Annotated in this window: 53 protein-coding genes and 1 pseudogene (1 of these 54 cut by a window edge); 20 read left to right on the top strand and 34 right to left on the bottom strand. The window is 63.2% G+C overall.

Annotation, left to right across the window (positions count from 1 at the left end; translation table 11 throughout):
• Positions 1-248 precede the first annotated feature (248 nt).
• Positions 249-1139 carry a LysR family transcriptional regulator gene (locus BLS13_RS17830; protein ID WP_093454154.1) on the bottom strand — a complete coding sequence of 297 codons (891 nt, stop codon included), beginning with the start codon at positions 1137-1139 and terminating at the stop codon, positions 249-251.
• A 127-nt stretch (positions 1140-1266) separates the two neighbouring features.
• On the opposite strand from BLS13_RS17830, the gene BLS13_RS17835 reads away from it, so the two are divergent.
• Both BLS13_RS17835 and BLS13_RS17840 read left to right on the top strand, forming a co-directional pair.
• On the top strand, positions 1267-1800 hold the full coding sequence (locus BLS13_RS17835; protein WP_093454155.1) for a cupin domain-containing protein: 534 nt from the start codon (positions 1267-1269) through the stop codon (positions 1798-1800).
• Positions 1801-1829: 29 nt separating this feature from the next.
• Positions 1830-3152, top strand: a complete 1323-nt coding sequence (locus BLS13_RS17840) for an MFS transporter (RefSeq protein WP_176943664.1) — start codon at positions 1830-1832, stop codon at positions 3150-3152.
• Between the two features lie 372 nt (positions 3153-3524).
• On the opposite strand, the gene BLS13_RS17845 is transcribed toward BLS13_RS17840, so the two are convergent.
• From BLS13_RS17845 to BLS13_RS17865, 5 genes are all read right to left on the bottom strand, one after another.
• Positions 3525-4463, bottom strand: a complete 939-nt coding sequence (locus tag BLS13_RS17845; protein ID WP_176943670.1) for a DUF2493 domain-containing protein — start codon at positions 4461-4463, stop codon at positions 3525-3527.
• Between the two features lie 332 nt (positions 4464-4795).
• Positions 4796-5833 carry a DUF7146 domain-containing protein gene (locus BLS13_RS17850; RefSeq protein WP_093454159.1) on the bottom strand — a complete coding sequence of 346 codons (1038 nt, stop codon included), beginning with the start codon at positions 5831-5833 and terminating at the stop codon, positions 4796-4798.
• A 71-nt stretch (positions 5834-5904) separates the two neighbouring features.
• Entirely contained in the window at positions 5905-8028 is a 2124-nt protein-coding gene (locus BLS13_RS17855) for a ParB/RepB/Spo0J family partition protein (RefSeq protein WP_093454161.1), read from the bottom strand.
• A 146-nt stretch (positions 8029-8174) separates the two neighbouring features.
• Entirely contained in the window at positions 8175-9371 is a 1197-nt protein-coding gene (locus tag BLS13_RS17860) for a DUF932 domain-containing protein (protein ID WP_093454162.1), read from the bottom strand.
• Positions 9372-9413: 42 nt separating this feature from the next.
• Positions 9414-10802, bottom strand: a complete 1389-nt coding sequence (locus BLS13_RS17865) for a tyrosine-type recombinase/integrase (RefSeq protein WP_093454164.1) — start codon at positions 10800-10802, stop codon at positions 9414-9416.
• A gap of 372 nt (positions 10803-11174) precedes the next feature.
• On the opposite strand from BLS13_RS17865, the gene BLS13_RS17870 reads away from it, so the two are divergent.
• The 4 genes from BLS13_RS17870 to arsH are packed head-to-tail and all read left to right on the top strand — an operon-like array spanning position 11175 to position 13752.
• Positions 11175-11507: an ArsR/SmtB family transcription factor gene (locus BLS13_RS17870; RefSeq protein ID WP_093454165.1), complete on the top strand. Its 333-nt coding sequence runs from the start codon at positions 11175-11177 to the stop codon at positions 11505-11507.
• A gap of 12 nt (positions 11508-11519) precedes the next feature.
• Positions 11520-11951, top strand: a complete 432-nt coding sequence (gene arsC, locus BLS13_RS17875) for an arsenate reductase (glutaredoxin) (protein WP_093454167.1) — start codon at positions 11520-11522, stop codon at positions 11949-11951.
• Positions 11948-13012, top strand: coding sequence for an ACR3 family arsenite efflux transporter (gene arsB / locus BLS13_RS17880; RefSeq protein ID WP_093454168.1), 1065 nt, complete (start codon positions 11948-11950; stop codon positions 13010-13012). The genes arsC and arsB overlap by 4 nt, the downstream gene beginning before the upstream one ends.
• Positions 13012-13752, top strand: coding sequence for an arsenical resistance protein ArsH (gene arsH, locus BLS13_RS17885; RefSeq protein WP_093454170.1), 741 nt, complete (start codon positions 13012-13014; stop codon positions 13750-13752). Before arsB ends, arsH begins: the two co-directional genes overlap by 1 nt.
• A gap of 79 nt (positions 13753-13831) precedes the next feature.
• Here arsH and BLS13_RS17890 read toward each other — a convergent pair.
• Positions 13832-14032: pseudogene (locus tag BLS13_RS17890) on the bottom strand (dodecin); the annotation flags it as partial.
• 19 nt (positions 14033-14051) lie between these two features.
• A complete protein-coding gene (gene arsA, locus BLS13_RS17895) occupies positions 14052-15887 on the bottom strand; it encodes an arsenical pump-driving ATPase (protein ID WP_093454241.1) in 1836 nt (611 codons plus the stop codon).
• Positions 15888-16188: 301 nt separating this feature from the next.
• On the opposite strand from arsA, the gene BLS13_RS17900 reads away from it, so the two are divergent.
• Both BLS13_RS17900 and BLS13_RS17905 read left to right on the top strand, forming a co-directional pair.
• Positions 16189-16782 (top strand): SOUL family heme-binding protein, encoded by a 594-nt coding sequence (locus BLS13_RS17900; protein ID WP_093454173.1) that lies wholly within the window; start codon positions 16189-16191, stop codon positions 16780-16782.
• 522 nt (positions 16783-17304) lie between these two features.
• A complete protein-coding gene (locus BLS13_RS17905) occupies positions 17305-18420 on the top strand; it encodes an OmpA family protein (protein WP_093454174.1) in 1116 nt (371 codons plus the stop codon).
• 120 nt (positions 18421-18540) lie between these two features.
• On the opposite strand, the gene BLS13_RS17910 is transcribed toward BLS13_RS17905, so the two are convergent.
• Complete coding sequence (locus tag BLS13_RS17910) at positions 18541-19020, bottom strand: glutathione peroxidase (protein WP_093454176.1); 480 nt, start codon at positions 19018-19020, stop codon at positions 18541-18543.
• A gap of 16 nt (positions 19021-19036) precedes the next feature.
• On the bottom strand, positions 19037-19546 hold the full coding sequence (locus BLS13_RS17915) for a MarR family winged helix-turn-helix transcriptional regulator (protein WP_037522909.1): 510 nt from the start codon (positions 19544-19546) through the stop codon (positions 19037-19039).
• A 62-nt stretch (positions 19547-19608) separates the two neighbouring features.
• Here BLS13_RS17915 and BLS13_RS17920 point away from each other — a divergent pair, with 62 nt between their 5' ends.
• Positions 19609-20490, top strand: coding sequence for a branched-chain amino acid aminotransferase (locus BLS13_RS17920; protein WP_093454177.1), 882 nt, complete (start codon positions 19609-19611; stop codon positions 20488-20490).
• A 48-nt stretch (positions 20491-20538) separates the two neighbouring features.
• Here BLS13_RS17920 and BLS13_RS17925 read toward each other — a convergent pair whose 3' ends face one another.
• From BLS13_RS17925 to BLS13_RS17965, 9 genes are all read right to left on the bottom strand, one after another.
• Positions 20539-21300, bottom strand: a complete 762-nt coding sequence (locus BLS13_RS17925; RefSeq protein WP_093454179.1) for a sulfate/molybdate ABC transporter ATP-binding protein — start codon at positions 21298-21300, stop codon at positions 20539-20541.
• 4 nt (positions 21301-21304) lie between these two features.
• The gene (gene cysW, locus BLS13_RS17930) at positions 21305-22144 is read right to left on the bottom strand and encodes a sulfate ABC transporter permease subunit CysW (protein ID WP_093454180.1); all 840 of its coding nucleotides are present in this window, start codon (positions 22142-22144) and stop codon (positions 21305-21307) included.
• Positions 22141-22995, bottom strand: a complete 855-nt coding sequence (gene cysT / locus BLS13_RS17935) for a sulfate ABC transporter permease subunit CysT (protein ID WP_093454182.1) — start codon at positions 22993-22995, stop codon at positions 22141-22143. Before cysT ends, cysW begins: the two co-directional genes overlap by 4 nt.
• Positions 22996-22999: 4 nt before the next feature.
• On the bottom strand, positions 23000-24499 hold the full coding sequence (locus BLS13_RS17940) for an OprO/OprP family phosphate-selective porin (RefSeq protein WP_093454183.1): 1500 nt from the start codon (positions 24497-24499) through the stop codon (positions 23000-23002).
• A gap of 108 nt (positions 24500-24607) precedes the next feature.
• Complete coding sequence (locus BLS13_RS17945) at positions 24608-25624, bottom strand: sulfate ABC transporter substrate-binding protein (RefSeq protein WP_093454185.1); 1017 nt, start codon at positions 25622-25624, stop codon at positions 24608-24610.
• 122 nt (positions 25625-25746) lie between these two features.
• A complete protein-coding gene (locus tag BLS13_RS21125) occupies positions 25747-25956 on the bottom strand; it encodes a DUF5818 domain-containing protein (RefSeq protein ID WP_093454186.1) in 210 nt (69 codons plus the stop codon).
• Between the two features lies 1 nt (position 25957).
• On the bottom strand, positions 25958-26632 hold the full coding sequence (pyrF, locus tag BLS13_RS17955; RefSeq protein ID WP_093454188.1) for an orotidine-5'-phosphate decarboxylase: 675 nt from the start codon (positions 26630-26632) through the stop codon (positions 25958-25960).
• Positions 26632-26934 carry a LapA family protein gene (locus tag BLS13_RS17960; RefSeq protein ID WP_093454189.1) on the bottom strand — a complete coding sequence of 101 codons (303 nt, stop codon included), beginning with the start codon at positions 26932-26934 and terminating at the stop codon, positions 26632-26634. The genes pyrF and BLS13_RS17960 overlap by 1 nt, the downstream gene beginning before the upstream one ends.
• 93 nt (positions 26935-27027) lie before the next feature.
• The gene (locus tag BLS13_RS17965) at positions 27028-29358 is read right to left on the bottom strand and encodes a patatin-like protein (RefSeq protein WP_093454242.1); all 2331 of its coding nucleotides are present in this window, start codon (positions 29356-29358) and stop codon (positions 27028-27030) included.
• Positions 29359-29503: 145 nt separating this feature from the next.
• Between BLS13_RS17965 and BLS13_RS17970 the strand changes: the two genes are divergently transcribed.
• The 5 genes from BLS13_RS17970 to BLS13_RS17985 all read left to right on the top strand — a co-directional run bounded on the left by BLS13_RS17970 (position 29504) and on the right by BLS13_RS17985 (position 33817).
• On the top strand, positions 29504-30145 hold the full coding sequence (locus tag BLS13_RS17970) for a cation efflux transmembrane domain-containing protein (protein WP_093454244.1): 642 nt from the start codon (positions 29504-29506) through the stop codon (positions 30143-30145).
• Positions 30146-30330: 185 nt separating this feature from the next.
• Positions 30331-30471 (top strand): hypothetical protein, encoded by a 141-nt coding sequence (locus BLS13_RS20790; RefSeq protein ID WP_176943665.1) that lies wholly within the window; start codon positions 30331-30333, stop codon positions 30469-30471.
• Positions 30472-30744: 273 nt separating this feature from the next.
• Positions 30745-32112, top strand: coding sequence for a DNA repair protein RadA (gene radA, locus BLS13_RS17975; protein WP_093454191.1), 1368 nt, complete (start codon positions 30745-30747; stop codon positions 32110-32112).
• Positions 32113-32121: 9 nt separating this feature from the next.
• Positions 32122-32691, top strand: a complete 570-nt coding sequence (locus BLS13_RS17980; protein WP_093454192.1) for a CvpA family protein — start codon at positions 32122-32124, stop codon at positions 32689-32691.
• 61 nt (positions 32692-32752) lie between these two features.
• Entirely contained in the window at positions 32753-33817 is a 1065-nt protein-coding gene (locus BLS13_RS17985; protein ID WP_093454194.1) for a PA0069 family radical SAM protein, read from the top strand.
• On the opposite strand, the gene BLS13_RS17990 is transcribed toward BLS13_RS17985, so the two are convergent.
• From BLS13_RS17990 to BLS13_RS18030, 9 genes are all read right to left on the bottom strand, one after another.
• A complete protein-coding gene (locus tag BLS13_RS17990) occupies positions 33804-35081 on the bottom strand; it encodes a spinster family MFS transporter (RefSeq protein WP_256325958.1) in 1278 nt (425 codons plus the stop codon). The two genes, BLS13_RS17985 and BLS13_RS17990, sit on opposite strands and share 14 nt — an antisense overlap.
• Before the next feature lie 147 nt (positions 35082-35228).
• The gene (locus BLS13_RS17995; protein ID WP_093454196.1) at positions 35229-37475 is read right to left on the bottom strand and encodes a TonB-dependent receptor; all 2247 of its coding nucleotides are present in this window, start codon (positions 37473-37475) and stop codon (positions 35229-35231) included.
• Positions 37476-37486: 11 nt separating this feature from the next.
• Positions 37487-38398 carry an alpha/beta fold hydrolase gene (locus BLS13_RS18000; RefSeq protein ID WP_093454197.1) on the bottom strand — a complete coding sequence of 304 codons (912 nt, stop codon included), beginning with the start codon at positions 38396-38398 and terminating at the stop codon, positions 37487-37489.
• A gap of 121 nt (positions 38399-38519) precedes the next feature.
• Positions 38520-39587 carry a helix-turn-helix transcriptional regulator gene (locus BLS13_RS18005; protein WP_093454199.1) on the bottom strand — a complete coding sequence of 356 codons (1068 nt, stop codon included), beginning with the start codon at positions 39585-39587 and terminating at the stop codon, positions 38520-38522.
• Positions 39588-39672: 85 nt separating this feature from the next.
• Complete coding sequence (locus tag BLS13_RS18010; protein ID WP_093454200.1) at positions 39673-40122, bottom strand: hypothetical protein; 450 nt, start codon at positions 40120-40122, stop codon at positions 39673-39675.
• Positions 40119-40646, bottom strand: coding sequence for a molybdenum cofactor biosynthesis protein B (gene moaB, locus BLS13_RS18015; RefSeq protein ID WP_093454247.1), 528 nt, complete (start codon positions 40644-40646; stop codon positions 40119-40121). The genes BLS13_RS18010 and moaB overlap by 4 nt, the downstream gene beginning before the upstream one ends.
• 245 nt (positions 40647-40891) lie before the next feature.
• Positions 40892-41332: a hypothetical protein gene (locus tag BLS13_RS18020; protein WP_093454203.1), complete on the bottom strand. Its 441-nt coding sequence runs from the start codon at positions 41330-41332 to the stop codon at positions 40892-40894.
• 85 nt (positions 41333-41417) lie between these two features.
• Positions 41418-43160: a lytic transglycosylase domain-containing protein gene (locus tag BLS13_RS18025; RefSeq protein WP_093454204.1), complete on the bottom strand. Its 1743-nt coding sequence runs from the start codon at positions 43158-43160 to the stop codon at positions 41418-41420.
• Complete coding sequence (locus BLS13_RS18030; RefSeq protein ID WP_256325959.1) at positions 43157-43888, bottom strand: uracil-DNA glycosylase family protein; 732 nt, start codon at positions 43886-43888, stop codon at positions 43157-43159. Before BLS13_RS18030 ends, BLS13_RS18025 begins: the two co-directional genes overlap by 4 nt.
• A 121-nt stretch (positions 43889-44009) precedes the next feature.
• Between BLS13_RS18030 and BLS13_RS18035 the strand changes: the two genes are divergently transcribed.
• From BLS13_RS18035 to BLS13_RS18055, 4 genes are all read left to right on the top strand, one after another.
• Complete coding sequence (locus tag BLS13_RS18035) at positions 44010-45659, top strand: electron transfer flavoprotein-ubiquinone oxidoreductase (RefSeq protein ID WP_093454206.1); 1650 nt, start codon at positions 44010-44012, stop codon at positions 45657-45659.
• Positions 45660-45706: 47 nt separating this feature from the next.
• Positions 45707-46141 carry a response regulator gene (locus BLS13_RS18040; protein WP_371128223.1) on the top strand — a complete coding sequence of 145 codons (435 nt, stop codon included), beginning with the start codon at positions 45707-45709 and terminating at the stop codon, positions 46139-46141.
• Between the two features lie 708 nt (positions 46142-46849).
• Complete coding sequence (locus tag BLS13_RS18050) at positions 46850-48496, top strand: tetratricopeptide repeat protein (protein WP_093454209.1); 1647 nt, start codon at positions 46850-46852, stop codon at positions 48494-48496.
• A gap of 15 nt (positions 48497-48511) precedes the next feature.
• Complete coding sequence (locus BLS13_RS18055) at positions 48512-49351, top strand: 4-(cytidine 5'-diphospho)-2-C-methyl-D-erythritol kinase (protein WP_093454210.1); 840 nt, start codon at positions 48512-48514, stop codon at positions 49349-49351.
• Between the two features lie 11 nt (positions 49352-49362).
• Here the strand turns inward: BLS13_RS18055 and BLS13_RS18060 are convergent, their stop codons facing one another.
• Positions 49363-49593, bottom strand: a complete 231-nt coding sequence (locus BLS13_RS18060; RefSeq protein WP_093454212.1) for a hypothetical protein — start codon at positions 49591-49593, stop codon at positions 49363-49365.
• A gap of 17 nt (positions 49594-49610) precedes the next feature.
• Positions 49611-51260 carry an MFS transporter gene (locus BLS13_RS18065; protein WP_093454213.1) on the bottom strand — a complete coding sequence of 550 codons (1650 nt, stop codon included), beginning with the start codon at positions 51258-51260 and terminating at the stop codon, positions 49611-49613.
• A gap of 151 nt (positions 51261-51411) precedes the next feature.
• Here BLS13_RS18065 and BLS13_RS18070 point away from each other — a divergent pair, with 151 nt between their 5' ends.
• Positions 51412-52197, top strand: coding sequence for an SDR family NAD(P)-dependent oxidoreductase (locus tag BLS13_RS18070; protein WP_093454215.1), 786 nt, complete (start codon positions 51412-51414; stop codon positions 52195-52197).
• Positions 52198-52486: 289 nt separating this feature from the next.
• Here the strand turns inward: BLS13_RS18070 and BLS13_RS18075 are convergent, their stop codons facing one another.
• The 4 genes from BLS13_RS18075 to BLS13_RS18090 form a co-directional block, all read right to left on the bottom strand.
• Positions 52487-53008 carry a DUF3291 domain-containing protein gene (locus BLS13_RS18075; RefSeq protein WP_093454216.1) on the bottom strand — a complete coding sequence of 174 codons (522 nt, stop codon included), beginning with the start codon at positions 53006-53008 and terminating at the stop codon, positions 52487-52489.
• Between the two features lie 242 nt (positions 53009-53250).
• Positions 53251-54039, bottom strand: a complete 789-nt coding sequence (locus BLS13_RS18080; RefSeq protein ID WP_093454218.1) for an NAD(P)-dependent oxidoreductase — start codon at positions 54037-54039, stop codon at positions 53251-53253.
• A 54-nt stretch (positions 54040-54093) separates the two neighbouring features.
• On the bottom strand, positions 54094-54423 hold the full coding sequence (locus tag BLS13_RS18085) for a hypothetical protein (protein ID WP_093454219.1): 330 nt from the start codon (positions 54421-54423) through the stop codon (positions 54094-54096).
• 366 nt (positions 54424-54789) lie between these two features.
• The gene (locus BLS13_RS18090; RefSeq protein ID WP_093454221.1) at positions 54790-55830 is read right to left on the bottom strand and encodes an ABC transporter substrate-binding protein; all 1041 of its coding nucleotides are present in this window, start codon (positions 55828-55830) and stop codon (positions 54790-54792) included.
• A gap of 220 nt (positions 55831-56050) precedes the next feature.
• Here BLS13_RS18090 and BLS13_RS18095 point away from each other — a divergent pair, with 220 nt between their 5' ends.
• Positions 56051-56614, top strand: partial view of a TauD/TfdA dioxygenase family protein gene (locus BLS13_RS18095; protein ID WP_143012006.1) — the 5' portion only. It continues 258 nt past the right edge of the window; only the first 564 of its 822 coding nucleotides appear in the window; the start codon lies at positions 56051-56053; its stop codon lies off the right edge, out of view.

Genomic DNA, 56614 nt, shown 5'->3' on the forward strand with positions numbered 1-56614 from the left:
TCGGCAAACTGCTCGATCACTTCCCTTCCGCTGAGTGTGCAAACTACATCCGCGGTGCGGGCTATGCGTCAATATGAATCAGAAAGACTCTAAGGAAGATGCCGTTCGAACGGTCGGCGTGGAGCGCATTGTTAACCGGTAGGTTTTGGTCGCTTAATGGCAGGGATGTTCGAACCCAGTCGTTCGCGGGCGGGACCCGGTGCGACCGCCTTTGGTCGGTACCAGAATGTCCGCAGTGGCGAGCGAATTCATCGAGCGCATTGCTGCCTGACCAACCCACGCAGCCAGCGATGCGCCGGGTCGGCATCAAGCCGCGGATGCCAGAAAAGCGAAACGGTGAACGGCTTGAGGGGCAATGGCACAGGGAAGGTGTGAAGGCCTGACCGAAGCCCGGCGGTGTGAATCTCCGGAACCGTCGCGATCAGGTCCGACCCGCGCGCCAGAGCCAGCGCCGCAGCAAATCCGTCGACCGTTGCCGCGACCTGCCGTCCGAGGCCGCGCTCGCGCAGGTGGTCATCAACCCCGCCCAAGTCTAAGCCGGGCCGCCAGGCGACGACGTGACCCCAGCTGGTGTAGTCGGCTGACGTGACGGCGCGCCCACCCAATGGATGGTCGGGGCGAACCACTCCGACATAGCGATCCTCAAACAGCGCTTGGCTGCGGACCTCGGGGCCGATGGTTTCATCGACAACGCCTGTCTCGAGATCGATCGAGCCGTCGCGCAGCCCGCGACTGTCCTTGTCGAGTTTGCGGAGGAAGCGCAGTTGAACCTGCGGCGCCTGCATCTGTACCTCTCGGGTCATGGCGGCCCCGAAGGTCTCGGCGATGCCATCGCTCGCGCGCAGCGTGAAGGTCCGGGAAAGCGATAGCAGGTCCAAGGCGCCTGTTGGCCGCAGAACTGCCTGCGCCTCTTCGACCAGCCGCCGGACCTGCCCGCGCATGGCGTCGGCCCGCGGCGTTGGCACCAGCCCGCGTCCGGCTCGAACCAGCAGAGGATCGCCGGTTACCTGCCGCAGTCGGGCCAGTGCCCTGCTCATGGCAGACGGGCTGAGCCGGAGCTTGTCCGCGGACCGGACCACGCTGCCTTCCGAAAGCAACACGTCGAGAGTGTGGAGGAGATTGAGGTCTGGCAACGACATACCTCTATCGTAGCAGCCTAGGCGCATTTGGCATAGCATCAGATGCAACAATAGACTGCAAACGCTGCGCGTTCCGCCCTGTCTGGTCGAGGCGTATCTCCGGCTGCGCGGAAACGGAGATACGAAAATGACGACGAATTCCTTGGACAGGTTCGTAGCCGGTGTGGCGGCCGCATGGGGGCCGCTTGATAGCGCATTGGCGGCGCGGTGCCGGCAGATGATGGCCGAACTGACATTGGCGCCAACCGGCGAGCCGTGGCTCGACTCCCTGCATCGCGACCGTCCCGTGTCACGAGAACTGCATCGCGATGGCGAGCGCGGCTTCATGCTGCTGGCGCACGCCGAGCAGTCTGGCCTTTATCGCCCGCCTCACGATCATGGCCGAAGCTGGGTTGTCTATGGCGTCCAATCTGGTGAACTAGAGGTCGCAACGTATGCCCGGATCGCCTCGCCGGACGGGACGGTGCGGCTGGTGCGTCGGGAAATGCATGTTCTGAGGCCCGGCGATGCGCGCGCCTACTTGCCGGGCGACATCCACGACACCCGCTGTCTGTCGAGCGAAGCCATGCTCCTGCGCTTCACCGAGCGCGACCTGCGCGACGACAACAGCATCGTCCGGTACGTAGAACAGGACGGCGAATGGCTGGCGCCCTCCCAATGAGTGGCGGAGACCTTCGCCGAAGTGTCGGCGTGTTTGCTGTGCTCGCTGCGATGGCGCTGGTGGTGCTCGACGCCGGCATCGTCAACGTCGCATTGCCCACCTTGGCCTTGGGATACCACGTGCCCGCAGCCGACGCCGTCCAGGTCGTCGCGGTTTACCAGGTTGCACTGGTTGCCCTTCTATTGCCTTGTGCCCATGCCGCTGCGCGCGTCGGCCAGCGACGGCTTTTCTCGTTGGGCATTGCCGCGTTCTGCGGCGGCGCAGTCGCCTGCGCGTTAGCGCCCACGCTGTGGCTGTTGCTGATGGCCCGGTCGATTCAAGGCGCAGGGGCCGCCGCGGTCATGTCGCTAGGGATTGCGCTCCTGCGCGCCACGTTAGGTGAAAAGCGGTTGGCCGATGTGGTGGCATGGAATGCGATGACCGTTGCGCTGTGTTCGGCGGCCGGGCCGGTTGTCGGCGCGCTAATTCTGGCTTGGGCGCCGCTACCGGTCTTGTTCCTCGCAAGCGCTCCAGTGGGCGTGGTTGCATTCGTCGCTTCGCGCGCCCTGCCCAAAGTGGCAGCCGAAGGCGGCGGCCTTAAGCCGATCCACATGGCGCTCTACGTCGCTGGAATCGTGTCAGTGTTCGGCGTCATGCGCGTGGCGACTATGGAGCCGGCCGCCGCCGGACTGGTGGTATTGTTCGCGATAGGATGCCTGGTCCTGCTCTTGGCGATCGATCGCCCGGCGTCATCACCGTTCTTGCCGCTCGACCTGATGCGGCTGCAGACGTTCCGGCGGACGAGCCTGGCGTCGGTTTGCTGCTTTACCGGCCAGTCCCTCGGTTTGATCGGGCTTCCGTTCCTGATCGTTGCCGAAATGGGCCTTGGTACCAAGGTAGCGGGCACGGTCCTGTTCTGCTGGCCCGCGTCGGTGGCGATATCGAGTGCCATAGCGCGCCGCGGTGCCGGGCGGGCGGGCCATGCGGTGCAGGCAGCAATTGGGGCATTCACCATGGGCTGCGGGTTGGCGCTATGTTGGGCAGACGCAATGCTGGGCATCATCTGGCTGCTCGTGCCTGCAGCCGTGTTGTGCGGCGCCGGGTTCGGCCTGTTCCAACTCGCCAACAATCGCGCCATGTTCGGGGCGGCGGCGCCAGCGCGCGCAGCGGCCGCGGGAGGTGTGCAGAGCACCGCGCGGCTTACCGGCCAGGGTCTTGGGTCCATGGTGATGGCGGGCGTTCTGGCGTGGCAGGCAAATCCACTTGGCGCGACGCGAACCGGGTTTCTAGTGGGGGCAGGCTTCGCGCTTGTTTCTGGGCTCGTGAGCGGGACTGGAACTTTTCGAGGACGGTCAAGGTCGGGCGGTGGGTGATAGCGCAATCCTAACGCTGCTTTGAGTTCCTCCTGTTGTTTCCCGTTCAAGTTGGGGACGTCGCAAAAAGGAGCGAAATTCGCTGGCCAGGATTGGAACGCGGAAGCCTGTCCTTCGCCATCAATGCGGGTATGGCGCAGTGGACTATCGGTGCTGTGACGTGTCAAACCTTCGCGGAACTGCCAACGAATGGCGGGTTTCGTCTGAAGCTGCCTTTGACGGCCCGGCCGACGAACGACTGACCTTGGTCGTCAGCTCCTGCATATGTCGTCCCGGCCGAATGTCGGCTTTCTCAATTCCGATACTGAAACCTGCCAGTCCGCAATCGGCCCAATTCTCGCCATCGACTCCGCGGCGGGCAGTAAGCAGCGCTCACGCGCCGCCGCTCCCGAATTTCCAGACAGGAATGCCAAACTTCTTCGCCTTGTCCGCGAGATTGTCCTGAATGCCCGTGCCGGGGAACACCATCACGCCGATCGGCAGGATGTCGAGCATCGCATCGTTGCGTTTGAACGGCGCGGCCTTGGCGTGCCTGGTCCAATCGGGCTTGAAGGCGATCTGCGGCACCTTGCGGTGGTCGGCCCATATGGCGGCGATGCGTTCGGCGCCCTTGGGCGAGCCGCCGTGTAGCAGCACCATGTCGGGATGCTTGGCGTGGACGCGGTCGAGCTTGTCCCAGATCAGGCGATGATCGTTGAAGTCGAGCCCGCCGGTGAAAGCGATCTTGGGCCCAGCAGGCAAGAGCACCTCGTTGGTCGCCCTGCGCCTGGCGGCGAGGAAGTCGCGGCTATCGATCATGGCCGAGGTCAGGTTGCGGTGGTTGACCTTCGATCCGGATCGCGGCCGCCAGGCCGAATGGGTGTGGCGCTCGAATTGATCGGCGGCCTGGTCGCGGAAGAATTCCATGCTGTCGCGGCGTTCGATCAGCGTCTGGCCCTCGACGGTGAGGCGCTCGAGTTCAACCGAGCGGATTTCGGAGCCGTCCTGCTCCTTCTGGCCGCGCTTCTGCGCCTGCTCGTTGTCGTCGAGTTCGCGCTCGATCTGGCCGACGGTGCGGTGAAAGAGATTGACGGTCGACCAGAGCAGATCTTCGAGGTCGGGTTCGAGGCGGGTGTCCACCAGGGTGACGATGAGGGCGTCGAAGATGTCGGCGACGGCGCCTGCGACGGTCCGGGCTTCGGGCAGCGGCCTCGGGTCGGGTTCGTCCTGGAAGGGGCGATAGCCGTAGAGCTGGAGTTCGGCGAGGACGTGATCGGTCGGGGATGAGCTGTGCGGCGGCTCGTAGCCGGTGTCGTGATGTTCGGTCGTCATGGCGCTTTCCTTCGTCGGATCGACCGCGCCCATCGCGGCCTTCATGGCGACGAAAGGCGGCGGACGGACCGGGCCTGCATCCGGAGCGGAGCGAAGGGCCGAAGCGTAGCGGAGGATGGCCGGGGCCGGCTATTTTGCCTCGCGATGTAAAGGCGGGCTCGCCCGCCGACGGAAAATAGTCGGCCATCCGCCATTGCCGGGCCGGGCCGTTTGCCGCAAAGGTCGCCCTCTCAGAAGGCCGTGGGCGCGGTCCTCTCCGACAGGGCTGGAAGCACCGTAACCGAATTCGGCATGAGACCGGCGCCGCCGTGGACGTCATTTCCTGTGCCGATTCACGCCGCCAATTCCGTGAAGCGAGCGACGTCCTCCGGCGCGATCTGCATCCGCAAACTTGCCCGTAGCGCATCGACGCCCAGCGTGCGCAGATCCTCGTTGAAGTCACCCAGTCGTGGCGACAGGGCTATCGCCTCGATCCCGGCCTCGATCGCCCGGTCGATCAGGCTCGCCATGGCGCCGTCCCCGGCCGGATCGTCGTCACGGGCGATGTAGAGCCGGCGCAGTGCGGCTGGGAACAGGATGGCGGCGAGGTGTGCGGCCGAGAGCGCGGCCACCATCGGCATCGTCGGCAGGACGCATCGCAGCGACAGCATGGTCTCGATGCCTTCACCGGCCGCCAAAACGTCGCGCGCCACATCGAAACGGACGGCATTGCCCAGGAGGTTGCCCATCGCCCGTCTCGGCGTGTCGATCACCGCCTTGTCCCGAGCCAATTGGTCGAGCCAGGTGCGATGTGCGCCGGTGATATTGCCGGAGGGGTCGGTAACGGCTGCGATCATCGCTGGCCATGTCTCGGTCGCTGAATACTCATCCGGACGGTAGTAGCAGCGTGGGTGGAAGCGGAGGCTTCCGGTTCCGTGCAAAGCCGTGATGCCGCGTTTCCGTAGATACGATTCTACGATTGTGCCCGTAATCGGCTGCGACATCGCGAAGAGCCGTCGTGCGGCCTCCGGGGATCCTGCGGGTGCCGATGCCGGGCGTCGTTGATGGTCCGGGTCGGGCTCGGGATGCGGCAGGCTCAGGAAGGTTCGGGCCTCATCGGCGACGCCCTTGAAGTCGATCAGTCCGCAGCTTTCGCGGATCACATCGAGGAGATCGCCATGTTCGCCCGTGGCGGCGTCGGTCCACTTGCCCGCAGCACCCCTGCCAGAATCGGCTCCCTTCAGACGGACGAACATTGAGCGGCCCGGCGTGTTTCGGACGTCGCCGACCAGCCAGTAGCGGCCTTGGCGGTGACCGTTCGAGAGATAGTGGCGGCACACGGCCTCGGCCTGAGCCGCCAGCCGGCTTGCGAGATCTGTGGCGGGTTGCATCGCACCTCCCAGACGAAAAGGGGGCCCGCCGCTCCCGACGGGCCGAGTAGTGGACGGGGGTGGTCCTTCAGCTATTCCGCCGCGATCGCGTGCGTAACGATCCCGGTTGCCCCATCTTCGGCCTGTGGCTCGGTTTCCGCCATGGCCGTTTCGCCGCCGTCGTCCGCCTTCTCTTCTCCGTCCCGATCGGTTGCCGGGTCGGTCTCGGTTGGCGACGTGTCGTCGAAAATCACGACTGGGCGGCCGGGCGTGCGCAGCGGTTCCGGAAGCCATCCGGAGCCGGCGAGCAACTCCTGCGCCTTCTCGGCCATGTCGCCCTTTTTGAGGTGCTCGATCCGATCGCCGGCGCGTGTGCCCTTCGCTTCACGAACGGCAGCGAGGATGCGTGCCTTGGTCACACGCCCCAAATAGGTATCGACGGTCGGCTCCCATCCGGCGGCCACGATGTCGAGTTCGACAGCCCGCGCGAGTTCGTCAGCATGGGCGAGCGCGCGAGGCCGACGGTTATACGCCTCGTAAACGGCGTTGACCGACAGCGACACGCAATGCGCGAACAGAGCTTGACGGCTGTCGCCATCAAACACCTGCAGGACATTCCACAATTCGCCGGGTTCTTTCGGAAGTGCCGCGACCCAGGTCTGATGACGGTCATCGAATGCGATGGCTAGGCTGCTGTCGTTCAGGCCCGGCGCCTGCGCGCCGAAGCTGATGCTCTTCAGGTCCAGCTCCAGGCAGGTGTCCGAGCCGTAATGATAGAAGGCCCGGAGCGTGAGCGCGTGGAGCGCCGCGAGGAAGGCAACATCCGGCTGTTCGCCGAGCGCGTGTCGTAGAGCCAGTGTGCGATGGGCGGTCAATTCGGACATAAGGCGGTCCGGGATCGGCTTCGAGTCTTCGTCCTCCTCGGGCTCTGCCGCGGCCTCGATCGTTCCGGTGAGCTGATCACCCTGATGCTCGGCCCGCGCCGCGATCACGCCGCCAACCTCCTCGATCTTGGGATCACCTTCCGGCTCGATCGGGCGTTCGTCTTCGGCGCGAACATAGCCCCGCTCGACTCGCAAATTGCCCGATCCGTCGATGCTGACGAAGGCGCCGGCACGCCCGATTTCCTCGGGATCGAAGACCATCGGGCGATCATCGAGTGCGCTGATCGCAGTCTCGATCTCGCACAGCCGAGCGTCGACCTCGTCGGGCAGGACTTCGGCATCGGCATAGGTTTCCTCCAATCCGCCCAACTCGGCTTGAAGGGCGTCACGGGTGGCTTGTTCCTCCAAGGTGAGGGTGGGCCGCTCGCCACGGAGGTGACGCAGGCCGTAGGTGTGGCCGTAGGGGAAGTCCGGCGCGACCTCGATCCACTTCCAGCCTTCAGCGGCGATCGCGTCGGATTGGTCACGCAGCTTCTCGGCGACCAGCATATCGAGAAGGCCAACATCCTGCAGCCAACCGCCATCGTCGCCCTGGAACAGATCGCGCATCACGACGCCGCCGGCTTCGGTATAGGCATCCAGGCCGACGAATTGCGCGCGCTTGTCTGCGGCGCGCACCGCGCCCTCGGTCAGCATGCGGCGGATGACGTACGGCTCTTTGCTGTAGCTATGGGCCAGATGCTCGAACGCCTGTTCCTGCCGCTCATGGTCGCCGTTGACGGTGAACGCCATGAGCTGATCGAGGGTCATGCCATCGGCGGCATAGATGTCGAGCAGCTTGGGCGAGACCGAGGCCAGACGCAGGCGCTGCTTCACGACCGACACCGAGACGAACTGATTGGCGGCGATTTCCTCCTCGGACATGCCCTTCTCGCGAAAGGCCAGGAAGGCGCGGAACTGGTCGAGAGGATGAAGCGGTGCGCGTTGGGTGTTCTCGGCGAGCGAGTCTTCCTCGGCGAAGCCGCCTTCGCGGACGACGCACGGAACCGGCGCGTTCCTTGCGAGGCGCTTCTGCTTCACCAGCAGTTCGAGCGCCCGATAGCGGCGCCCGCCAGCCGGTATCTCGAACATGCCGGTCTCATTGCCGTCCGCATCGCGGATCGGCCGAACCGTAATGCTTTGCAGCAGCGTCCGCCGGGCAATGTCTTCCGCCAGTTGCTCGATCGAGATGCCAGCCTTGATCCGCCGGACGTTCGCATGGGAAATGACGAGCTGGTTGAAGGGGATGTCGCGCGATGACGACAGGGTGATTTTCTTGGATACAACAGCCATCGGAATAACCTCCGCGACGGGTGGCCGAAAGCCTCTCTCTCGGCCTCCAACCCGTCACGAAGCTGCGGCCCCCCTCTTACTCTGAGAGGCGAGCCGCAGAACCGAACAGCAGGAAAGGCGTAGAACCGGAAAGCCGTGAAGCCGGCTCAGGCGGTGCTGTCGAGCAGTTTCTTCGCCCTGGCTTCGAGGTCGAGCCGCGCGTCCTGGTGTGTCTTGTCGCGCGCCATCGCGGTGATGCCCTGGACGAAGTCGAAAATGCTTTCGGGTTTATGGCCTTCCTCGGCGAACACTGTCTCGATGATCTTGGTGGTCTCGACCTTGCCGAAGCCACGCTTGCGCAGGAAATCGGTGCGGTCTTCATCGGAGCGCGCGACGATCCGCGCACGGGCGGCCTTGATGTCGTTGATGAAAGGCATCGGCGATGAATTGGCGAAGCGGGTCAGTGCTGGCGCGGCTTCGTGGGCGAAGCGCGAGGCGGCATATTTCGAGTGCCGGATCGTGATTTGCTCGAAATCCTCGACGCCCCAGAGATTGCGGTTCTGGCACACGGCGCGGAGATAGAAGCTCGCCATGCCGAGCGTCTTGGCACCGACCTCCGAATTCCAGCAATAGAAGCCGCGGAAATAGAAGTCGGGTGAGCCATCAGGGAGGCGGCCGGCCTCGATCGGGTTGAGATCGTCGACCAGGAAGAGGAAAACGTCGCGATCCGAAGCATAGAGCGTCGTCGTGTCCTGGGTGACGTCGACGCGGGGATTATAGACGCCGGTCGACCAATCGAGCACGCCCGGCACTTTCCAGCGCGTGTCGCCCGTGCCGTTGCCGGCGATACGCTGCACGGCGGCGACCAGTTCGTGGTCGTAGATGCGGCCATAATCCGGGCCGGTGACGGCGCGCAGCTCAACACGCCCATCTTCGATCTCAAATGTTTTCACCTGCTCGGCGCGGTGCGATGTCAGGCCGTATTGCAGGTTGATGCCGGCGAGCGGCGCGGGAAGCTGGCGCAGATACGCCGCCGGCGCGCCGATCAGGCTTGCGAGCTGGCCGAAACTCCAATGTGTCGGCGCGATGGGCGCATTCGCCCCCGGTAGTACCAGCGCCAGTCGTTCCGGATCGTCTCGGCTCGCTTCTACGCGGATCGCCGCGCTCTCGACGGTCCGTGTGCGACTGCGCTCTGTGCGGTTTCGCACGGCGGCGAACAGGTCCGACAGGGAGAGGTAGCGCTCATCCGCTGGCCGGGAAAACCATTCCGACGATACACGGCCGATCCGCTCGCCGCGACTGACATCCACCTTGTAGCCACCCGCGCGGTTACGAGCGGCGTCCAGAATCTCCATTTGAGTCATGGGTCGTCTCCATGACGGGCGTCGGGAGCCTCTCTCCCAACCTCAACCCGTCACGGGAATCCGGTCCCCACTCTCACTCTCAGTGTCCGCCACCACGGCCTCCTGGCCGGCTCGACGCGCGAGATCAGTCTCCGACTGGCGCGTGAACCGCGGGGCGGTCGCTCCGACAACCTTGGGATTTGCCAGCGCCGTCATGTTGCTCCGCTCCCCGTCCAGCAGTTCCTGAATTCTGGTCGCAACCGCGTCAGCGGCCGAACGCAGGAGTTCGTCGATATGAATATACCCCTGAGTCACGCCGCGCTTGCCGTGACCAAGCAATCCGGCGATTGTGAGTTCGGAATATCCAAGTTCGCCGGCCACGCTTCCGAAGGTATGTCGGAACACATGTGGCGTCACTCCGTCAAGTCGAGCGATATGGCATAGACGGGCGACGAGATCCGGCACCTGCTTGTAGTGGCTGTCAGTCCTGTCCGATGGAAACACAAAGGGGTTTCCGGCGAGTTCAGGCTGGTCCTTCAGCAACCGCAGCGCAGGCTTGCCGACAACACGAACCTGCCCGCCACTTTTGGTGTCGGGAAAAACCACGCACTCAGCGTCCTGATCGATCCAGCTATGCTGAAGCGATTGGGCTTCCATCAGGCGAAAGCCCGTCAGGAGGATGAGGCGCACCGCAGCCAGGCCGCCGGGATGATCGCCCTGCGCGGTCGCCTGCCGCATCGCTTCGCCAAAAACGATTAACTCGCCGGCGCTCAGCCGGCGTGTCCGCTGATTTGAGGCTAGACGGCGGACGCCACGGGCTGGATTGTTGTCGATACGACCAAGTCTGACGGCATGCTCAAAAATGGCGTGCAGCGTGGAAATAGTTCGCGAGCCGGCGCCGACGCCCCCGACCGTATCTCGTCCTCGTCCCGTGCCACGCTTCTTCGATGACTTGCCGGTCGCAATATCGGCCTGCATGGAGGCGATCTCGGGTGCCGACAGGGAGCGAACCTTTCGGCTTCCGATGAGCGGCTTGATATGTCGCTCGATCCGGCTTCGATCCATCCTGAGCGTGGAGGCCTTGATCGGTCGACGACGACGACCCAGCAGGCGGCCGCTCTCGGCCTCGCCCAAATACCAGTCGCAGATTTCCGTGACCGTGGGCGCCCCGCGCGCCGTTCCGCGTTCCCGTACAGGATCACCGCCTCGCGCGATTTCTCCGAGCTTGGCGCGCGCTTCGTTTCTCGCCTGCTCGACCGTCAACACGCCGTATCGACCGAGGACGATCCGACGGCTGCGCCCATCTTCGTTTCGATATTGTAGCATGAACGCTTTGAGGCCGGACGGGAGGACTCGCACTCCAAACCCGCGCAGTTCGCTGTCCCAGTGATATTGTTGGCCGGTCTTCGGCACCGGCAGCCCATCTACACGGGATTTTGTCAGCTTGGACATATCGCCTCATCGTCTCAGTCAATGCTGACAATAGCATTGAGTGCGAGCTTTGTCAGCAAAATGTCAGCGCACGATATCGCAGAGTCGGTCGTATCTGGCGCAGTGTGGCGTATTCGGATACCTAAAGACATGCGGAATATCGTGGATTTTATACACTCAGCGCACTAACGGCGATCATGCCGATCATCTTGGTAAGGCTGAGGTCGTGAGTTCAATCCTCACCGGCAGCACCATTTTTCCGTAGATCAGAATTTCCCCGACGGGGGCCGCCTGCGCGTTTGAGCGGAACCTTGCTCAATTCGGACCCGGCGTAAGGGCCGATCGCCCAAGGAAGCTTGTCATCCGTATCCATATATCTATAAAAGCAGATATATGGATACGGATTCGGCCATTTCGGCGCTCGGTGCGCTGGCGCAGGGCACCCGGCTCGACGCATTTCGCCTGTTGGTCCGCCACGAGCCCGATGGGCTGGCGGCGGGGGAGGTGGCGCGCCGCCTGGATGTGCCCCAGAACACGATGTCGGTGCATCTTGCGACGCTCGCGCGGGCGGGGCTGATCCGCGCCGAGCGGCGCAGCCGCGTGATTAATTATCGCGCCGATCTCGATCGGCTGAGGGCGCTGACCCTGTTTCTCGTCCAGGATTGCTGCGGGGGCAGACCGGAGCTGTGCGCGCCGCTGATCGCCGAACTCACACCCTGCTGCTGATGGAGCCATGCCTTGTCCGTCGATATTATCATCTACCATAACCCCGAATGCGGCACGTCGCGTAATGCGCTGGCGATGATCCGCAATGCGGGCATCGAGCCGCATGTGATCGAATATCTGAAGACGCCGCCGTCGCGGGAAATGCTCGTGTCGCTGACAGGTCGCATGGGCATCGCCCCGCGCGCGCTGTTGCGGGAAAAGGGCACGCCATTTGCGGAGCTGGGACTGGGCGATGTCACGCTCGATGACGATCGGCTGATCGACGCGATGATCGCGCATCCGATCCTGATCAATCGGCCGATCGTGGTGTCGCCGCTCGGCGTCAAACTGTGTCGCCCGTCCGAAGAGGTGCTCGGCCTTCTCCCGAATGCGCAGCAGGGCGCCTTCGCCAAGGAAGATGGCGAACAGGTGATCGACGCCGCCGGCCATCGGATCGGTAGATGACAGTGGCATCGACTCCGGCAAAGCCGGCAATCAGCTCGTTCGAACGCAATCTCAGTCTCTGGGTTGCGCTGTGCATCGTCGCGGGCGTCGCGCTTGGTTTTGCGCTGCCGGGGCTGTTCGCCGTCATTGCGTCGGCCGAGGTCGCGCGGGTCAACCTGGTGGTGGCGGTCCTGATCTGGCTGATGATCATCCCGATGCTGCTCAAGATCGATCTCGGCGCGCTGGGATCGGTAGGCCGGCATTGGCGCGGCGTTGGTGTCACCCTGTTCATCAACTGGGCGGTGAAGCCCTTTTCGATGGCTCTGCTGGGGACGCTGTTTCTGGGCTGGCTGTTCCGGCCGCTGCTACCGCAGGCCGAGATCGGTTCCTATATCGCCGGGCTAATCCTGCTCGCGGCAGCACCTTGCACTGCGATGGTGTTCGTCTGGTCCAACCTGTGTGACGGCGATCCGAACTACACGCTGAGCCAGGTCGCGTTGAACGACGTCATCATGGTATTCGCCTTCGCGCCGCTGGTCGGCTTGTTGCTGGGTGTCGCATCGATCACGGTTCCGTGGGATACGCTGCTGATCTCGGTGCTGCTGTATATCGTGGTGCCGGTGATCGTGGCGCAGGCTCTTCGCCGGATGATGCTGTCGGCGGGCGGCCAGCCGGCACTCGACCGGATGCTGGCCCGGCTGGGGCCGGTATCGCTGGCCGCATTGCTGACGACGCTGGTGTTGCTGTTCGGTTTTCAGGGCCAGGCAATCATTGCCCATCCGCTGGTGATCGCCTTGATTGCGGTGCCGATCCTTATCCAGGTCTATTTCAACGCCGGCCTCGCTTATTGGCTGAGCCGCAGCTTCGGTGTCGCCTGGTGTGTCGCTGCACCCGCCGCATTGATCGGCGCCTCGAATTTCTTCGAACTGGCGGTCGCCGCCGCGATCAGCCTGTTCGGCCTGAACTCGGGGGCCGCGCTGGCGACGGTGGTGGGCGTGCTGGTCGAGGTGCCGGTGATGCTGTCGGTGGTCAGGATCGTGAAGGCGAGCCGCCCCTGGTATGAGCGCCGGGCCCGCGGATGATGTCACGTCTTCGTCATCTTTCCGATCCCCAACATCTGCCCGCGCTCGATCGCACGATCATCCGTCCGAACCTTGCGGCCGGCCTCGGCGCGCACGATCATCCGCCGCGCATTCTGTTGCTCTACGGATCATTGCGCGAGCGAGCGTTCAGCCGGCTCGCGATCGAGGAGGCGGCACGTCTGCTGATCCTGTTCGGGACGGAGGTTCGGATCTTCGATCCCCGTGACCTGCCATTGCCCGATCAGGTGAAAGGCGACGATCATCCCGCCGTCCATGAACTGCGCGAACATGCGCTCTGGTCCGAAGGCATGGTCTGGTGCAGTCCGGAACGGCACGGCCAGATCACCGGCATCATGAAGGCCCAGATCGATCACCTGCCGCTCGAGTTCGGCGGTATGCGGCCGACCCAGGGCCGGACCCTCGCGGTCATGCAGGTTTCAGGCGGCTCACAATCGTTCAACGCGGTGAATACGTTGCGACTGCTCGGCCGCTGGATGCGGATGTTCACCATCCCCAACCAGTCGAGCGTCGCGATGGCATTCAGGGAATTCGATGAAGCCGGCCGCATGCGCCCGTCGAATTATTATGATCGCATCGTCGACGTGATGGAGGAACTAGTGCGGTTCACCATCCTTACGCGCGGACATGTCGATCAGCTCGTCGATCGCTATTCGGAACGCAAGGCTGCGGCGATCCGGCGCGACGAAGCGGGCGACCTGGCCGCCCGCTCCATCGACTGATCCGGTCCGGTCAGGGGCCTTCGTTGAACGGCGCTGCACCGAGCTCGACAAAGTCGCCACCGGAGCCGTCGGCGGCGCCGATCCGGAATCCGACTTTCAATCGCACCTGATAGTGCGCAACCCGGCCGTCTTCGATGTGGCCGCGCGTTTCCAGCACTTCGAACCAGCGAAGGTTGTAGAGCGATTTCGATGCGCCGCCGATCGCCGACTGGATCGCCGCTTCGATGCCATCGGGCGAACTGCCGACCAGTTCGATGACTTTGTACAGATGATCGCTCATTGCGTCCTCCTTGTGGATATCAGGCCGATATGGGGTGAACGTCCAAACACGCATTCGGGTCACCGCTAAAATCATGGGCAAGCTGTTCGAGGGCGGGTATGCCGACGGGCGGCTTGGCCTGCCACGGCACGAAGAACAGCCGGCGGGCCAGCGATCCGCGCACGCGATTGATCTGCTGCTGCTCGCCGAGACACCGCTGCCGTAGCAGCGTGTCGCGTACGCCCGCGGCTAACAGGCTCTTGTTGATGATCCAGGCATAGGGTTCGATCTTCGCGCGCCGCAGGTCATCCTGAAGCAGGCTGGCCTGCGTTACCGGCGTGGTTTCGGCCAGGCTTACCAGCAGGATATGCGTATAATCGGGATCCTGCAGCCGCATCAGCGGTGTCGTGATATGGCCGGGGAGTTCCTGCAACGCTGATTGCCGCATCATCTGGCGATGATAGGCGCCCGTCGCGTCCATGAGCAGCAGGCTATGGCCGGTGGGGGCGGTATCGAGCACGACGAATTTGCTCCGGGCTTCGGCTACGATGTGTGAGAAGGCGTGGAAGACGGCGACTTCCTCGGTACATGGCGATGCCAGATCTTCGCGAAGCAGTGCGCGGCCTTGCGCATCGAGCGTGTTGCTTCTCTGCGCCATGATCTTGGTGATGTAGCGCTCGGTTTCGAGCTTAGGGTCGATCCGGTCGACCCTGAGACCGGGTATTTCGCCGGTGATCGTCATCGTAAGGTGTGCAGCCGGATCGGTCGTGCTGAGATGGACGTGATGGCCGCGTTGAACCAGGCCGAGGGCAATGGCCGCGGCGATCGTGGTCTTACCGACGCCGCCTTTCCCCATGACCATGATCAGTCCTTTGCCGTCCCCTGCCAGTTGATCGATCAGCCGGTCGAGGCCTGGCAAATCGTTGGGCTGGGGCATCGGATCGGCGGAATCCGCGCCCGCCGCCGATCGCGGGCGGGGTTGCAAAAGTTGCCGCAGGGCATCGACGCCCATCATGTCGAAGGGGTGCAGCGGAATATCATCGCGCGGCAGCGCACCGAGTGCGGGTGGCATATCGGCCAATGCCCGCCTTCCCTGATCCTCCAGCGAGGCCGCGATTGTGTCCGAAGGATCGCTGGCGCGGAACAGGCCGTTGACGACGACGCGCTGGTTGGCCACGCCGAGCGATAGCAATTCGGTCGAGGTTCGCGCGGCCTCGGCGATCGCGGCGCATTCGGCGCGGGTCACGAGGATGACGGTCGTGGTAGCGGGATCGCACAGCACCGTCATGGCGGCCCGGAAGTGTTCCTCCTGCATTTTGAGCCCGGAATGCGGCCCGAGACAGGACGCGCCCTGATCGTTGCTTGCCAGAAATCCGCTCCATGCCTTCGGCAGGCTTAGCAATCGCAAGGTGTGTCCCGTCGGCGCCGTGTCGAAGACGATATGATCGTAGCGACCATCATCGTCGGTGAGGCGGCCGGCAAATTCATCGAACGCGGCGATCTCGGTCGTGCATGCGCCGGATAATTGCTCCCGAACGGCTTCCTTTTCCCGATCGCTTGTGCCGGGCTCCATCTGCGCGAGTACGCGCGCTCGATATGCTTCCGCGGCGACGGTCGGATCGATGTTGAGAACGTCAAGGCATCGCGTGCCGGGAACGGCCACCGGAAAATTGCCGAGCGGTACGTTCAATATCGAGTCGAGATTCGATGCCGGATCGGTACTGACCAGCAGCACGGTTTGGCCGCGATCGGCGAGCGACAAGGCTGCAGCGCAGGCGACCGAGGTTTTGCCGACGCCCCCCTTGCCTGTGAAGAAGAGAAAGCGAGTCGGCATATTCAGGAACCGGGGCCATTCGCGCAGGGTCTCGCTGCTCATCGTTTCGCCTGTCATTTTGCCTGGATCGGCATTCGCCGCCACTTGGCTCTAGTAGTCCGCGATAAGCCGAGATTTACGTATTCGTCCTGATATCAGCATCGGGCTCGGGGCAGGGCGATGGTTCTTCCTGCCGGGATCCATTGGAAGCAGTGACTGCCGGCTAGCCAGCAGCCCTATGTCTCCTGTCGGACGTTGGCAGTCGTGGCTGCTCGCCTTTCATCTCGCCGGTGTCGCGTCACAATCGCGGTTTGAATTTGGAGACGCGCATCCATATTGGGGGCGGACTGCGTGGAGTGTGTAGATGGCGAAGATTGCCTGGGGCAAGATATTGGCAGGTGTCGCTGCTGCGACCGTTGCGGGGGCTGCCTACGTCTATCTCAAGGATCGATCGGCGCGGACCGCTGTCTATGAGGCGCTGCTGAGCGAGGGGGCATTCGAGATTCGTCAATATCCGGAACTGCTCGCGATCGAAACGGTACAGCATGGATCGCGGGATCGGGCACTCGGCAACGGTTTTGGCTTGCTGGCCGACTATATGTTCGGTGAAACGCGCGGCGGCGACGAAATCCCGATGACGGCACCTGTTCTGGCACTGGCATCCAAAGAGGGTGGCTGGATCGTGCGTTTCCTGTTGCCGGAAGATATGACTGGCGACCGCCTGCCCGACCTTCCCCATGGTGTCAGTTCCATCACCCTGCCGTCGCGACGTGTCGCTGCCGTAAAGTTTTCAGGAAAACCGGACGACCGCCTGTTTGCCGCCAGGGAAGCAGAGCTGCGGAGGTGGATTTCAAGTCGGGACCGAAATGTAGTGGGGCCCGCTGAGCACGCCTACTATAACTCACCTTTGCGGCCCGGGCCAATGCGGCAGAATGAAATACTGATACCGTTGGCTTGAGAACGGACAATTGTGGGCGGTGGAGCTCATTCCGGTTTGGTTATTATCGCCATTTTGAAACGTATAAGTAACAATGTGTGTATTTTCGCAAAAACGCCTCGACTCCCTTGCCTCATCATTTTTGCCGCAGGGGTGTAGTGCGCTCGCCGGGCCGCAGCGATGTCCGCATCCGGAACGTCACTGGCGTGAGATGAGGATGCCAATGGATCGTAGGCGTTGAAAATTATCGGCAAATTCTAGGGGGTGAAGTCTGACGCCACTGTTGCATAAATGCCACGAAGCAGTGGAATGCAACAGGGAAAGCCGAATATTCGCGGTACGACCGAAATTTTTTCAAATGTGAAGAAACCCTTTCCGAGAACGCACGTTTACGCCGTGTCTGTGAGGGGTTCCATGTGCTGCCGAGTAACGATCGGCACTCCATTTACCCCGAACAGGAACAGATGCGTGCTTGCACGTGTTTGGGTTAATGGGTTAGGTGGAAGTAGTTCCTTTCGGGGACGAATTTGAAAGGGGAATGATATGCGCAAGCTTGCCTTGATGGCAGTGCTCGCTTCGACCGCGATGGCCGGGCCAGCCTTAGCTAAGGATAAAGCCTGGTACGCCGGTGTCGAAGGCGGCGGGATGATCCTGGAAGATCTGAATTTTGACATTGCCGGCGTCTCGAACGTCGCCACGGCCAATGCCAAGACCGGATATGATGTCGACGGTATCGTCGGTTATGATTTCGGTATGTTCCGCATGGAAGGTGAAGTCGGTTACAAGCGTGACCGTATCACCAGCTATTCGACGACAGCTGCACGCACGCCTGCCAATATCGGCGGCGCTGGCGCACCTCCGGGAACCTATAATGATGCTTCGGGCAAGAACTCTGCCCTGAGCTTCATGGTCAACGGCTTGCTGGATTTTGGCTCGGATGAGGGCTTCTCCGGTTATATCGGCGGTGGTGCTGGTATCGCTCGCGTTAAGTTGGCCAGCTATAACGTCTCTGGTGCGCCATTCCTTGATGATTCGTCCTCACGCTTTGCGTATCAGGCGATCGCGGGCGTGCGTTATCCGGTTACCAGCCATATCGATGTCGGAGCGAAGTATCGTTACTTCCGTGTCGACAACATCAAGCTCGTCGATCGCCTCGGCACCGGCTACAAGACGAGCTGGCGTTCGCATAGCCTGTTGGCCAGCCTGGTGTACAACTTCGGCGAACCGGCGGCTCCGCCGCCGCCTCCGCCTCCGCCGCCTCCTCCGCCCCCGCCTCCTCCGCCTCCGCCGCCGCCTCCGCCGCCGCCAGTGGTTGAAGCTCCGGGTCCGTTCATCGTGTTCTTCGATTGGGACAAGTCGGCGATCACCGCCGAGGCTGCTTCGATCCTCGACAACGCGGCGAATGCCTATGCCACGACCGGCCAGGCGAAGATCCAGCTTGCTGGTCACGCCGATAAGTCGGGTAGCGACAGCTACAACGTTGGCCTTTCGCAGCGTCGTGCCGATGCGGTGAAGGCTTACCTTGCTGGCAAGGGCGTGCCGGATACGGCGATGGCGACCGAAGCGTTCGGCGAAAGCCGCCCGCTGGTCGAAACCGCAGACGGTGTGCGTGAACCGCAGAACCGCCGCGTGGAAATCACGTTCGCCAAGGGCATGTAATCAGCCCCGTCGAACGTTCGATGACTGCAAAATCGGGGTCGATCTTCGGATCGGCCCCTTTTTTTGTGCCATGTAATGATGAATGTTGAGTCGAACCGCGCGCGCAGCGGCTGAGGCGGTTTACAGCAGCTTTTCGATATCTGCGCGGATGGCCTCGGGCTTGGTCGTCGGGGCGTAGCGATCGATGACCTTGCCGTCACGATCGACGAGGAATTTCGTGAAATTCCACTTGATACCCTCACTCCCCAGCAGCCCTTTCGCCTGGCTTTTCAACCATGTGTAGAGCGGATGGGCATCGGCGCCGTTGACGTCGATCCTGGCGAACATCGGAAATTTTACGTCGTAGGTCAGCCGGCAGAAGCTGGCGATCTCTTCGGCGCTGCCGGGCTCCTGCTGACCGAACTGGTTGCACGGGAAGCCGAGTATGGCGAGCCCGCGGTCGGACAATTCCTCGTGAAGTTTTTCGAGCCCCTCATATTGCGGGGTGAAGCCGCATTTGCTGGCGGTGTTGACGATCAGCAGCGCCTTTCCGCGATAGTGATCAAGCCGGACTTCGCTGCCGTCGATCGCTTTGGCACTGAAATCATAGATGCTCGTCATGCGATGTCCCCTCCCATCAGCCTTGTCGTTGCAGGTCGGCAATCCGCTGGCGCTCCTCGGGCGGAATGAGCCCCTCAAGGACATTCCAGAAGCCCGTGACGGCGCCCTGGCCGGCCTGGGCATAAGCGACCGATAGCCGTTCGCGCAAAGCTTCGAACAGTTCGGCCTCCAGCGCCGCGCCCGCGGGCGTTACGCGAAGCAAGCGCTGCCGCCGATCCTCGCGGCCCGGGCGCGTTTCGATCAGCCCTTGTTCGGTCAGGTCGCCGAGCACCCGGCCCAGCGATTGCTTGGTGATGCCGAGCAGGCGCAGCAATTCGCTGACCATGATGTCGGGCTGCCGGGCGATGAAATAGAGCGAGCGATGATGGGCGCGCCCCAGGCCCTGTTTGGCCAGCCCTTCGTCGATGCCGCGGTAGAGGTGGCTATAGCCGAAATACAGCAATTCCACCCCGCGCCGTATTTCCGGTTCGCGCAGGAAAAGGGGGGAGGCGCCGCGATAGGCATCGGGAGAATTTTGGACAGCCATGTTGACGTAATTTGCCATCGCGCCTAACGAAACGCAACGCATTAATCCTGACAGGTAGGACGATGGCAGACGAACCGAATTATGACGATCGCGATGGCTGGATATGGCTTGACGGCAGATTGGTGCCGTGGCGCGAGGCCAATGTGCATATTCTCACGCATGCGCTTCATTATGCATCGTCGGTGTTCGAGGGCGTCCGCGCCTATGACGGCAATATTTTCGAACTGAGCTGGCACAGCCAGCGGTTGCGCAACAGCGCATCGATGCTGGGTTTCGATTTGCCCTGGTCGGTCGAGGAGATCGACGCGGCCTGCATTGAGACGCTGGCGGCGAACAATCTGAAAGACGCCTATGTCCGCCCGGTCGCATGGCGCGGATCCGAACAGATGGGCGTGTCGGCACAGCGCACGAAGCCGCACATGGCGATCGCCGTGTGGTATTGGGGTGCCTATCTCGATCCGGGCGCCAGCGGCCTGCGTCTCGATATAGCGCCCTGGCGCCGTCCGGCGCCGTTTACCGCGCCGGTACAGGCGAAGGCGGCGGGCCTCTATATGATCGCGACGATGTCGAAGCATCATGCCGAGGCGCGCGGATACCAAGATGCGCTGATGTTCGATTATCGCGGCCAGGTTGCCGAGGCGACCGGCGCCAACGCCTTTTTCATCCGCGACGGCGTGCTCTACACGCCGACGCCGGAGTGCTTCCTGAACGGAATCACGCGCCAGAGCGTGATCAAGCTGGCTCGAAAGCGCGGCATCGAGGTCGTCGAGCGGGCGATCTGGCCCGAGGAGCTTGAAAGCTTCCAGGAATTCTTCCTGACGGGCAGCGCAGCCGAGATCGTGCCAGTCGGATCGGCCGGCCCCTGGAATTTCCAGGTCGGCGATCTCTCACGACAGATTCAGAAGGATTATTCCGATCTGGTGCGGGGCAAGCTCAAGCTTTGAGGTAACTAATTCTCCCCGAGCTTGCTTGCTCGGGGAGAATTAGTGAAGTCAGCGGCCGACGACGGAAAGGACAGGCTTTGCCCGTCGTTCGTCGAGTTCGATAAAATCGCGGACAAAGGCATTGGCCGGCGCGCGTTCGATCTCGGCGGGAGGAGCAAACTGCTCGATCTTGCCCTGATTGAGGATCGCCACCCGATCGGCGAGTGCGAACGCTTCCTCGCGATCGTGCGTCACGAAGATCGATGTGATGCCCAGATTGTCGTGGATCGCCCGAAGCGCGCCGCGCAATTCGCGGCGGACCTTGGCGTCGAGCGCACCGAACGGTTCATCGAGCAGCAGGATCTTCGGATTGCGCGCGAGTGCCCTGGCGAGGGCAACGCGCTGGCGCTGGCCGCCCGACAATTGCGAAGGATAGCGATCGCCCAGCCCCGGCAATTGCACGAGTTCGAGCAGTTCGGTGACGCGTGATGCGATCTCGGTCTTTTTCGGGCGCTTCTTCGCTGGCAGCACGTCGAGGCCGAAAGCAATGTTCTTGGCCACCGTCATGTGCCGGAACAAGGCATATTGCTGGAATACGAAGCCGATGCCGCGGTCCTGCACCGGCACATCGGTCACATCCTCGCCCGCAAAGCTGATGACGCCCCGATCCGCATGTTCGAGCCCGGCAATGATGCGTAGCAAGGTGGTCTTCCCCGAACCGGACGGGCCAAGCAAAGCCACGAATTCGCCTTCTGGCAGATCGATGCTAACCCCCTCGAGGGCCGGGAAATTGCCGAAGCGGCGGGCGACATTGTCTATGGTGATGGTCATGTCATCAGTGTCCTGAAGCAGCGAGGGCATCGGCGTGACGCCATTCAAGATAGGATTTGAGGGCGAGCGTTACCAGTGCCAGCAGAGCGAGAAGCGACGCCACTGCGAAGGCTGCCACGAAATTATACTCGTTATAGAGCACTTCGACGTGCAGCGGCATCGTGTTCGTTTCGCCGCGAATATGGCCCGAGACGACCGATACCGCGCCAAATTCGCCCATCGCGCGCGCATTGGTGAGCAAGACGCCGTAGAGCAGGCCCCAGCGAATGTTGGGAAGGGTCACGCGGGTGAAGGTTTGCCAGCCATTCGCACCCAGCGACAGCGCAGCTTCTTCCTCGGAGCGGCCTTGCGCGACCATCAGTGGCACCAGTTCGCGCGCGACGAACGGGAAGGTCACGAAGATCGTTGCCAGCACGATGCCAGGCACCGCGAAGATGATTTCGACATGATGCGCCTGCAACCATGGGCCGAACCAGCCATGCGCACCGTAGAGCAGCACATAGATCAGGCCCGACACCACCGGTGAGACCGAAAAGGGCAGGTCGATCAGGGTGAGCAGGAAATCCTTGCCACGGAAATCATGCTTGGCGATCAGCCATGCGCCGGCGATGCCGAACACAAGGTTCAGCGGCACGGCGATCACCGCGACGAGCAGGGTGAGGCGGATGGCCGCGAGCGCGTCAGCTTCCCTGATCGCATCGAATGCCGCCTGCCAGCCGTTGCGCAGCGCCTCGACGAATACGGCGGCGAGCGGCAGCAGCAGGACCAAGGCAATATAGCCGACGGTCAGCAGCAACAGGCCGGCAAAAAGCCAGCGCGGTGCCTGGAGCGGATCGCGGGTCACAGCCCGATCCTCCGGCGGCTGCGCTCCTGGATGCGGTTGATCAGGAACAGCATGGAAAAGGAGATGATGAGCATCACGACGGCGATCGCCGACGCGCCCTCATAATCATATTGTTCGAGCTGGGTGATGATCAGCAGCGGCGAGATTTCGGAGATCATCGGCATATTGCCGGCGATGAAGATCACCGATCCATATTCGCCGACGCCGCGGGCGAAGGCGAGCGCCGTTCCGGTGACGAGCGCCGGCATGATTTCGGGGAGGACAACCCGGGCGAACACCTGCGCGCGGTTGGCGCCGAGCGACATCGCGGCTTCCTCGACCTCGCGATTCATGTCGGCGAGCACCGGTTCGACGGTTCGCACGACAAAGGGCAGGCCGATGAACAGCAGCGCCACCACGATCCCTTGGGGGTGATAGGCGATGCTGATGCCCAGCTTCGATAGCGGCTCGCCGATCCAGCCGGTGTCGGCATAGATGGCGGTCAGCGCGATCCCGGCCACTGCGGTCGGCAAGGCGAATGGCAGGTCGATCACCGCGGAAAGCAGCCGCCGGCCGGGAAAATGGTAGCGGACGAGCACCCAGGTGATCAGCAGGCCGAATATGGCGTTGAACGCGGCGGCGATCGCTGATGCACCGAAGGTGACGCGATAGCTGGCCAGCGCCCGCGCCGAAAAGGCGACCTCGAAGAAGTGCGCAGGGCCCTCGCCGGCAGACCGGATGAAGACCGCGCTCAACGGGACGAGAACGATGATGACGAGCCAGGCGAGTGTCATCGTCATGGTGAGGCCAAAGCCCGGCAGCACGGATGCTGCCGGGCGTTTGCGGCCCGAGGATATGGCGGCGCTGCTCATGGGATCAGAAATCGACTTGCAGGCGGGTGGCCAGCGCGTCGCCCTTGGCCGTCGTGCCGAAGCGGGTGGCGGGCGTCCGCACCAGCGGCGAATTCTGCCCGTGGAAGCGAATATAGTTCACGAACACGCGCAGATTGGGGTTGAGATACCAGTTGATCGCTCCCGTCCATGTGTCCCCCTTGCGATCGAGCGGTGAAAGGCTGTGATCGGTCAAATCGAGAACGTCATACCGTGCCAGAAGTTCGACGGCGCCCCATTTTCCCGCCGCCGGATTGAAATCGCTGAACGGCTTCACGCGATCGACGACGCCGCTTTTGAAGGTGCGCGATTCGCCAGTGACGAAAAAGCTGCCGAACACATAATAACCATCGAAATTGCCCGAGGGCGCGCTGCCATATTGGTCGACGTGGAGCCTGTTATACTCGCCCTGAACCGAAAACGGGCCGTAAACGCCAGCCGCTTCGAGGCCCCAATAGGTCGCATTTTTTACGCCGGTTTCGGGTGAACCGAACGTCGCGGTGCCGGGCAGGGTGAGGCTGACGAGCAGGCCGCCATCCTCGCGGAAGCCAGGTCGGTCGCCAAGCGTCAGCGTGTTGCCGCCGATGCTGAACGCCTTGAACGCCGATGCGCCAACATGGACGAGCCGATTGCTATCGTTGATCGGTTCGTAAACGATGCGGCCGTTGAACCCATAGCCTTCATCGGGGGTAAGCGCATTGCGCTGCACCGCCTCGCCCGAACCGAACACGCCGAAGGTCGCGTTGATCTTGTCGGTTATATAAGCAGCGGTGACGCCGACCCGGCGTTCGGCACCGACCGCGCCGAAGGCGCTGTTGGCCATGCCGCGTTCGAGGAAGCTGTTGAGCGCATCGGTGCTGTTGGCTTCCAGTCCGTAAGGCGCCTTTTGCTGGCCGACCGTGAATATCCAGTTCTTCACGCCCGTATATTGCACATAGGCATCGAGCAGGTTGACCGTGCCCTTCACGAATTCGGCCTCGATCCGATATTTGTAATTTCTAAAGAAGGTGCCGTCGAAGCCGAACCGCCCGCGGCGAATATCGGTACCGCTATTATAGTCGTAGCCGGCGGGGCCGCGACCGCGAATGGCGGCGAAGTCGATCTGGAGCGTGCCGCGCGGCTTGAAGGTGAAGTTGCCGTTGACGTCGGCGAAGGTGGGGGCGGGCCCCGGCTGAACCGCCCGTGCCGAGCGGACTTCGACCTTTTCAACCCGGTCCTGTGTCGCTGCCGATTGCTCTTCGAGTTCCCTGTTCCGGGCCTCCAGCCGCGCAATCTTGGCTTCCAGCGCGTTGAGACGGTCGAGGACGGCGTCGCCGGTCGGCGCGGGAGCGGCGGCCGGGGCAGGGGCGTCCTGGATCACCGTGTCGATGGTGTTTGTGTTGTCGGGGAAGGCCTGGACCTTGTCGGGAATCGGGGCTTCTTGGGCCATGGCGGCGGCGGGCGCGAGCGCGAGGATCGCGACCCCCGCGAGGAGGTGGTTGCGCATGATGATCTCCCTGTTCGAGATGCTATGTTGGGTGAGGCGACTTAGGTCACCCCGGATTTTGGGGGGAATTGGTGGGGCAAGGGGAAGCCCTCGCCCCTCAGAGCGGCGCTATTTCTTGGCCTCTTCGAGAATCTGGTCGAACAATCCGCCATCGTTGAAATGAACCGTTTGCGCGCGCTGCCATCCGCCGAAATTGGCGATGGTGAACAACGGTACGTTCGGGAATTGCCCCTTATATTGCGCCGCCACCGCCGGATCGCGCGGACGATAATAGTTCCTGGCGATGATCTGCTGCGCGGCCGGCGTGTAAAGGAAGCGCAGATAGGCTTCGGCAGCCTTGCGTGTGCCGTTCTTGTCGACATTGGCGTCAACGACGGCCACGGGCGGCTCCGCAAGGATCGACACCGAGGGCGTCACGATATCGAACTTGCCCTTGCCGAGCTGGTTGACCGCCAGATAGGCCTCATTTTCCCACGCGATCAGCACGTCGCCCTGGCCGCGCTGGACGAAGGTGGTAGTCGATCCGCGCGCACCGGAATCGAGCACCGGGACGTTGCGGAACAGTTTCACCAGGAAATCGCGTGCCTTGAGCGGGGACCCATAGGTCTTCTGCGCATAGCCCCACGCCGCCAGATAGTTCCAGCGGGCGCCGCCGCTTGTTTTCGGGTTGGGGGTAATCACCTTCACGCCGGGCTTCGCCAGATCGTCCCAATCGTGGATCTGCTTGGGATTGCCCTTGCGAACGAGGAACACGATCGTCGAATAATAAGGCGCGCTATTGTTGGGCAAGCGCGATTGCCAATTGGCCGGCAGCAATTTTGCCCGCAGCGCGATCTCGTCGATATCATAAGCGAGTGCCAAGGTGACGACATCGGCCGGGAGGCCATCGATCACCGAACGGGCCTGCTTGCCCGATCCGCCGTGGCTCTGGCGGATGGTGACATCCTGCCCGGTCTGGGCCTTCCAGCTTTTGGCAAAGGCTGCATTGACCGCGACATAGAGTTCACGGGTGGGATCGTAGGAAACATTGAGCAACTGCGCAGGTGCCGCGCCGGCATATGCGACCGGCGCCGCGATCAACGCCGCCATCAGCGATGCCAGAATGATTTTTCGCCTCTTGAGCATATATCGTCCCCTTGTTGATGGGGTGCAGCTTATCTCTACTTAAACGAAAGAGAAGATAGATTTTCTATCTAATGGATAGAGAATACGTATATCTCACAAGATTATATAATATGATCAGTATATTAGAATCGATAGCTTCGTATTCCATCGACATCCACATGTCCGGGCCGCGTTTCCCATCCCGTTATGCGGACGCGCTTTTCGACCAGATCGACAGGGGTACGACGCAGCTCCAGAGTGAAGGTTCCACCCTGGTCACGCCGCAGCACGAAGCCGCCGCCCTCCCGCAGCAGCGTCCCGGTTTCGTCAATGGGGGCGCCTTCGGGCGCCACCTTATAGGGTGGCGCCGATGGCGCGGGCGGCGGCGTCGGGATCGGCGGCGGTGGTGATCGGGCGACCGATCACCAGAATCGATGCGCCCTGATCGAGCGCCTTGCGCGGCGTCATCACGCGCTTCTGGTCGCCGATTTCACCGTCGGCCGGCCGCACACCTGGCACCACGAAGAAACCTTGCGGCCAGATCCGCTTCGCGGCGGCCACTTCATTGCCCGAGCAGACGACGCCATCGACGCCGGCCTCGCGGGCCAATCGTGTCAATCGCTCCACCTGGGCATGCGGATCGCTGCCGACGCCGATGGCGGCAAGATCGTCACCGTCAAGGCTGGTCAGGACCGTAACGGCCACCACCTTTGTCCCCAATGGGGCCGCCGCCTTGGCATCTTCCATCATTGCGCGACCGCCGGCCGCATGGACCGTCAGGATCGCGGGCTTGAGCCCCGCCAGTGCCTGGACCGCCTTGGCGACGGTGTTTGGAATGTCGTGCAGCTTGAGGTCGAGAAAGATCGGCAGGCCGAGCGCGGCCATTTCGCGAATGCCGGTCTGGCCATGAGCCGAAAAAAATTCGAGGCCGAGCTTGATGCCGCCGACATGGTTCCGGACCTGGACGGCAATATCCTTCGCTTTGGCGATGTCGGGCGTATCGATCGCGACAAAGATGGGGCCGCGCATCAGGCCTCCGTCGAAAGGCTGGCGGCGGCGGGCGCCTGCGTTTCGGGGGCCGTGGGAATTTGAACCGCTATGTTACGCTCCATCGTTTCTATCCGTCGGCGCATATGCCATTTCGTGCCCCGATGCAGAGCATAAGGCGGCAGGAAGCCGATCAGCAGGGCGCCCAGCACCAGCACCGGCAATTTGATGTCGGCCTGCAGGCCCGCCCACAGGTTGATCGTCACCGGTGTCCAGTTGCGGAGCGCGAACACCACCGCAATGACCGCCGCTACGACCCAGAACAGCGTCTTAAGAAATTGCATAAGGCGCATCTCCCCGAAGCCATATTAGGGTCAACCATTCCACATTGCCAGCCATCAGCCAATGCCTGTTCGGGCTCGCCTACACCATTTTGGTCATGATGCCATCGCATCGACCTCGCGCTCGATCGTCGGGATCAGATCGGGCACCGTCGTCAGCCGCGACCGCTCTTCGTCCAGAATCGCACGAAAGATCGCCCGTTTGATTTCCCGGACGTCGCGCGCTGCCATCGGCGCATCGTCCGGCAGCGTCGACAGGATGATGTCGATCAGCCGTTCGGCGCCGTGCAGCCGGCCCCACAAATAATCATTCTCGCGATAGGCCTTGCTGAAAAACCCGCCGAAGCTGTTGAACTCGATCCCTTTCAGCGTCGCCTCGGCGCCGCCCTTGCGGATCGAACCGCAATCGTCCGGCGAGATTCGGTCGACCTTGATCGTCTGAAATTCCTGCTGCCCCTGCGCGCGGACCAGCGACAATGTCGCCAGGTCATAGAAGGTGAAGCCGAGATAGGCGTGCAGAAAGGTGCGCCGATCGGCCCGCGACAGTGCGGGAAGCGCCGCTGCGATTTGCATGTCGGTCTGTTCGTCGATCGCCTCCAGATTGCGCGCGGCGCCGATCGCGGCGATGGCCGTGGCGATATCGATATCGGCCGATCGGGTCGCGGCGGCGACCGGACTCGAATAATGGTCGCGCATCTGGAAATCGAGAAAGGGCGCCAGCGAGGTGTAGATGGCATTGCGCGCACCCTGCAGCGCGGCCGGGCTGCTGCTGCCGTCGCCCGTTTCCATCTCCGTCAACCGGTCGGCCAGGAAGCGCAATCGCCGGATGCGAAAGCCCAGGTCGTGCATGCGCAAAAAGGCGACGAAGGCCTCATTGTAGCGGCCCGGATCGAGTATATCCTGATCGCCGGTTTCGGCACGGCGGATATGCGACGATACGGCCGATCGGGTTGCGGCGATTTCGGCCGGGTCGTCGAGCTCGGCGAGCAATATGATCATAGAAGACAGCTCATCGGCGATCGTCGCGAGCTTCAGATGGCCATAGCCCGCATAAGCGAAGCCCGCTTGCCGCGCGGCATTGTCATGCGCGCGCTGCCGCCAGCTCCGGACTCGTTCGGCACTCGGCCGATAGAGCAGCATCGTACGCCCCATCGCGGCTTCGACCGCGCTGTCGACATCGCCGCGGATCGCCATGATGATCCGGCGGGTCTGCTCGATCCGATAGGAGCGCTGTTCGATCGTTTCGAGATTGTCGCGGATCGGCTGCTCGCGCGGGATGGTGGAAAGCGCGCCGAAAATCGTTGTGAAGAAGCCGGGTACGGCGATGGCGCCATCGCGATGATGGCGGGTGGCATCGATATTGGCGGTGGGATCGACATAGACGAACCGGCGATCGACCTCGCGCCGCGCCGGACGGTTGCGCAGCGCATCGATCGCGGGGCGGAAGGGCGCATTGGCCAGCACCGATCCATCGATCAGGATCATGTCCTCGGGATTGCTCCTGCTTCTGCTTCTGGGAAAGATCCGGTCGAGAAATGCCTTACGGCCCGGCCAGGCGCGGTTGCGCTGGCGCAGCGCGGCATCGAGTTCGGCGACGTTGAACGGGGGGAAGGCGCCGGGGAAACTCGCCGTTGCGCGCGCGGCGAAGGTCAATTCGGCGGTGTCGCCAAGCAGGCGCTCGGCGCGGCCATGATCGCTGAAATTGATCGTCAGCCGGTGCTCGCGCTCCTCGGCGACAGCGGGGCTGTGGAGGCGGAGGTGCTCGCTATGCCCGTGGAAATCGGTGACGGTGACGCTGACGTCGATCGGCTGGCGGGCCGGCAGCAACGGTGGCCCGGCCGGTGCGCGCGCCATCGCATCGAAGGCGTCGAGGATCAGGTTGCAGAAGCCCTGGCCGCCGAACGGCGGCTCGAACCAGCGCGCGCGCACGAAATGCGATAATTTCCGGCGCACCTCGGCGCGGGCGGCAGGGGCTACTGTCCGGTCGATCGCGCCGCCGCGCCGCCGGCTGAGGGCCCATGCGATCGGCAGCGCCCAGAATTTGGTGAAGCGCGACAAGGGGCGGGCATCGGGATCGATCAGCACCTCGACATCGGCCATCTCCAGCCAAAGCTCGGTAAGGGGCTCCAGCGACTGGCCCGATGCAATGGCCTGGCCCAGGAACAGGCCGTTGATCCCGCCGGCGCTCGATCCCGCAATGATATCGATCAGCGCGCGCAGCTTCAGCCCGGTCTCGCGCTCGATCCGTTCGAGCAAATCGCGGTAGATCGCCTCGCTGGTGTGCGGGCCGACGGGGTTGTCGCCGGCATGGAAGGCCCTGCTGGCACGGGCCAGCCGCCACAGTTCCTTGGTGATTCCGTGCATATAGACGGCCAGGCTGATTCCGCCGTAGCAGACCAGCGCCAGTCGCAGTTCCTTCTCCCGCATATTCATGATTTTTCAGATTTTTCGGAAGGGAGCCAGCGAAATTACGCAAATCGCTTCCGAAGCGGGGATCGATCGTCCGGGCCTGTCGTCCTGCGCTTGCGCAAACGGCGCGTCTGGCAGAGATTGTTCGGTGAAAGGCGGCGATATGGCGGACGATTGCTGTTCCGGGAAAGGCAAGGAGCTGGAGCGGCTGGCGCGGCAGGCCGGGCAGCGCCGCACGCTGCAGATCGTGCTGGTGATCAATGCCGTCATGTTCATCGCCGAATTCGCCGCGGGTCTGGTCGCCGGATCGGCCGCGCTGATGGCCGACAGCGTCGATATGGCCGGCGATGCCTTCGTCTATGGGCTGAGCCTGTTCGCATTGTCACGGAGCGATCGCTGGAAGGGCGGGGCGGCGCTCGTCAAGGGCATCATCATCCTCGCATTCGGCCTGGGCATTGCCGCCGACGTTGCAATCAAGCTGCGGAGCGGCATTCCGCCCTCCTCGATGACGATGCTCCTGTTCGGCGCCATCGCGCTGGCGGCCAACGTCACCTGCCTTCGGCTGCTCTGGCGGTTCCGTGCGCTGGATGTGAACATGGCGAGCACGTTCGAATGCTCGCGGAACGATGTGATTTCCAACGTCGGCGTCCTGATCGCGGCGGGGCTGGTCGCGGTTACGGCGTCGCCCTGGCCGGACATTCTGGTCGGCGCAATCATCGCGGCGCTCTTCCTGCGCTCGGCCGTGCAGGTCATCCGGAATGCGCTACCGATTGTGCGTGTGAAGGTGACAGACCGGTGCAATTAGGAGATATTGAGACGGGCCTTTTGGAAGACTGCCACGAGGACTGGCGGGCGTTATGGGAGATACCTTCGGGGCCGCCAACGAGAAGCATCTGTGACAGTATCGCCTTTCTGACATCCCTCGTGGCAGGTGGTTGCCCGACAACCCTTAAGGTGGCGGCTTGGGGGCAAGCGAATGCGGCGGTGCCAATGGCTCTCGAAGAGGCTCTTGCTGCCGTGAAGGACGAAGCAAGCTACTTGCCGCCTGCCAAAGAAGGCGAAACATTCTATCTGCTTTCCATTACCGCGATAGGTAAAGCTGCAATCCCGCCGGGCGCCTTTCCTTCTTAGTGGCGCACCCGCGTCCGCTCTCGCTTTATCGTTCCCAAAAGCGGACAGGCAAAAAAACGCCCGTTGTGGACAATATAAAGCCGAGATTTCGAGTCGGATGGAATGCTCCGGCGACCCGCACATCACGGCAAACAAAGATAATCCAGAGTGGTTTCGGCTCGGGTGGAACCGACAACCCCAAGGCTCGAAGTCACCGATCAGGCCGCGAATTTCGGTCGTTGCGGTGGTCGTCCCTGAACGCTATGTTCTTGCTTCGTTCGTATTGGAGCAAAGATGGCGAAGCCGCAGAAGCGCTATGTCTGTCAGGCCTGCGGGTCGGCCACGACCAAGTGGCAGGGGCAGTGTGTCGATTGTGGCGAGTGGAACGCGCTTGTCGAAGAGGCGTCGAACGTCACGGTCTTTTCGGCGCGGCACGATCTGCGCACCGGCGGGCGGACGATCGCTTTGGTCGGGCTCGATGCCGAAATTCCGCTGCCGAAGCGTTCGACCACCGGAATCGCCGAATTCGATCGTGCGCTGGGCGGCGGGCTGGTGCCCGGATCGGCGACGCTGATCGGTGGCGATCCGGGGATCGGCAAATCGACCCTGCTGCTGCAAGCGGCGGCGAAGATGGCGCTCGACGGGATGAGCGTTGCCTATATTTCGGGCGAGGAGGCCGCCGATCAGGTGCGGTTGCGCGCGCGGCGGCTGGGGCTCGGCCATTCCCCGGTCAAGCTCGCCTCGGCGACGTCGGTGCGCGATATCCTCACCACCTTGGAGCGCGATGCGCCAGCGATGGTGGTGATCGACTCCATCCAGACGATGCACAGCGACCTGATCGAGGGTGCGCCCGGCACGGTCAGCCAGGTGCGCGCCTCGGCGCAGGAACTGATCCGCTTCGCCAAGGAACGCGGCACCGCCGTTGTGCTGGTCGGCCATGTCACCAAGGATGGCGCGATCGCGGGGCCGCGCGTGCTCGAACATATGGTCGATACGGTGCTGAGCTTCGAAGGCGAGCGCAGCCACCAATATCGCATCCTGCGCGCGGTGAAGAACCGTTTCGGCGGCACCGACGAGATCGGCGTGTTCGCGATGGCCGAAGGCGGGCTGGAGGAAGTCGCCAACCCGAGCGCGTTGTTCCTTACGGCGCGCGGCGAGGGGATGAGCGGCGCTACCGTCTTCCCGGCGATGGAAGGCACGCGACCGGTGCTTGTCGAGATCCAGGCTCTGGTCGTGCGGCTGCAGAGCGGCGCGACACCCCGGCGCGCGGTGGTCGGCTGGGATTCGGGGCGGCTCGCGATGATCCTCGCGGTGCTCGAGGCGCGGTGCGGGCTGAGTTTCTCGACGGCGGAAGTCTATCTGAACATTGCCGGCGGCTACCGGGTCGTCGATCCGGCCGCCGATCTGGCAGTGGCGGCGGCGTTGGTTTCGGCGCTGGCCGAGCGGCCGGTGCCCACCGATTGCGTGACCTTCGGCGAGGTCGCTTTGTCCGGCGAAATCCGCCCCGTGGCGCATGCCGGATTACGCCTCAAGGAATCGGCGAAGCTCGGCTTTGCCAAAGCTTGGCTGCCCGGCTCGGCGGAGGTCAAGCAGCCGGAAATCCGCCAGTCGCGTTTCGCGACGCTCGGCACGCTCGTTGACCATCTGCTCGGCCGGGGGTAGCGCCGGGTGATGCATGGATTGACCGCTCTCGACGTTTGCGTGCTGCTGCTGATCTTCGGCGGCGCGGTATTTGGCCTGATGCGCGGCTTCGTCACGGAGATATTGTCGCTGTTCGCCTGGGCGGCGGCGGTTGCCGCGCTCAAGCTGTTCCATACGCCGCTGGCCGATATGCTGACCCATGTGGTGGGTACCCATGGCGGAGCGGCCGTGCTCGCTTTCGTGCTGATCTTCGCGGTCGTCTATGTCGGGGGCAAGCTGATCGCGGGTTCGCTCGGCCGCCGGACGCGATCGTCGATCCTCGGCCCGCTCGATCGTGCGCTCGGCTTCGGCTTCGGTGCGATCAAGGGGCTGATCATCGCGACCCTGGCCTATCTGCTGATCAACCTCGGCTATGACACAGCTTATGGCGCGCAGAGCGAGCGGCCCGAATGGATGCGCACCTCGCGCACCCACCCGCTGCTCAACGCCACCGGACGGGCGATCGTCGACTGGGTAGCCGAGCACCGTAAATCGGGGGTGTTGCCGGCCGAGAGCGGGAACTTGATCCAGCCGCTGGAATTGCAACATCGCGATCGATGACGCTTGAAGCATCGATAGTTCCTGTTATGTTCCGTTTTCAGCAACGGAACGAGGCGCCATCATGCCACCGGTAAAGGGTCGAGGAGCGCCCAGCGCGGCACTCAGCACGCGTTTCGATGATCGCGCGCGCGAGGCCGATGGCGACTGGCTCGACGATCGGGAGGCGATAGACGGCGGCGGTCCGCCGCTCCGCACGACGGTGACGATCGAAACGCCGCGGACGATCCTGACGCGCAACAAATCGCCCGACGTTCCGTTCGATCGCTCGATCAACGCTTATCGGGGCTGCGAGCATGGCTGCATCTATTGCTTCGCGCGGCCGACCCATGCCTATCACAACCTGTCGCCGGGCCTCGATTTCGAAACCAAGCTGTTCGCCAAGCCGATTGCGGCCGATCTGCTGCGCGCCGAGCTGGGGAAGCGATCCTATAGATGCGAGCCGATCGCGATCGGCACCAACACCGATCCCTATCAGCCGATCGAGGAACGCTATGAGATCACGCGCGGCGTGCTGCAGGTGCTGGCCGAGCACGACCATCCGGTGATGATCACCACCAAGTCGGCGCGGATCCTGCGCGATATCGATATATTGGCGCCGATGGCGGAGAAGGGGCTGGTGTCGGTGATGATGTCGGTAACGACGCTCGACCGCGATACCGCCCGGATCATGGAGCCGCGCGCGTCGACGCCGGCCCGGCGGATCGCGGCGATCCGGACTTTGGTCGATGCCGGCATCCCGGCCTGCGTCAGCGTTTCGCCGATCGTGCCGGCGATCAATGACCATGAAATCGAGGCGATTGTCGACGCGGCGGCCGATGCCGGGGCGAAGGCGGCCTTTTCGATCGTCGTACGGCTGCCGCACGAGGTGGCACCCTTGTTTCGCGAGTGGCTGGCCGAGCATTATTCCGATCGCGCGGCGAAGGTGATGATGCTGATCAACGGGATGCGCGGCGGGCGCGACAATGCGGGCGATTTCTTCGATCGGTTCCGGCCGACCGGGGAATATGCCGCCACGCTGAAGAAGCGCTTTGCGCTCGCCTGTCGCCGGCGCGGGCTGAACAGCGAGCGGCTGGTGCTGCGCACCGATCTGTTCAGGGCGCCGGGGCAACAATTTACGCTGTTCTGATCGGGCCCTCGGGTTCCACCTTATGCCAGTCCCTCGGCAGCCGGATCGCGGCCAGCGCGAGGAATAAGGCGGCGAGGACGTAAAAGCCGGTGCCCGCCAGGATCGCATAGCGCAGCGAATCGTCGCCCAGGCGGCTCTTGAGATGATCGGAAAGCCACCCGATCGCCGGTGTGCCGATGCCGATGCCGATCAGATTGTTGACGAACAGGAAGATCGCCGACGTCGTCGATCGCATCGCATGCGGCACCAGCCCCTGCACGGCCGCGGTCACCGGGCCGAGCCAGACAAGGCCGAGCGCGGTGGGAACGAGCATTAGAAGCAACGCAACCCACAATGTTTCGGACGAGATGCCGACCGCATAGAAGGGCAGGGTGCCGATGAATGCCGCGGCGGGCACCAGCGCATAAGCCGCCTTCGATCGGCGGGCGAGCCTGTCCGATAGGAAGCCCCCCATCCAGATTCCAAAAAGCCCGCCGACCAGCAGGATCGCGCCATAGCCGAGCGATGCGTCGAGCAGGCTGATCCCGAAACTGCGCACGAAGAAGCTCGGCAGCCAGAAGAACAGGCCATAGCCCATCATCGACGAACAGGCGGCGCCCAGGCAGAGCAACCAGAAGCTCGGTTTCGTCATCAATGTCGCGAACACCTGCCGCAGGCTGGTCGCGACATGCGGCGGCCGGGCCGATCGCGGATCGCGCACCACGCGGCGGAACAATGGCGCGACGATCAGCCCCAGCCCGCCGACGATCACGAAAGCATAGCGCCAGTCGATCAAGGTCGCGATGACGCCGCCGAACACGATGCCGGTCGCGCTGCCGATCGGGATGCCGAAGGCATAGAGCGCCAGCGCACGCGCTCGGCGTTCGGGCGGGAACAGATCGGATATCAGCGTATAGGCCGGGGCCACGCCGCCGGCCTCGCCGACTCCCACCCCCAGCCGGGCCGCGAATAATTGCCAGAAATTCTGGGTGAGGCCGCACAGGGCAGTCATCAGGCTCCACACGAACAGCGAGACCGCCATGATCTTGCTGCGATCCTTGCGATCGGCCAGCATCGCGATCGGAATGCCGAGCCCGGTATAGAACATCGCGAACGCGAGGCCCCCCATCAGCCCGAGCTGTGCGTCGGACAGCAGCAGGTCCGCCTTGATCGGCACGGCCAGGATGCCGATGATCTGTCGATCGATGAAGTTCAGCGTATAGACGAGCAGCAACATCGCCATCACGCCGGCATGGTTCGCGGTGCGGGTGGGGGAATTGGTCATGGGCTTACTGATTCCCCCCGAGTGCATGCGCTAGAAAAACACGTCATCCCCGCGAAAGCGGGGACCCATGGACGGCGAACCGGTTCGATTCCAGCGTTCCGTAACCGTGGGTTCCCGCTTCCGCGGGAATGACGAAAAGGCGAGATATCAGAATTTGAACTCCACCGTGCCGGTCACCGTGCGCGGCGGGCCGTAATAGCCGATCAGCGAATTGCCGAATGCCGCGCCGGGGAAATTATATCCGCCCACCCGATAACGCTTGTTGGTCAGGTTGCGCGCGTGAACCCCAAGCGACCAGCGCTCGCCCGGCGCCACCCAGTTGGCCGAGGTGTCGACCAGGAAATAGCCGTCCTGATCGAGCACCGGGCTCGGTATTTCGAACAAGGATACGTCCGATCGCATCGACACGGCCGGGGTTACCGAGAAGCGCCCGCCTGCCAGGTCGGTTGACCATGTCGCGCTCGCCGCGACCGTCCATTTCGGCGTGTTCTGGAAAACGCGCTGGCTGGCGACGTCCACCGGCGTCGTGCCGCCCGCTATAAAGGTCAGGTACTTCTTGTACTTGGCGTGGGTATAGCCAACCGAGAGCGTCGCCTGAAAGTCGCGCGACGGGACAGCGCGGGCCTCCATTTCGAGGCCGTAAATCTCGGCCTTGCCGGCATTGTCGACGAAGCTGGCGATGCCGCCCGCGAGCACGTTCGGCACCTGGATCGTCACCTGCTGGTTCTTGTAGTTCGAATAATAGCCGGCGAGGTTCAGGAACAGGGTGCGATCGATGAACGCGCCCTTCATCCCCACTTCATAGGCGTCGACGGTCTCGGGCTTGTAGCCGTTGACCGTGGTCGGCGTGAACAGGGCATCGCCGCGCATGTCGAACCCGCCCGATTTGAAGCCCTTGCTGTACGAGGCATAGACATTGAGATCGCGGTTCGGCTGGTAGCTGAGCGAGACGCGCGGCGTGAACTGATCGAAGGTGCGGCTGTTGGTATAATTGGTCCGCACCAGCCCGGGGATGGCCGAAGCATTGCCGAACACCGGCGATCGGATGCCGGTATAGTTCTGGCGCAGCACCGTACCGGTCTTGTCATCCCTGGTATATCGGGCGCCCAGCGAGAGCTTGAACGTGTCGGTCAGATCGTAGCTGAGATCGGTGAAGGCGGCATAGCTTTTGGTCTTGACCGATCCGGAGGTCAGGATCGTGGTGTTGAGCAGGCCCAGCACCGTATCGAATGCACCCGCCGAAACCCCGTTCAGATAATAGAGGCCCGCCACGCCCTGCAGCCGTTCGCCCTGATAGAGCAGCTGCAATTCCTGCGTATATTGGTGATCGCGATAATAAGCGGGGATATCGAGCGTCGGCAGCGCCGTATTGTCGAAGTCGATGATCGTGTCGGTATGGCCCTTGCGATAGGCGCTGATCGTCTTGAACGTCAAAGTGTCGTTGAGCTTGATCTCACCGGTGAGCGAGACGCCTTCGCTGACGACCCGGTTATGATCGCCTGCGCCGGCGCGCGTGTCATAGACGCTGGCGGTCGTCGCGTAGACCGGATCGACGCCATTGCCGACCAGGCGGGTGCCGTGGCGCGGATTCGACGTATCGACCGTGCGATCGCCGGCCAGCCGGAAGAACATCGTGTCGCTGGGGGTGAATTCGGCCGCCAGGCGCAGCGCCAGCACGTCCTTGTCATACTGATCCTTGCCGGTGGTCAGGTTTTTGCCGTAGCCGTCGCGCTTGTAATAAGCGACTGCGCCGCCAACCGAGAGCGTGTCGGTCACGGGCACCGTCACCTTGCCGATCAGGTCGCGCTGATTATAGGATCCGTACGATCCCTTCACATCGCCTTCGAATTCGTGACCGAGCTTCTTCGTCACATATTTGATCGCGCCGCCGATCGTGTTGCGGCCATAGAGCGTGCCCTGCGGCCCGCGCAGCACCTCGACCCGCTGGACGTCGAAGATGTCGAGCACCGCGCCCTGCGGACGGGCGACATAGACATCGTCGACATAAAGGCCGACGCCGGGTTCGAAGCCCCACAAAGGATCCTGCTGGCCGACGCCGCGGATGAACGCGATCAAGGTGCTGTTCGAACCGCGGGCGATCTGCAAGGTCAGGTTCGGGGTGCGATCCTGCAAGGTGGTGATATCGACGGCGCCCTGCTTGCCGAGCGCGTCGCCGCTGATCGCCGTCACCGAGATCGGCACCGAGATCAGGCTTTCCTCGCGGCGGCGGGCGGTGACGACGATTTCGCCCTTGTTGTCGGCGTCGGTGGCTTCGGCCGGCGTAGCGACGGTCTTAGCCGCCGGGACTTGGGCCGAAGCGATCCGCGGGGTCGCGAGCGCGAACGGTGCGGCGCCGGCCGCAAGCAGATGAAGCAATGCGATTCTCTTGGTCATGACAGCCTCTCTTATTTGTTATTCAGAAACGTACGGACGTCGGCGATCGACCGGCTGCTTGCCTCCTCCTGCGGGGCGTGGCCGACATCGTCGTAGATGATGAGCTGCGAGGCCCTGATCGCCGCGGACAGATCGGCGGCCTGCGCGACCGGGACGACGCGATCGGCGCGGCCCCACAGGATCAGCGTAGGCGCTGTGATCCGGGCCAGTGCCGGGCGCGGCTCGGGCAAGGTGAATTGTTCGAGGTGCGCGATCAGCGCCGGGCCGTTGCGCGCGATCATTGCCCGCATCAAGGCGAGCCGTTCGGCGCTGAGCCTTTCGGGATGCGCGAAGATTGCTCCCGCCGATCCGGCAACCGCAGCGGGACTTGGCGCCTGCAGATAGAGGCGCATCATCGCCGGCACGGCCACCGGCCGTTCGGTGACGCCGTTGATCGAGAAGGCGGCGCTGTCGACGAGGATCAGGCGATTGACCCGTTCCGGATAGAGTGCCGCAAAATTCCACGCGACGAGCCCGCCAAAGCTGTTGCCGGCGATCACGGCCTTGCGGATGTGCAGTCGGTTCATCAGCCCGCGCAGTTCGTGGACCCGGTCCAGCGTTCCGTAGCGGCCCTTGGGATCGGGCGCGCTGAGGCCATGGCCGGCAAGATCGTAGCGGATCACGCGATGATCGCGCGCCAGATCGGCGGCCCAGTCGTCCCAGCTTTCGAGGCTGAAGCTGAACCCGTGGACCAGAATGATCGGTGGCGCCTTGCGATCGCCTTCGTCGCGGATTCGCAGCCTCGCGCCATCGATCGTGACATAATGATCGGCGGCCCGGGCATAGGTCGTCGCGTCGACGGGAATCGGTGCCTGCGCACGCGCCGATGCGCCGGTCAGCGCCAGCACGGCGGTCCCGAAAAGGAAAAGACGATCGAAGCCCATCAATGGCTATCCCGCACCCTGGTGAACATGACCTCTGATTGGGCCAGCTTGGTGTTCAGGATAGGGCGACGGGCATCGTTGTCGACGACGCTTCCGATCAGATTTGAAGGGACAAATTCGCTCAGTCGGCGATCTGGCGCCACGCGCCGGGCGCGATGCCATTCCATTGGCGGAAGGCGCGCGCGAAGCTGCGGCCGTCGGAAAATCCCAGCATATCTGCGATATCTGCGATCGGCTGGCCATTGTCGAGCGCGGCGCAGGCAATGCTGTTGAGCATATTTGCGCGTACGTCGCGAAATGGCAGCCCGGCATCGGCAAGCCGGCGACGCAGCGAGGCGACGCTCATGCCGAGGGCGGCGGCCACCTCGGCCTGATCCTGTCGCCCGGCGGCGATTTCGCGTTCGACCCGTTCGACGATCGCGGCCGGGCTGCGCCTGGGCGGCGCGATCCTGTCGAGCATGTCGGCGACGCCGCCATAGATCGTCCGCGCGGCCAGCACCGGGCTGCTGGTGGGCATGACGCCAATCTCATCGACCGTACCGTCATATTCGAGCGCGAAGATCGGGCTGCCGCGCCTGATCGGCACCTTCCAGAAATCGAGATGGCTCGCCTTGGCCGGATCGGCGGTGCCGCGTGTGCGGATCAGCCGCAGCGGCAGCGATTGTTCGCCCGGCACCAGCGACAGCAGCAGGACATGAACATAGATCAGCAAACATTCGAGCGACAGGATGATGAAGGCGTCGTCATGATCGAGCGCATACGGGAAATTGGTATCGTCGATCGCGTAAGTGATCGTCGATCCGCGCCGCTGGATCTGATTGTAGCGATTACCGTGGATGATATTGTAGCTGTTGGCGACCACCTCCATCACGCCCGCCATGCTGGTGCAGCCGCGCAGGCGCGATTGCACCAGTTCGGAGGTGCCGACCATCAGCGGGCGTAGCGAGACATGGCAGCTTTCGTCATTGCCCTGCAGCGCCATCTGCTCGCAAATCCGGAAATAGTCGGACAGCCGGACCATCGCGCCTTCGTGCTGATCGAGCAGATCGGCCGGCAGCCCTGCGCGGCGCAGGATCGGATCGGGCGTCAGGCCGGACGCGGCCATTATCGCGAGCAATGGCCGAATTGCCGCGACACGCAACAGGGCTGGCGCGGCATCGGGGACATGGTCGGGTCTGGCGGCGGGCATCGTTTCCGGTCGGCGCTAAGGGTTGAGCGAATTTGTCCCTTCTCGATATCCGATGCAATAGCAAGCGCCGTCGGGGCCGGAGGTCTTACGGAGCCGGGCGCGTGGGTGGGGTGGGGGACCAGCAAGGCGCCAACGCGACCATCGCCGTATCGACCCATTTGGCCAGCGAAGTATCGGGGCCCGATGCCATATGCGTCGCCCCCTGCCCGGCCGAGCCGGGCGTATCGAGCGTGTAGTCGATGCTTTCGGGGAAAAAGGCGATTGCGCCGGATTGCGGTTCGCGCTCGATGAACCGCATCGCGCTCAATATGTCGCGGGCCTGTGGACACTTCCGGCTGTCTGTCCAGTATGTCTGGCCGGCGTCGTTGCGACGCAGCCAATAATCGAGCTTGCGATGCTCGCGGTCATAGCCGAGCGTGCCGACTGTGATCCGGGTCTCGCCGGGGGGCAGCAGCGAACTGCGCGAAAATCGGGCCCAGCCCGGTTCGTCGACATTGACGACCACCAGCGCGGCCGCCAGCAGCAACGGGATCATTTTTCCATCAACCTCGGGAACAATTCGACGAAGTTGCAGGGGCGATGGCGGCTGTCGAGCTGGCTGACGAGGATATCGTCCCAACCATCCTTCACCGCGCCGGTCGAGCCCGGCAAAGCGAACAGATAGGTGCCGCGTGCGACGCCGGCGGTTGCGCGCGACTGGATTGTCGAGGTGCCGATCTTGGCGTAGCTCAGCCAGCGGAACAGTTCGCCGAAGCCGGGAATTTCCTTGTCCCACACCCGCGCCAGCGCCTCGGGCGTCACATCGCGGCCGGTGACGCCGGTTCCGCCGGTGGTGATCACGCAATCGACCGCCGGATCGTCGATCCAGCGATGGAGCCGCGCAACGATCAGATCGGCATCGTCGACCACGATCGCCCGATCGGCGAGGATATGGCCGGCCCCCTCGATCCGCGCGACCAACGTATCGCCCGATTTATCCTGCGCGAGGTCGCGCGTGTCCGAGACAGTTAGCACCGCGATGCGGACGGGGTGGAAGGGCAGGCTTTGGTCGATCGGCATGGCGGTGTTCCAGGGATATGCAGGCGACAGGCTCATAACCGGCAAATGGTGAAGCGGAAGATAAATTCTAGGGGTGGACTGTCCGCTACTCGGTGATGGCGTCGCGGGATTGCCGGCACCCGCTAATCCAGGTGCTCGATCCCGTCACCTTAATATGCCGACGCATGAATGCTATGCCGGAGAACGGGAACTGCGGGTATTGAGATCACGATACACCAAGAGCGGTTGTCACCGTTTAGTGGTGGTTAGTTGCCGTTCGCCACGTAGCGCCAGCTAAGATGGATTACGCTGGTCAACGCCAAGATCACTGCCAAACAGCCCCACAAGGGGACGCGTGTTGAAAATCGGCCTCCATAAGGATCGTGTTCAGACCAGAATGCTTCCTCATGAGCTTCTACTAGCGCAACGAGGGTAGCTAGATCAGCCTCTTTTGAGGCGGGCTCGCCAAGCGTCTCCAAATATCTCGACAGCAGCAACTTGAGGTCATTGGGTTTCGGAGGAGCAGCAGATTGCTGAATAACGACGCGGCTGCCCCGCGCGATAACGTCATGGACATCCCCCAACGGACCAGAGGCTCTCGGATAGATGCCGGCCCGTACATCTTGAACCTCAAGATAATGCTCTGCTGCCGCAGTGGACGGGAAAATGAGCAACGGCTCGTCGGCTTCGACAAACAAAGTTGGCATGATCCAAGCGTGTCAGGATCGCGTCACGTTCGCAACTGATCGTCTAATGCTGTTGGTGATAAAACCGGCATAGCCAGGATCAAATTTAATCCGCGCTGGCAACCCCGCCCAAAGCTGACAACCGGACCGCCTCGCGCCCCGGCAGGCCCGGGAATTTCGGCCACAGCCCTTGCGCGATCGCGGTCAGGCTGCCTGGCTTTGCGCCGGCCTGCTTCTGATACATCCAGTAATTGCGCAGCACGATCGTCACATAAGCACGGGTCTCGGTGAACGGGATCGATTCGATGAACAGCAGCGGATCGGCGAGGTTGCGGCCGCGCGCATTCCAGTTCGCTACCGAATTGGGACCGGCATTATAGGCGGCGATCACCTTGGGCAGCAGGCCTGCCGTCCCCGAATTACCGGCGAGCTCGCGCAGATATTGCTGTCCCAGTTCCATGCTGGCGGCAGGCTGCGAGAGCATCGCCGCATCGATCGTGCGGCCCTGATGGCGCGCGACCATCTGCGCGGTGCCGGGCATCAGCTGCATCACGCCGCGCGCGCCGGCTGAGCTGGTCGCATCGGGGCGGAACTGCGATTCCTGGAGCGCATGGGCGAAGATCAGCGATCGATCGACCTGCCAGCCGCTCGCCGGCGTCCAGGCGGGGGTGGGATAGCGCGCGCTGGCCGACAGGCGTGAGCCCGACGGGCCGTTCTGCGCGAGCCAGATCTGAGTCGAAGGCAGGTTGAGCCGGGCGGCGAGGTGGATCAGCGATTCATGATCCTGCGCGAGCCCGATCCGTGCCTGATAGCGCAGCAGCTGATCGGCGAGTGCCGTCTCATCGATCTCGGCGAGCGCGGCGGCGCGGCGGATGTTCGGCAGCGCGCCGATCGTCGACCAGTCGAGCGCGGTCAGCCGCGTGCCATTGTCCGGCGTGTCGGAAATACCAAGGGCCGCCTGCGACAGCATGCCGTAAAAGGTCTCGTGCAGCCGTGCGGCGCTGCGCAGGCGGGGTTCGATGCGGTCGGGCCGCCGGCACTGCATGTCGGCGCGCGCGGTCCAGTAGAGCCCGGCCGCCATCATCTCGGAATCGCGGGCGCGGGCGGATACGGCATCGAAAGCGGTTGCGGCGCGATCGCAATCCTTTGCCCGCCATGCCGCGAGCCCGAGCACCCAATCCGCTTGAACCGCCCAGTCGCCGGAACCGGCGCGCGCCTGCGTGGCAACGCGGATCGCGTTCGTATCATCCCCGGTCAGATAATAGGACCAGGCGACCCGCTGCAGAAATTGCGTCTGCGCTTCGGGCAGAAGATCGGCGAGGCGGGCGGTGACGAGCGCTTCGGCGTCGGTGGGCTGATCGTTCCTGATCAGCGGGTTGACCTGCTGGGCCAATGCCGCCGCAGCATTGTCGTTGCGCAGTGCGCGAGCGTTCTGGCGCTTGGGCGGCCCGGCCATGCGGACGAGATCGCGGGCCACCGGCAAGGCGGGCAAAGCCAGGTTGCGCGCCTGCGCGACGCGGGCGATCTGCGGCGCTTCGGGCAGGTCGCGGCCGTTGGTGAGCAGATCGGCGAGCGTGGCATCATCGGCCTTGGGCGAACCCTTGGCGAGAATGAGTTCGGCACGGGCGACCGCGGTGAGGGGCCCGTTCGGCAGCGCATCGAGGCCGCTGGTCGCCGTCGTCCAATCGCCGGCGCGGATCGCGGCGAAGATATTGCGATAGGCGCTGCGCTGATCCGGTGTCAGCTGTGCGGGCACGGCTTGCTGAGCGGTGGCTACCGGTGCCGCCTGCGCAAAAAGGGCTGTCGGCGTGGCGACGAGCGCGGCGGTGATCAGCAGGCGACGAATCATCGGGTCTCCAAAGTCTTCATGAGCAACTGCAGATCCGACCAGGCGCGCGCCTTTTGCGCCGGATGCTGGATCAGCGTGCGAGGGTGGAAGGTCGCGATGGCGCGAACGCTCGTGCCATCGAGGTCGATCTCGTGAACGCGGCCGCGCGCCTCGACGAAGCCGAGGTCGAGCAGCGCACGCGACGGCGCCTCGCCCATCAGCAGCAGTGCGCGCGGCCTGGCGAGCGCGACCTGGTGGCGGGCGATCCGGGTGAATTGTGCGGCCATCGCCGCATCGATATAGCCGCCGGCCGGCCGGCCCGGGGCCATCGCCGCCAGATAGATCGAAGCACGGTCGCGGCCGATCGCGGCCAACATCCTGTCGAACAGGCGGCCGATCTTGCCGGCCATGATCTGGCCGGCATCGGCATCGTCCGCCTCGGGCTGATCGATGAGCATCATCAGCCCTGACGTGATATCGCCCGCAGGGGCGATGCGGAGCGTTTCGGGAACCGGGATCGCGCTGCTCGTGCGCAGCCATTCGTGAAATTCTGGGAGTGTGGCCGGAAGGCCGGCCGGAGCCGCCGTCGGCGCAGGGGGCTGTGTTCGAACGGCTGCGGCGGGCCGTGCGGGCGGGGCAAGCCAGTCGCGCGGCGCATCGTTGACGAACGTGTCGATACCCGCCTCATGCCACCATGACATCAGGCTGGCGATTTCCGCCGCCGGTTCGATGATTTCCCCTACCCGCATTGCATATTGATAAAGGAATGGGTTGACGGGATGGTCAATGTACGGGCAGCGGCTTTCCGGTACAGCGTTTTGTTAAGACGACGACTGGAAGCAGTTCGGTTCATCGTAAGAGGAAGAGTTGATGTCGACGCGCGAATCAATGACATATGATGTCGTGATCGTAGGCGCCGGGCCTGCGGGACTGGCGGCAGCGATCCGCCTCAAACAATTGGCAAATGAGGCGGGCCGGGAGATCGGCGTGTGCATCCTCGAAAAGGGATCGGAGGTCGGTGCGCATATCCTGTCCGGCGCCGTGGTCGACCCGATCGCGCTCGACGAACTGATCCCCGACTGGCGCGACCTCGATTGCCCGATGACGGTGCCGGTGGTGGAAAATCACCACTGGATCCTGACGAAGAACAAGCATTTCGCGATGCCGCACATCATGACGCCGCCGTTCATGCACAATAAGGGCACCTACACCGTTTCGCTCGGCAATCTGTGCCGCTGGCTCGCGGGACAGGCCGAAAATCTCGGCGTCGAAATCTTCCCCGGCTTTGCCGCCGCCGAGATCCTGTACAACGACGATGGATCGGTGAAGGGCGTTGCCACCGGCGACATGGGCATCGCCCGCGATGGCGAGCACAAGCCCGATTATCAGCCCGGCATGGAGCTGCACGCGCGCTACACCTTCTTCGCCGAAGGCGTGCGCGGCCATCTGTCGAAAATGCTCAAGGGCAAGTTCGACCTCGAGGCCGATTGCCAGCCGCAGACCTATGGCATCGGCATCAAGGAATTGTGGGACATCGATCCCGCCAAGCACGTCGCGGGCCGCGTGATCCACACCCAGGGCTGGCCACTGACCGACGAGGTCGGCGGGGGCTTCCTCTATCATCAGGCGAACAACCAGGTCGCCTTGGGGTTCGTGGTCGGCCTCGGCTACAAGAATCCGCACATGTATCCGTTCGAGGAGTTTCAGCGCTGGAAGCAGCATCCGGCGATCCGTGCGGTGCTGGAGGGCGGGCGCCGCGTGTCATACGGCGCACGCGCGATCAACGAGGGTGGCTGGCAGTCGATCCCCAAGCTCACCTTCCCCGGCGGTGCGCTGATCGGTTGCTCGGCGGGCTTCGTCAACGTGCCGCGCATCAAGGGCAGCCATACCGCGATGAAATCGGGCATGCTGGCGGCCGAAGCGGCATTTGCCGCGGTGGTGGCCGATCGCCAGGGCGACGAGCTGACGAGCTATCCGGAGGCGCTCAACCAAAGCTGGATCGCCAAGGAACTGAAGATCGTCCGCAATGCTGAGCCGGCGGTCGCGAAATTCGGTCCGCTCGCCGGCACGCTGATCGCGGGCGCCGACATGTGGATGCGTTACCTGAAGATCGGCCTGCCGTTCACGCTCAAGCATCACAAGGACAATGAGGGCATGTGGCGCGCCGATATCGCACCCAGGATCGAATATCCGAAGCCCGACAACAAGATCAGCTTCGATCGTCTGTCCTCGGTGTTCCTGTCGAACACCAATCATGAGGAAGATCAGCCGATTCACCTGCAGCTCAAGGATTCGAGCGTTCCGATCGACATCAACCTGCCGTATTACGATGCGCCCGAGCAGCGTTATTGTCCGGCCGGCGTGTATGAGATCGTCGGGCGCGATACCGGCGATCCGAAACTGCAGATCAACGCGCAGAACTGCGTCCACTGCAAGACCTGCGACATCAAGGACCCCACCCAGAACATCAACTGGGTGACCCCGGAGGGCGGCGGCGGGCCGAACTACCCGAATATGTGACAAGCGGGCGCCACTTTCTCTGACTTCCCCGGCAGTCGGCAAGAAATTTGCCGGCTGACCACGGCTTATTAACCGTGGCGGTTCTACTACGGGCGAACTCCGGGGAATATATGATGGCCGCAACAATTCTCATCGTTGAAGATTCGCGCACCATGCGCTTGTTGCTGCGGTGTTTTCTGGTGCGTGAAGGCCATGTCGTGCATGAAGCCGAAGATGGCGTCGAGGCGCTGGAATGGCTCGCGTCCAACGATCGCCCCGACCTGCTGATCACCGATATCAACATGCCGCGCCTCGACGGATTTGGCCTGATCGAGCAGCTTCGGACCCGAACGGAACAGCAGGATTTGCCCATCCTCGTGCTGAGCACCGAGGGCGCCGAGCAGAAACGCAATCTTGCCAATCGGCTGGGCGTGCTAGGGTGGTTCGTGAAGCCGTTCGAGGCGGATGTGCTGCGCAGCGCGATCAGCGGCGTTTTGCATTGACTTGAATGGATCGCCCACGCGCGATCCGGAGCTATTTGCATCAAATCTAACCCGCACCTCGACATTCCCGCCCAAGCGGGAATTTATCGATCAACAAGCAGGGTGTTTGCGGTGAGCTAGATTCTCGCTTGCGCGGGAATGACTGGCATTAACGGGCCGTTGCGCTAGATGACCCATGGCGGTCATTCGCTCCGCCTGCCTACGAAGCTAGATGACGAAACAACCGCTCCATAAGCCAAAAGAAAAAATGCACTAATAGGAAGATGAGCATCGCTTCGGTGATTTGAAAGGCGACATCGAATTTGTCGCGGTTGACAATAGCAGAGAATAATATCAGCGGTATTGAAATAAGCGATATGATGTGGAGAAAGCGCGTCATCAGCAATATCGCGGATAATCCGCCTTCGGCACGTTCTCTATTGGACAACATACCCAACGATAAGCTGGGGCTGTGTGGCGCGCCACCCACTTTTTTTTGACCGTCTAACGGCTCTCAATGACCGCTAACCACCCATCATCGCCATCCGCACCCGTTGCATTTGCAGCTTCATGCCGGGAGATTGAGCCAGGTCGCACGCTTGGCGATCTGACCGCCACCTCATCCCGCTTAACCATCAAAGTGGGTTAACGGCCGTATCGACGCTGGCTCCGATGGTGAACTTTGCGTTAAACCTCGTCTCGTCAGCAGCACGAACGCCGAGGATTCGCATGAAGCCGCCCTATATCGCCTTGGTCATAGCTGCGCTCACGCCATGGTCCGTCACTGCGTCGGCGATGGTGGGCGATACGCGGTCCGAGATGCGCGAATATGTCCACGCGCGGCTGGCCGATGCCGCCGGCCTGCCGGACACCGCCGCGAACAGCTATGCACAGCTCATGGCGGCCACGCCGGGCGACCGGCGGCTGGCGATGCGCACCTATCGGCAGGCGCTCACGGCCGGGAATTTCGGCCTGGCCGGGCAGGCGGCGCAGCAGCTCGATCGGCTCGGTGCGTTGCCGTCGGACGGTGCGTTGCTGTTGCTGTCGCAGGCGGTCGCCGGCCGGGACTGGGCGCATGCCAATGCCCTGTGCGATCGGATCGGCAAGGAAGATGTCTTTACCTTCCTGCTCCCGGTGGTGCGCGCGTGGATCGCGGTGGGATCGGGCAAGGGCAATCCGCTGCAGATCATCGACAGTGGCGACAAGTCGCAGCTCGCGGGCACCTATGCGCGCGAACATCATATCCTGATCGGCATGGTTGCGGGCGGAGAGGCGGCGGCGCTGGCCGATCTGCGTGCGCTGGTGGCGCAGCAGGATGTGCGCGCGCTCCGCCTGCAACTGGCGGTGGCGGCCCTTTTGTCGAAGCGCGATCCGGCGGCGGCGCGGAGTCTGCTGGAAGGCCGCGCCCCTGAACTGGCGGCGGCGCGCGCACGCCTCGATGCGGGGAAGGCGCTCGACGGGGCGATCGATACGCCGGCGCTCGGCATTTCCGAATTGCTGGCGCAACTCGCGATCGACGTAAAGGGCGATGGCAAGTCGCCGGTGTCGCTGCAACTCGCCCGGCTCGCGACCTATCTTGCGCCGAGCAACGCCGCGGCGACGATCGCGACCGCGGATCTGTTGTCGACCAACGGCTATCAGGATGCTGCACTGACCCTGCTGGGCCGGGTGCCGGAAGACAATCCGCTATTCGAAGCAGCCCGTCAGGTGCGCACCGAAATATTGGTCGCGAAAGGCGAATCCCGCATGGCGCTGGCCGAGGCCCGGAAAATGGCTGATCGGCCCGATGCCGATGCTGCCAATTTCGTCGAGGTCGGTTCGATCCTCAACGATCTCGGCCAGTCGGTCGAGGCCGCCGCCGCCTTTCAGAAGGCGATCGACTATGACAATGCCCATGGCCAACCCAACTGGTCGCATCTTTTCCTGAAGGCGGGGGCGCTCGATCGCGCCGGCCAATGGCCGGCCGCGAAGGATTTGCTGCGCGAAGCCAATCGCATCGATCCGGGCCAGGCGATCGTGCTCAACTATCTCGGTTATGGCATGCTCGAACATGGCGACGATCTGGCCGAGGCGCAGGTCTGCATCGAGCGGGCGAGCGCGCTTGACCCTTCCGATGCCGCGATCAGCGATTCGCTGGGCTGGCTCTATTACAAACGCGGCAATTATGCTGGTGCGGTTGCCGCGCTCGAGCGGGCGGTGGCGGCCGATCCGGCGGAACCGGTGATGCACGATCATCTGGGCGATGCCTATTGGTCGAGCGGCCGGCGGCTCGAGGCGCGTTATGCATGGCGCGCGGCACTGGTGCGGGCCGATAAGGATCAAAGCGAAAAATTGCAGCACAAATTGCAGGACGGGCTGGACGGGCGCGGTTATTGATCGCATCGGCGGTTCATGTTCGAACCTGCCTTTGCCAAGATCAATCTCGCGCTGCACGTCCGCCGGCGGCGCGAGGATGGCTATCATGAGATCGAGACGATCTTCGCCTTCGCCCGCGACGGCGATGCGATCAGTATCGACGACGATGGCGCACCCGGCCTCACGCTGACGGGCGACTTTGCCGGTGCGCTCGCGGGCGAAAGCCGCGATGACAATCTGGTGATGCGCGGCGCGCGCATGCTGGGCGCAGCGCTCGATCGGCCGGTGCCGGCCGCGATCGGGCTGACCAAGAATTTGCCGGTTGCGGCAGGGATCGGGGGCGGTTCGGCGGACGCGGCGGCGGTCATCCGGCTGCTGTGCCGCTTATGGGATGTGCCGATCGAGGATCCGCGCGTCGATGCGGTTGCCCGCCAATTGGGGGCCGATGTGCCGGCCTGCGTTGTTTCGCGAACGCTGCGTGGCGACGGGCGCGGGGACGATTTGCGGCCGGTGCCGTCGGCGGCGCTTTCGGGCATGCCGCTGCTGCTCGTCAATCCGCGCGTGCCATTGGCAACCGGTCCGGTTTTCGCGGCCTGGGACCGGATCGATCGCGGTCCGCTGGCCGATGGCGATCCGTTGGCGGCGGCTCTGGCCGGGCGCAACGATCTGGAGCCGCTCGCGCGGGGACTGTGCCCGGTTATTGGCGATGTCGTCGGTTTGCTGGCCGATCGGCCCGGCGTCCTGCTGGCGCGGATGTCGGGATCGGGGGCGACCTGCTTTGCGCTGTTCGACAGCGCGGCGGCGTGCGAGGCCGCGGCGAACCATATTGCCGGCGCGCGGCCCGACTGGTGGATGATGCGGACCGAATTGCGATAGGCGCGCGGGGTTCAGCCGGCGGCGATGATCGGATGATCGAGGCGCACGCTATCGAGCAGCCGCTCGATCGCGGCATTTTGCCGGGCATTGCCGGATGGCGCGACAGACCAGTTGCAATGCGGGTGGGTGGCGGAATCGTGGAGCCGGATCGGGCCAATGGCGATCCGCCAGGCGCGCTGGCTTCCACCGTCATTGCGGATGAGGCGCTGGATGAGAAGCGCTTGTAATTGGCTGGCCTGCATGGATTGCGTCTCTCGCTTCAGCTCGATCGGGTGGGATCGGTCATGGGTTCTGCCATCTCGTGCGGATCGAGCGCGCGGGTGGCCGGAAGCGATCCGGTTTGGCGTTCGATCATCCGATGCACCACCGGCACCGCCGATCGCAATGCCGTCAATGTCTCGGTGTTGGCGGTATCGGCGTGGGTGCGCCGCTGGTTGTGGCGGACATATTCGAGCCAGGTCGGGACATGGTAGCGCTCGATCCACAGTTCGGAATCGCCCAGGTCGCGCAGCAGGCTCCAGCCCCTGGCCCCGTCGCGGCGGCGGATCCGGCGGCGTTCGCCCATCGCCGCGAGGAACGGCATGATATTGGCCGGCGGTACGCGATGCTCGATCGTGATGACGATCGGCCCGCTCCGCGGTTCGACGGGGACGTCGGTGTCCGGCTCGCGCCAATGGTCCTGCGGGTCCAGATTGATGGCGCTAACCTTGGCGAAAGGCCAGCGCAGGCCGGGGACAAGCCCACAGATTTGCACCGCGGTGGCGACGTACAGCGCAATGACCGGGCCGTGATGATCGGCGATGAGGCCACAAATCCAGCTGCCAATGGCCATGCCGCCAAAGGTCGCCATCTGGTAGAGTGAGAGTGCGCGCGCCACGACCCATCGCGGCGAGGCCATCTGCACGCTGACGTTGAAGGTCGAAAGCGCGAGCACCCATCCCGCACCGGCGACGGTGAGGGCAATGACGGTCAGCGGCAACAAGCGGCTCGTGGCGGTGCCGGCTTCACCGATGGCGAGGGCGATCGTTGCCAGTCTGACGACCATTTCGACCGACACACGACTGCGCAGCCGCCCGCTCATCAAGGCACCGCCAACCGCGCCGATCCCGAATCCGCCGAGCAGCAGGCCGTAGGTGAGCGGGCCGCCGACGATGATATCGCGGGCGACGAGCGGCATCATCGCCGGCACCGCACTGGCCGCAAGGCCGAACAGCGAGGCTCGTCCGAGCACAACGAGGATCGATGGAGACATCGCTGCATAACGCACCCCCGCGACCATCGCGTCGCCGATGCGTTCGCGCGGCAGCAGGCGCGGCGGCGCAACACGGCGCCAGCGCGTCAGCACGACGATCAGCCCGACATAGCTGGCCGCGTTGGTCAGGAAAGCGGCCGCCGAACCGGCCGCCGCAACGATCATGCCGCCGATGGCCGGGCCGATGCTGCGCGCGATGTTGAAGCCCATGCTGTTCAATGCAACCGCACTGGGCAGCGCCGAGCGCGGCACCATCTCCCCGACCGAGGCCTGCCAGGCCGGCCCGTTGAGCGCGGTGCCGCAGCCGATCAGGAAGGTGAACAGCAGCAGCAGCCACGGCGTCAGCATGCCGTACCATGCGCCCAGCGAGAGGATCACCGAGACGACAAGCATGAAGCCTTGCGCCATCAGCATCACCTTGCGGCGATCGAGACTGTCGGCGACGGCACCGGCCCAAAGCGACAGCAGCATGATCGGCAGGCTGGTGGAAGCCTGTACCAGCGCGATCATCTGCGGCGAAGCGGTGAGCGAGGCCATCATCCACGAAGCACCGACCGATTGGATCAGGCTGCCGAAATTCGAAGCCATGCTGGCGAGCCAGACGGATCGGAAGATCGGGAGCGTAAGCGGCGATCGCGGTGACGACGTATCATCCATCGCCGCTTCATGCCGCAGTCGGGCGGATGTGCCTAGCGTCGATCGCAAGGCCCGGTTCGTGAAAACCCCCTGGCCCTATTGCAGCCAGCGTCGGCGCCCGTAAGCTCAGGCGTAGCCCAAAGATGCGCGCGCCGATGAACAGGAGAGAGAGATGGACTTATCCCGATATGGGCCATGGGCCTTCATTGCCGGTGGATCGGAAGGGGTGGGGGCGTCGTTCGCGCGCAAGCTCGCGGCCCATGGGGTCAACATCGTAATCGCAGCGCGCAAACCCGATCCGATTCACGCGCTGGCCGCTGAATTGCGGAGCGCATTCGGCGTCGAGGTGCGCGAACTGCCGCTCAACTTCTGTGCTGTCGGCATGCTGGAGCAGGTCAAGGCCGCCACGCAGGACATCGAAATCGGCATGCTGATCTGCAATGCCGGTGCCGAAAATTCGTTGAGCCCGTTCCTCGAGCGCAAGCCCGGCCGCGCCGAGATGATGATCGCGCTGAACGTTACCGCGCCGACCCAGCTTAGCTATCTTTTCGGCGCGGGGATGCGCGAGCGCGGCCGCGGCGGCATCATCATCGTCGGCTCGAACTCCTGCCACGCCGGCGCGCCGCGGCAAGTCGTCTATTCCGCCGCAAAAGCCTATCAATTCAATTTCGCGGAAGGCCTCTGGGTCGAACTCAAACCGCACAATGTCCATGTTCTCGGACTGATCCTTGGGCTCACCAACACACCAAATCTTGCCCGCTCCGGATTCAGGCCCGATGCGGCGGCAGGATTGGTCATGTCCGAACCGGACGATGTCGCGCAGCAAGGGCTTGATCATCTTGGCCGCGAGCCGATCCATTGCATCGGTGGATGGACCGAACGATGGCAGCAATTGCGTGGCCTGCCGCGGGATGAGGCCATGGCGATGATCGGCCAGGGCGTGAGGTCGAAGTCTTGATATGTGCGGCTGGGGCTTCCGATTGAGGTGACACCGGGCCGCGCCGCCGGCCCGATGCCCATGTGATACTGCTGATATTATTAAGCAAGCGCACCCAAGACGAATGGAGGTTGGGGTGGTGGGGAAGGTTTGGTTCTGGGGTGGCAGGAGCGCAACAGCCGCCATCGATAGGGCTCTTTGCTGCCTCCTTGAAAATATAGCCGGTGGGAATTGGGATCCCGATTATATTCCAAAACGGCTGCGCCGTTCGAAGATCTCAAGCATCACGGTCAGTGAAAATGCTGCGCATTTACGCCCGGCCGAAGCACCACGGATCAGGCTGCATGTCTACGGGCGCGCCTGCCAGACCCGGACAGGCGAAACGTGCCTTGAAGGTAAAAGCATGAACGGAAGGGCCGTAGCGATCGAGCCGCCACAAGCGAGATAGCCCCTCATCAACGCTCGGTCGATGTCCTGCTGGCACCCACCAGAGCGCTTGATATGCACCTTCGAAGCGGTCGAAATACTCCCGTCGGCGGGCCATCTCCGGCGTATGTGCACTCTGGTAGACGAACTCGAACAGCGCTTCAGCGTCGCTCCACACTGACAGATTGACGATGAAAAGTGGATCCGACGTGGGCTGAATGTCGGTAGCGTTTCCGGCTTCGCTTTGCAGACGCCAGACGAAGCCTGGAGCCGCATCGGCAATGGCGTTCACCCGATCCAATGCGTCGAAAAAGGGGCGTACCCTTGGATCATGGCTGGGAGCGACCAAGCGGCCGACGTTGATCTGTGCCAATTGCCAATGCTGCTTGCCGACTCCAATGTTCATTATGTCGCCCCATCTGCAATGGGCAAGGCTGCCTCGCCTTACGTTCGACGCGTGCTGTATCAGTCGAAATTCGTCAACCAAAACCGCGATTAGCCCCGAACGAAAGCCGGTTTTCCGGCGGCGCATGAATGTGTGATCGCCCCAAGGTGGTGAGAGGCGATCAGGCCGCTTTTGGCGAGTGCGGTGGGTGGCCAAGTGACCGGGCTCGGGTCTGTGCCGAGCGAATGCGCGCCGGCCAAGCGCTATTTGGCCAGCCAGTAATCGATCGTCTGTCCGAACGCGCCGAGATCCAGCCTGGCATCCTTTGCCGCCATGACCGCTTCCTCGACATCCTTGGACATATATTTGCGCGCATTTTCCATGGCGTCGGCGGCGTCCCGCCGCTCGAAAATGCCGAGCGCGAGGCTCGCGCCGCTGCAGGTTTGCAGCACTTTCGCAACGGTGCGGGGATTCAGGCCGTAGCTTTCACCGACCTTCAACAATTCGGCCGCGTTCATCATATTCGCGGCGAGAACGAGGTTGTTGAGCAGCTTGAGCACCTGCGCATCGCCCAGTTCGCCGACATGGAAAATGTTCGTGGCATAGCTTTCGTAGGCCGGGCGCATCCGTTCGAGCGCCGCTTCCGTCCCGCCGACCATCAGCGTCAGAGTGCCGTTGCGGGTGGCGGGAACCGAGCCGCTGAAGGTCGTGTCCAGGACATCGACACCATCCGGCGCCTTCTCCTGAATTTCCCTGCGCAGTGCAGGCGAGCCGGTGACGTGAATCGTGAGCACCGTTCCGGGGCGCATCGCCGCCAGCGCGCCTTGCCCGAACAGAATATCCCGCATCTGCTCATCGTTGAACACGATGAGGATCAGCGCATCGCTCTGCGCCGCGAGTCGTGCGTAATCGGCGCATTCGGCTACGCCGGCGGCTCTGGCCTCGGCAAGGCCGCTACCGCGCGGATAGATGGTGACGGGAAAGCCGCCCGCCCGCAGGCGTTTCACCATCTCGGTGCCGATCTGGCCCAATCCCACAAATCCGATATGCATGTCGAAGATCGCCCCTCTTATCTGAATTATATCGTGCTTTTTTTAGAGCCGGTTTTAAAATTCGCCATTGCTACATCGCGCTCCCATAGGCGTGGAGCGTGAGGGAGGCGCCAAGCCACCTTCCGTTGCGACCCCAATCACCGGGAGGGTGTGCTCGGCGGTCTGGGCGACATTGGTAGCATTCTGGGTTGGGCTGAACCCGTTGCCCGGAGCCAGAATGCGATTGAGGGCGAGGCATGCCCTCGCCAGCGTGGCGCTGTCCAATCCTTCGGGCAGGTTACACCACAAGGTGAATCCGCCCACCGGCTGGCCCTGCGGCATCACGCCGAGTTCGCTGCGTTGATCGCCGACGTGCTTGCGGGCACGGGCGAGCTTGCGGCGCATGCTTCCATGTGCCGGCGATAGCTGCCAAGATGTCGTCTTCCACAATCAGCATGCCATGGGCAGCGACGATGGCGGGCAGGCGATGTGCGGTGGGCAGGTTATGAGTGCGTCCGGTAGGATTGGTTCAGTGGATCGTAACGAAAATCGGATATTCGCACCATTGTGGTCACGAAACGAATATCTAGCGCTTGCGCGCCGAGGTAGGCGAGGGCCGCCGATCATGATCGGCTATTGACGTAGGGGATGGACTGGCAATTTCCACCCTGTACGCGGCGCTTCCTCGGGGTTTCCTTCCCTGAGGAAGCGCACCGGTCCCGCGAACTCTGTAAATCGCAACCAGAGGTCGCCGGGGAGCGGAGCGCAAATCTATACCTCAACGCTCTTGCCTTCCCGCCACTGGCGCATCACCAAATAGCGACCGTGCAGGGCGCCCCGGTCGCGGACGCCGAAGCCCAGCAGCGTACCTTCCTTGCCCTCGGCGGCTGGAAGCCACTTGACCTGCTCCAGCCCGAGTCGGACCCCGTCGCGGGTCAAATCCGGACTACGCGCCAGGCCTTCGGCGACCAGCCGGCCTATATCGTGGCCGACTGCCGAACGAAACACAGGCGCGGCGGGGTCGAGGTTCGCCGCGAGCGTGTGGTTGTGGTCTGAGTAGAGGTCCGGATAAATCCAGCCGTCGATCTTCGCGGCGGTCGCGGGGTCATGGCCGCGCATGCCGGCGGCGTTCATGATCCGCGGTCCGGACCACCCGCTCGCAGCGAGCGCCCGCGCTACCGCAGGCGCCGACAGCCCGAGGCCGAAGTAGACGAATCCCTCCGGCCTGCCGGCGAGCGCCCGCTGGACGGCTTCCTCGGCATCGGCGGCCAGCGGGTTTATGCCCTCGGTGGCAGCGATCTCCAGCCCGATAATCCTTCCCTCGACCTTCAGATATTCGAGATGGCGTTCGCCGATCGGCGACAGATCGAAGACCACAGCGACGCGCCTTGCGCCGGCCGCGACCAATTGGCGCGCGATCAGCAGCGATTCATCCTCGTGCGAGCCGACCTGGAGGTGGAACATATAGTCGCCGCGCGCGCGCTCGGCGCCGGCCCAGTTGATCGTGGGTATTTTGGCGCGGTCGACCAGCGGCGTCGCGAGAAGCGCGTTGTCGCCGATCGCCGGGCCGACGATCAGCACTACGCCCTGCCGATCGAGTTCGTCGAACGCGCGCTCGACGGCCTCGAACGAGCCCCAGGGCAAGCCGAGCCCGTAGGCCTGAATGATCTCGACCTCTGCATCGAGCCGCCCGCTCGCCCGGACGGCATCGATCTCGCGCCGCAGCCATCCGGTCAAATCGGTGCTCGCAGTGGCCGCGTTGGCAGCGGAATCATTAAGAATTCCCACGCGGATCGTCTGCTGCGTCGCCATTTTCCCGCGATGCCATAGGTCGTGCAGCGGGCGCAAGCTTCGGACATGTTCGTGCTGGCTAAGTGCGGTCGGCATTGAGCCGTGTACCGCCGCTGAAAAGGCATAAGCCGCAATTGCCGCAGATGACAAAAGATCTCTATTTGGTGCGTTGATTGACAGTGCAGGGGTAGGCAAATACTGCTCTTGGGCTAATTGTTTGAAAGTGGCCGTTCGAGACCACGTGGAGAAGGACATGGCTGAATGGCAAATCGATAATGGGTTTCGCTGGCGTTCCGTGGAGCCCTTCGGCGCCGAGATCGACCATGACCTGAGCCAACCCTTGTCGGGCCCGGTCGCCGAGCGCTTCGTCAGCCTGTTTCGGGAACATCATCTGATAATCGCGCGCAGGCAGGTACTCTCGCGATCAGCCCAAGAGAATTTGCTGGCCCTGTTGGGGCCGCTGATGCTGAACCGTCAGAACGCTACTGGCTTCATCACGACGGATATGTCGCATATTTCGGCCACTGCGGAATATCCGTTTCATTCGGATGGCGCCTACACCGAAAACCCGTTCGAGGCGCTTTCTCTCCACGCGGTCGACGTCGTAGATGGCGCCTCCTCCACGCGCTTCGTTGACGTCGAGCAATGCTATCAAACATTGCCTCCTGCGCTGCGTGACCAGCTGCAAGCGCACGATGCCGAGATGATCAAGTCGACCTATGATAGCGTGGGCGTCCGCGCCTTCGAGATCCGCGATCCCCCAGCGATCCGGCGAGACGAGCGACCCGCTGTTCGGATTCATCCG

Origin of the sequence: Sphingomonas sp. YR710 (assembly GCF_900101455.1) — a bacterium.
Classification (GTDB): Bacteria; Pseudomonadota; Alphaproteobacteria; order Sphingomonadales; family Sphingomonadaceae; genus Rhizorhabdus.

Bases quoted from the DNA above. Each gene is read 5' to 3' on its own strand.
- BLS13_RS17830 (WP_093454154.1), bottom strand. From the start codon at position 1,139: ATGTCGTTGCCAGACCTCAATCTCCTCCACACTCTCGACGTGTTGCTT.
- BLS13_RS17835 (WP_093454155.1), top strand. From the start codon at position 1,267: ATGACGACGAATTCCTTGGACAGGTTCGTAGCCGGTGTGGCGGCCGCA.
- BLS13_RS17845 (WP_176943670.1), bottom strand. From the start codon at position 4,463: ATGACGACCGAACATCACGACACCGGCTACGAGCCGCCGCACAGCTCA.
- BLS13_RS17850 (WP_093454159.1), bottom strand. From the start codon at position 5,833: ATGCAACCCGCCACAGATCTCGCAAGCCGGCTGGCGGCTCAGGCCGAG.
- BLS13_RS17855 (WP_093454161.1), bottom strand. From the start codon at position 8,028: ATGGCTGTTGTATCCAAGAAAATCACCCTGTCGTCATCGCGCGACATC.
- BLS13_RS17860 (WP_093454162.1), bottom strand. From the start codon at position 9,371: ATGACTCAAATGGAGATTCTGGACGCCGCTCGTAACCGCGCGGGTGGC.
- BLS13_RS17865 (WP_093454164.1), bottom strand. From the start codon at position 10,802: ATGTCCAAGCTGACAAAATCCCGTGTAGATGGGCTGCCGGTGCCGAAG.
- BLS13_RS17870 (WP_093454165.1), top strand. From the start codon at position 11,175: ATGGATACGGATTCGGCCATTTCGGCGCTCGGTGCGCTGGCGCAGGGC.
- arsB (WP_093454168.1), top strand. From the start codon at position 11,948: ATGACAGTGGCATCGACTCCGGCAAAGCCGGCAATCAGCTCGTTCGAA.
- arsH (WP_093454170.1), top strand. From the start codon at position 13,012: ATGTCACGTCTTCGTCATCTTTCCGATCCCCAACATCTGCCCGCGCTC.
- arsA (WP_093454241.1), bottom strand. From the start codon at position 15,887: ATGAGCAGCGAGACCCTGCGCGAATGGCCCCGGTTCCTGAATATGCCG.
- BLS13_RS17900 (WP_093454173.1), top strand. From the start codon at position 16,189: ATGGCGAAGATTGCCTGGGGCAAGATATTGGCAGGTGTCGCTGCTGCG.
- BLS13_RS17905 (WP_093454174.1), top strand. From the start codon at position 17,305: ATGCGCAAGCTTGCCTTGATGGCAGTGCTCGCTTCGACCGCGATGGCC.
- BLS13_RS17910 (WP_093454176.1), bottom strand. From the start codon at position 19,020: ATGACGAGCATCTATGATTTCAGTGCCAAAGCGATCGACGGCAGCGAA.
- BLS13_RS17915 (WP_037522909.1), bottom strand. From the start codon at position 19,546: ATGGCTGTCCAAAATTCTCCCGATGCCTATCGCGGCGCCTCCCCCCTT.
- BLS13_RS17920 (WP_093454177.1), top strand. From the start codon at position 19,609: ATGGCAGACGAACCGAATTATGACGATCGCGATGGCTGGATATGGCTT.
- BLS13_RS17925 (WP_093454179.1), bottom strand. From the start codon at position 21,300: ATGACCATCACCATAGACAATGTCGCCCGCCGCTTCGGCAATTTCCCG.
- cysT (WP_093454182.1), bottom strand. From the start codon at position 22,995: ATGAGCAGCGCCGCCATATCCTCGGGCCGCAAACGCCCGGCAGCATCC.
- BLS13_RS17940 (WP_093454183.1), bottom strand. From the start codon at position 24,499: ATGCGCAACCACCTCCTCGCGGGGGTCGCGATCCTCGCGCTCGCGCCC.
- BLS13_RS17945 (WP_093454185.1), bottom strand. From the start codon at position 25,624: ATGCTCAAGAGGCGAAAAATCATTCTGGCATCGCTGATGGCGGCGTTG.
- pyrF (WP_093454188.1), bottom strand. From the start codon at position 26,632: ATGCGCGGCCCCATCTTTGTCGCGATCGATACGCCCGACATCGCCAAA.
- BLS13_RS17960 (WP_093454189.1), bottom strand. From the start codon at position 26,934: ATGCAATTTCTTAAGACGCTGTTCTGGGTCGTAGCGGCGGTCATTGCG.
- BLS13_RS17965 (WP_093454242.1), bottom strand. From the start codon at position 29,358: ATGCGGGAGAAGGAACTGCGACTGGCGCTGGTCTGCTACGGCGGAATC.
- BLS13_RS17970 (WP_093454244.1), top strand. From the start codon at position 29,504: ATGGCGGACGATTGCTGTTCCGGGAAAGGCAAGGAGCTGGAGCGGCTG.
- BLS13_RS20790 (WP_176943665.1), top strand. From the start codon at position 30,331: ATGGCTCTCGAAGAGGCTCTTGCTGCCGTGAAGGACGAAGCAAGCTAC.
- radA (WP_093454191.1), top strand. From the start codon at position 30,745: ATGGCGAAGCCGCAGAAGCGCTATGTCTGTCAGGCCTGCGGGTCGGCC.
- BLS13_RS17980 (WP_093454192.1), top strand. From the start codon at position 32,122: ATGCATGGATTGACCGCTCTCGACGTTTGCGTGCTGCTGCTGATCTTC.
- BLS13_RS17985 (WP_093454194.1), top strand. From the start codon at position 32,753: ATGCCACCGGTAAAGGGTCGAGGAGCGCCCAGCGCGGCACTCAGCACG.
- BLS13_RS17990 (WP_256325958.1), bottom strand. From the start codon at position 35,081: ATGACCAATTCCCCCACCCGCACCGCGAACCATGCCGGCGTGATGGCG.
- BLS13_RS17995 (WP_093454196.1), bottom strand. From the start codon at position 37,475: ATGACCAAGAGAATCGCATTGCTTCATCTGCTTGCGGCCGGCGCCGCA.
- BLS13_RS18000 (WP_093454197.1), bottom strand. From the start codon at position 38,398: ATGGGCTTCGATCGTCTTTTCCTTTTCGGGACCGCCGTGCTGGCGCTG.
- BLS13_RS18005 (WP_093454199.1), bottom strand. From the start codon at position 39,587: ATGCCCGCCGCCAGACCCGACCATGTCCCCGATGCCGCGCCAGCCCTG.
- BLS13_RS18010 (WP_093454200.1), bottom strand. From the start codon at position 40,122: ATGATCCCGTTGCTGCTGGCGGCCGCGCTGGTGGTCGTCAATGTCGAC.
- moaB (WP_093454247.1), bottom strand. From the start codon at position 40,646: ATGCCGATCGACCAAAGCCTGCCCTTCCACCCCGTCCGCATCGCGGTG.
- BLS13_RS18020 (WP_093454203.1), bottom strand. From the start codon at position 41,332: ATGCCAACTTTGTTTGTCGAAGCCGACGAGCCGTTGCTCATTTTCCCG.
- BLS13_RS18025 (WP_093454204.1), bottom strand. From the start codon at position 43,160: ATGATTCGTCGCCTGCTGATCACCGCCGCGCTCGTCGCCACGCCGACA.
- BLS13_RS18030 (WP_256325959.1), bottom strand. From the start codon at position 43,888: ATGCGGGTAGGGGAAATCATCGAACCGGCGGCGGAAATCGCCAGCCTG.
- BLS13_RS18035 (WP_093454206.1), top strand. From the start codon at position 44,010: ATGTCGACGCGCGAATCAATGACATATGATGTCGTGATCGTAGGCGCC.
- BLS13_RS18050 (WP_093454209.1), top strand. From the start codon at position 46,850: ATGAAGCCGCCCTATATCGCCTTGGTCATAGCTGCGCTCACGCCATGG.
- BLS13_RS18055 (WP_093454210.1), top strand. From the start codon at position 48,512: ATGTTCGAACCTGCCTTTGCCAAGATCAATCTCGCGCTGCACGTCCGC.
- BLS13_RS18060 (WP_093454212.1), bottom strand. From the start codon at position 49,593: ATGCAGGCCAGCCAATTACAAGCGCTTCTCATCCAGCGCCTCATCCGC.
- BLS13_RS18065 (WP_093454213.1), bottom strand. From the start codon at position 51,260: ATGGATGATACGTCGTCACCGCGATCGCCGCTTACGCTCCCGATCTTC.
- BLS13_RS18070 (WP_093454215.1), top strand. From the start codon at position 51,412: ATGGACTTATCCCGATATGGGCCATGGGCCTTCATTGCCGGTGGATCG.
- BLS13_RS18075 (WP_093454216.1), bottom strand. From the start codon at position 53,008: ATGAACATTGGAGTCGGCAAGCAGCATTGGCAATTGGCACAGATCAAC.
- BLS13_RS18080 (WP_093454218.1), bottom strand. From the start codon at position 54,039: ATGCATATCGGATTTGTGGGATTGGGCCAGATCGGCACCGAGATGGTG.
- BLS13_RS18085 (WP_093454219.1), bottom strand. From the start codon at position 54,423: ATGCGCCGCAAGCTCGCCCGTGCCCGCAAGCACGTCGGCGATCAACGC.
- BLS13_RS18090 (WP_093454221.1), bottom strand. From the start codon at position 55,830: ATGGCGACGCAGCAGACGATCCGCGTGGGAATTCTTAATGATTCCGCT.